Raw genomic sequence first — 57,671 nt, forward strand, 5'->3', positions numbered from 1 at the left:
CATGCCTCGCACTTCCTTTACACGTTCATTTATCCATTACTTAAAAATTTCGTGACAGCATGGGTGAACTCCTGTTTTCGTCGGACAGACTCCTAGCGTCCGGTCGCGACGAATCTGACAATCTTGCGCACAATTTTTGTGCGCTAGCGTCCAGTCGCGACGGATCTGACAACCTTGCGCACAATTTTTGTGCGCTAGTATTCCTTCTCTCCATACTACCAAATTTACCAAAAAAATTAGAAAGGGGGTTCCTCATGCTCTACCTCGAAACTTATACTTTCTATTATGCCAAAAAGAAACAGAGTGAATGAGTCCACTCTGTTTTCCTTACAATACATAAAATAACCCTAATATGGTTCCATTTGTGCTTGTATATACTTTATAGATCCATACACCGCTCCCTAGCACTGTCCGAGAGTAACCATATAAATCCTTCCAGGCGTGAAATCCCTCCGAGCACCCATTCTTCTTATAGTAAATTTTCAACCTTAATCTCACTAATTGCATGGATAATGAAATCCGCTTTAGACAAATCCTGTTGGCCAGAGTTCACATTGACGTAGCCAAAGCAAGTCATTCCCGCAGCTTTGGCCGCAGCAACACCATGTTTAGCATCTTCAACAACTACACAATCCTTTGGATCAACGCCTAGTAGGGAGGCTGCTTCCAAATATACATCAGGAGCCGGTTTACCTTGATTGACTTCCTCGCCACTCACCACACAATCAAAATAACTGGCAAGATCGAACTTTTTCAACACTTCCTCAATAAAAACCTTAGGTGAAGAAGATGCGATTCCAATTGGAATTTGATTGTTTTTTAGAGATGTAAGCAGCTCTCTAATTCCCTCAATAGGTTCAATTTGAATTCCTTGTAAAAGCGTTATTTTAGAGGTGAGTTGATGCTCAATGATCTCGACAACCGTCTGCTGTAGCTGATAGTCTTCTTTAATGACCTTCCACATCTCAGGATTCGTCATCCCCACAAATTTCTCCAACTCTTCCTTCGTGATCGTCTTCCCGAAATGTTTCATCGTTTGTACGTCTACATCAAAATGGATCGGCTCGCTATCAATGATAACGCCGTCCATATCGAAAATGAATGCTTTTAGCATGGCTTGAATCTCCTTTGTGTTTGGATTCCCCTATTTACATAGTAATTGAACCTTTCGATATAATCGAGTGTCTTAAATTAGTCATGCATAAATAAGAGGCTGCTCCTCTGCCATTTACATGGTTTTGGAGGCAACCTCTTTGAAATATTACCAAATAGAATCCGTCGATTCATTCGTCCAATCTTACTCTACATAGCGGTGTCTTAAATAGGGATCAATCTTCCTATATACTCAGTTGAGGTTGCGGGATGAATGAATCCAGCTTAACGACTACTCTCTTCCCAAACTCTCCCGATATGCCTTCGGACTAAAACCCGTCATTTTTTTGAAAATGCGGCTGAAATGCTCGGGGTTGAGGTATCCGATTTGTTCCGAAATACCGGAAATTTTGATCCCCTTTTCGAGCAGTTGCTTAGCCTCTTCGATACGCAGCTTCGTCAAATAGTGGATGAAATTGCAGCCGACCTCTTTGACGAACTGCTTGCTCAAGTAGCTTTCACTAACGCCCACCATCTCACTGATGAGCGACTGATTAATTTCCTCACGATAATGCAAATCGAGGAATTTCTTTGCACTAGCTATAGAGGGACTATAGCGACCTGCGTTCATGAGACTATTCCCATGAATAGCTGAATGAGCACGCTGCAATAGCTGTCTGACATACTGCTGCGTTTCCTCCAGCGTCTCCATCTGTTTGATTTCATCAAATGGATTATGAGAAGTTGGCTGTACCTCCTCCAGGCGTATGCCTTTGGCATAAAGAACAGCACCGAGCTCCCACAACATATCGACGAATACAGCTCGCACCCTGTCAGGCAGCTCCTGCCTCGCATCATACATTCGCTTCTCCAAATGCTCATACTCGCGTACCCACTGACTTCCGTCAGGCTGCTTCAGAGCTTGAAGCAGGGTAAGTCTTCCAGTTCTCAAGTCATCCCACAACTCGTGATCCCCTTTGTCTGTCCCATCCGATACATAGGTCGCCGATTCCCTATAGAACAGCTTCCCCAAACCAGCAAAATAACTTTTCGCTGCCAGCTGCTTCGCCTGTTGGTATAGGCGAGGCCACTGCCTACAGCCATTTGCTAAATCACTGATGCCAACCGATATGGATGCGTTCACATATTGCAGCAGGCGAGTTTGAATCATTGTGAGTAGGCTATGAATTTGGGACCGAATCGCCGATTCGCTGCGACCGTGCGGGAACGCGCACAATAAGACGTATTCGCCTGTCTCACGTCGAACAATTTCATGCAGAATGGACATTTCATGCAGCACAGTTTGGATCGTTTGGTGGATGAACCCATGCAGCTTCGTCGTATCGATACCTCTTGCGATTTGAATGACGATCGCCACCTCGTTCGATTCATTTAACAAGCCGCTAGCTGATAACATCCATTGTTCGATCGACTCTGCGTCTTCCTTCGGATCGAAGTCAAGAAGCTTCTGTAATAATGCATCCTTATCCGATTGTCGGACTAGTTGTTTATCCTCATGTCCAATTGACTCTATTTTCGATACGCCGCCTAAACGCACTAACTCCTCTACGGCTTTAGTGATAACAGGTACGATATGCTCCTCATCCATATCCACCTTGACGATGTAGTCCAGCGCACCGAGCAGGAACGCTTCCCTTACATAGCTGTAATCGCTATAGGCGCTCAAAATAATCGGAACCGGACGCTTCAGCATAGCTGGATCATTCAATGCCTTTAACAACTCAATGCCGTTCATTCGCGGCATTTGGATATCAACTAGCAGTAAGTCGATGTCACCACGGGCCTTAAGAAGGGCGAGACCTTCGACACCGTCACCCGCTTCGCACACGATTTCAATATGGAGAGCTTGCCAATCGATCAAATGATGCAAGGCCAAACGAACTAACGGTTCATCATCAACGATCATCATCTTGTACATGGTAGTTACCCCTCATATAGAAATTCGTCTGTCTAGTTGTAAAAAAGTATATACTACAGAACATTACTGAGCAATTGTGGTTTACGAAAAGCATTGAAACGCTCCTCGTATTATGATTTGTGTCTTAGACCTAACATAGTATAGTACAATTGGAAACGTATTCATATGATTTATTTTGAATAAAAGATGATATTTTTGGTTAAATACATATAGAAAACCCTCTCGTCAAGCAGCTTTTTGGCATGCTTAACGTGAGGATTTATATCAATTCTTACATCTGAAATACCACCGTTGGATTTAAGGTTATATTGTTTATAGACTCCTTATACGTTCCTGAATATGTCATAGCAAAAGTATAAGAACCCGGCAATAACTCTTTGCTGATCTCTCCGCTGCTTGTATTACCGAAAGTCCTCCAGCTTCCCGCATAATATGTCACCGCACCACCATCCAACGGATTACCTTGACTATTCTTCAGTCACCTTTAAGCATGTTGCTCGACTTCGTTCAAGCTGTCCAAGAGTGTTTTTACTTGAGGGTTAAGGTTCAATGCATTCAGTACGATCGTAAGCGCCTCCGCACGTGTAGAGTTACCCTGTGGATCGAATAAGGCATTATCCTTGCCGCTGATGATACCCGCTTCTGCTGCATCCTTGATGTGATTTGCTGCATAAGAGTTTGCGTTTGCTATATCCGCAAAATTGCCTTTGGAAGCATCTTTGTCCACGTTACTAAAGTCCACAATACGGGATAGAATAATGACCATTTCTTCACGGCTGATCGTTTTGTCCGGCTTGAACGTCCCGTCTCCATATCCGGCAATCACTCCTGCGCTAGCGAGTTTCTCAATAGCTTCTTTACTCCAGTGGTTCTCAATATCGCTCAGAATAACCGACTGATTGGCACCGCCGTTGATATCGAATACGCGAGAAATGATCGCTGCAAATTCGGCGCGTGTAATGTTGCCGTCAGGATGGAACGTTCCATCCTCATACCCATCAATAACGTGCAATTTCACGAACGTACCGATGGTCTTTTTGCCCCAATGTCCATTAATGTCAGCCAATTCAACCTTTTCATCAGCTTTTTTTGCTTCCGCTACCATGGAAGAGATCGAATTAACAAGTTTAAACTCATTGACAATATCTCTATTAAATGCATTATTCTTGTTGTTGTTATTATTGTTGTTGTTATTATTGTTGTTGTTGTCATTGTTATTATTGTTATTGTTATTGTTGTTGTTGTTGTTGTTGTTGTTATTGTTCGATGATCTCTGAGAATTTGCACTTACCTGTGTACTCCATTCGCTGACTCCTACCGAATTCTTTGCCCTCACCATATAGGTATGGGTTGAGTCTGCTGCAAGACCTGTGTGCGCAAACGGACTTGATCTGTCTGTTTGAACAACTCCATCTACCATCAGGTCATAACCCGCTGCGTTTTTTGAATGCTGCCAAGTTACGTTAATCTGTGAGGTACTTGTTGCTGTAACTGTCAAACCTGCAGGCACAGAAGGAATTTCGACCTCATTACCGTATGACGCTTGTATTATAGCCACTACCTTGCTATTGACTGGAAAAAATTCAGTCACTAATTTCGAATCCACCTGTTTCATCAGTTTTACACTGTCCAGTACAATTTCGGCCGATCCCTGACTTTCCGCATGAAATGGCAGCGTAGCCAGCGTTACATCACCGTTCTGGCCAGGAATGTTACCTTGTTGCGTATATGCAATTTGAATTTTATTCCCATCCACATTAGGGCCCACTGTAAAACCGCTACTTTGAAAGTCATTTTTAAGAAACTCTAAACGGCTTGTATCAAACGATAAATTGACTTCAAATGCGTACATATCGGTTACTTGTTTTCCTTCTACCTTCACTTCAAAGTTATCACCCGCCGATATGCTTGGTTTCGTGATGGAAAGTAAAAAGCTCGGGCTAGTGTTTATGTTTGCATGTATAAAGGGCTTCGGAAGCACGAACACGGTCAAAAGCAACGTCAGACTGAATGCGAGAAGTTTTTTTAAAATCAAAGTAATCCGCCCTTTCTAAAAATTCGTTAGTGTAATTGGCCATATCGGCGACAGAAGGGGGGAAATAAGCTTCCCCTTTTCATTGCCGATCAATCCTCAATTTCGCTAATGCGATCAGTTCAACTTTTCAACAATCGTCGGTGTATTAATTCAACATCGCTAAAGCTACGATTGCAAGGTCTTCAAGACCAACCTTACCGTCTTTATTTACATCTGCTAACACATTCCAACCCGGCTGATCTTGTTGTTTGCCATAAGCAGCTGCAACAATAGCCAAGTCTCCAATCGAGACACCGCCTCCATTGATATCTGCGTTAATTTTCTTAGTTTCAAACACTTGTATCGCTGCTTCCAATGCGGCTTTCGCACTATCCACCTGCTGCTGATTGACATTCGGATTGTTTGCTATCACATTGGCCGTGTCGATCGCCGACTGTAATTGCGCTTTGGCACCAATTGCATACAGGCCGTTTCCATTGCCCTCCTCTACTGCATTGTACTTCGCCTGAGCGCTTGCGATCGTTGCATTCAAGAGCGACTTATCTACAGGTATACTAGTTACCGCTATTTGTATCTCGCGGGAGGAACCGCCAACCTGAAGTTCATTCCCCTGTCCATTGGCAATCATTACATGGTCTACAGAAATTGTCGTATTGGTTGCCTGGGTTACAGATTTGGCCGTAAATTGAATTGCGAGCAAATCGCCTTGATACACGTTCGTGCCAACGCTGGCAGCCACAATTCGAACAGTTCCTGGCACCGAGTCATTTTTATTAATGACTTGAAATCCTTCTTTCACTGACGTTACTGAATTGAACTGCAAGCTTGCCGGATCATAATGCAGTGTCAATTCTTGAGCATACACTTGCTGGTACACACTTTGCGTAACGTTAGTCAATCCCAACGTCAGATTGAAAGTTTGGCCAGAATTTACTTTCTCCGCTCCAGTTAGAACAGTTTGCGGCACTACCGTTGTTTCCACAACTACACCGATCTCCGCAGCCGATGCATATCCACTGACGCCCGCTGTTGCTTCGAGCTTGACATAGGATGCATTGGTCGTAGTAAATGTTGCATATTTCTCCGCAATGTTGTTTACCCAATTTCCACTTGCAACCTTAGTAAAGGATACCCCATCCGTACTTACATACACGTTATAGCCTGTAATAATTCCATTCCAGCCTCCTGATTGCCTTGGCAAATACGTAAGTTTATTGATATTGTAGGTTCCTCCAAGATTTAAGGTAATCGATTGGGGGAGAACGTCGGAATTATCCCATTTTGTATGCCAGATCGTCCCTGGGTCTCCGTCAATCGCCATAGAGGCTGGGTTGTATGATCGAACCGTTTCCTGGCCTGTCGCCGTTGCCGTCATTTGGGATGAAGGGATCTTATTAGCAGTTACCCTAATGCTTGTTGTCAAAGGAATGTTGTTTGGGTTTACAACCATATTGGGCAGAATTACTGTACCATTTACCATGAAGGTTTGCGCCTTTAAGGCGTTCGGATCGTAATCTGCGTTGCTTAAATCCCATGTCACATTTGCATCGATACTCCCCAAATCGGTTTCCAACGCTACTTTTCCGGGCAATCCCAGAGCAGCCGCTGTTTTGACCGATTTCATAGCAACATCTGTTATCGGTGCAGGTGCTGTAATTCCTGAAAGGTTCATAGGTTGGTCACTGCTGACTACTGTAAAGTTGTCAACAACTTGCGTTCCGGCAAGCAACACATAATAATCATCAGCATTTCCTGTTATAAATGTAAAAGCATTTTGGCCAGGCTTGATGGTGTTATTCATAATAACTTCGCTAGTGTTCTTATCAGAAAGCACCTTGACAGTTCCACCAGCACTGGATAAAAACCTTAGAAAGTATGCTTTATTTGGTAAAAGACGCAGCGTATACGGCAAAGTTCTAACGTCGTTGCCCTTTGTTTTCAAGGAAAATTCACCGTCTAGCGTATCCGTTGTGTAGGGCTTGTTGGTTTGCGACAAATGAATACGTTCGGTATATGCAGTCGGGAAGAAAATACCATACCCCTCTGGAACGTTTTCAAAGTCCTCGTATGCAACATAGTTGCTTCGATCAGGTTTGTTGGTTTTGGTGACCCGGACGTCTGTGAATTTAGCTAGACTAGTCGCTGTTCCCCCCGTTCCTTTAAGTGTTAATATTGCGGTGGTCTGATCTTGTGGAACAGTAAATTCCACACTCATTTTCATAAACTTGCTGCCGGTTTTGTCAGAATTGCTGATATTCATCGTTATCGGCGAACTGCTCATGTAGTTGCTTACTTCTTTATCATCCGTCGTTTTGACAGAAATAGTTGCAATTTTGCCTTCCGTTACTTCTGCCCAGACGGAAGCAACATATTTTTGTCCGCCTACAAGACCAGTCATCGTCTGCGTAACCGCTCCATTTTCAGCGCCCTTAACTTCCAAATAGGTCTTTTCAAAAGACGTATCCTTAATGCTGATATTTTCCTGTTTATCAGAAACTACCGTCCAGTTATTAAAGCTGTGGCTGATAAAAGAAGCATCTTTCACCGGACTGCCCGTGCTCCACTCTTGGACTTGGACGGGTGCTGCTGTGTTGTTACCTCTATACACGACATAAGGCGTATTCTGTTCTGTACTAATTGTGATTTTTCCATTTTGCACAGGCACAATGACCTCATTTTGCTTACCTGTTTGAGTCAAGCGATAAAGCTTCACACTAGTCTGACCAGCCCAGCTGTTCGGCAGATCCCATGTAGTCGTTTTGGTTGTAGTTGGATTCCAGTGATAAATTTTATCCTCATTTTCCGGACTCCATGGAATAAACACAAGCTTATCAGACGCAATTAATTTACCATTCTTATAAATATTGCTTTTTCCATTTTCTAATTTTGAAGTTACGCCGTTAGCAAAGGTTGCTTCGGTTGACGTCATTTTTAAAAGCTCATTGTGCATTAAATAACGATAAGAAAGCTGTTCCGCAAACAACTGTTGAATGGCATTTGTAATGGTTTTGCCGCCCTGCCATCCCATAAATCCGTCGTCAGCACCACGGGTGTAGCCTCCGCGCAGCAAAGCGTTGTAGCCGTAGACGTCTTTATCTTGATGATGGACAAAACGGTGGATTGTACTGTTAATACCGGGATAATGTACCCAAGTGGCATATTTGTCTAATTGAGTTTTATTTTCCGTCCACACATTCCATTTATTTTGTTTGAAATTTGCTGCAATTCTAAAAGCGTTATAACGGTCGTCAAAATACGTATCTAAATAGACAAATTTCATATCCGGAACGAGATTTTTCAAGTTGTTGAAACGTTTATCCATCTCGCCTGTAGTAATATAGTTTTCGCGCTTTATATCATAACCGTAATCAAGCCAGCCTTCCCAGCCATTCGGCGACACAAGATCTTCACGGAAGGTTTTAGCCTCCGGGAACTGGTTTGAATTGTTGACATGAGCGCCTACATCAGCACCGATTTTTAGCGCTTCTTTGCTGAGCGTCTCAAAATCTACTGCTCCGCCTGCACGCCTATTTACATCGTCGTATTCCGGATGCCCACTGTCATGGCCTTCGTTAGCATCCCCCTTGATCTCGAGCATCTGCTCAAAACCGTCCGAGTACAGATAAAGCTTTTTCAAGTTATCCAATATACGCAGGAAGGGGCTCTGGGCACCAGAAGCAAAGTTCATAGCAATGTGCGCAAAACTATTTGCAAGTTTTTCTGAGCCTGGCAGAAGACCGCGTACTTTATTTAATGCCAAAGCGCCGTCCTGCCAATCTACTACCCCATCTGCATTGGCGTCATCTGTAATAACAACCGTGGTCTCTGGTTTGACTGTCGTTTTGTTGTCATAACCCCAAGGACGCCAAACAAACTCTGTACTCCACGCACCCGTATAATAATCGGTTCCTACTGGAAAGCTCTGATAGGCAAATTCGTGTAAATTGTAGAGAACATTGTTATTGATCGCCGCTGAAAGTTCGGAAGTACTGAAAATGGGAATATTGGCGTATTGATAGGTACTACCTGGAATAGGCGTACTCAAATTGTAAGCCATATCTTTAATGTTATCCTGGCCTCCATCATCTCCTGCGGTAGGTCTAGATGGAACTGCAGCATTCAATGTTGCTCCCGGTTGACTACTCTTTACAGAAACCATACTGTTTTCAGGGAATCCAAGGCTGTTGATTGTAGTTTGGGATTCATCAATGTTTGAAATTTCCATTTTCAAAGCATTTCCATCGAGTATATAGATCGTATCAAACGCTGTTATACCTGGCACCACTACTCGGTAAGTTACACTAGTGTTTGTTTTACTCATTACAGTTGCGCTTGCATTATAGTTGGTGCTGTTTACCATCGCATAATAATTTGGTGTAAGCTGACCGTACATTTTCTTTCCGTTGTAATTATATTCGATTACGCGAGGGAAAGCGCCATCCAAAGCTACACTCATTTTATTTGACACGAGAGTTATATTCTCAATGTTCGACACGGTCGGCTTTAATGAATCCACATTGTGATAAACAATGTTATCGATCTTTACGTCGGCATTGTCTTCTGTAATAAAACCGATTCGACCTGCATTCGTATTCAATTGAGTAGCTTCAAAGTTCTTCACTTCTTGTCCGTCAATCCAAAGTGTGATAACTTTGCCTACATAACGAACCTTGATTTTATATTGGCGTGAGGGAAGCAGTTGGGTCGTATCAACAACAGTACGTTGATTAAGTCCGGTACTATTTTTTATGTTCCAATAAACAAGAGCCCAAGGGTCGCTTCGCGTGTTAACACACTCAAGCGCAGACCAGTTGTTTGCTTGGTCACTCCTAAATACTAGACCTAACCCGCCTTTGCCATTCATAGGTTCTAGAGTAAACTCTACTTCTCCATTATCAATAAGGGGCGCATTACTATCTATGACTTGTGACTTTCCTGTTATACGTAAGCTATTGTTTTCTGCAGTAACAGTACCGCTACCTGAAATCTTATTAATACCAGTAATACCACTAGTAAACTCGTTTTTATACTCAAAAGGTATAGATGTAGCTGTGTCTGTTGCTGCATGCACTGAATTAGAACCAAAAGGTCCAACTATTTGAGACAAAACAAGTGCACATGTTAAAAATGCCGAACTTCTTTTCAGACTAATGCCGTGTACTTTCATAAGATCCCCCTCTTAAAATTATACAAGAAATTACTAATTCTTTGACTCTTGCGCATTTAAAAGTATTTGCACCAACAATTAATGCGACCACCATTATAAAGGCGACAGCATTAAGCGGTCCGAGCTTCGACTTGATCACCCCGCCATGGACAATTGCTTTCTGGCCGATTCGGCCCAGTTTCAGCACGCCGGTTAGCCGTTTATGATCCGACATGACCGCCGCAAAGCCTTTCATACCGAGCTTCCCCAGCACCGAACTGTACCTTGCCTCCGCTTTGCGGTGGCACACATCCCTTTTACTCAGCTTGAATACCGTAAAATTTTGTCGCTATTCCGCCCAATATCGCAACTTTTTCCGCTATGCCAATCCGCTGCCGTATTCAATCCAGATACCTTTGCATACACGTTCGGATACTGAGCCATAGCAGCGAATTATTCCGCCCACGCTCCCATTTGCTTTTCCTTGATGGGTGGTATGGCGAAATGGTCAATCACTATTCTCAGATCCGGTACTTTTTCAGCCAAGTATGGGATATGCTTCAGATGATTCGGAAATACCCCTACCACATCGAAGGTCAAATCGTAGGAAGAGAGAAGCTTGACAAGAGGGCTCATTTTAATTCTTACATCTGATATATTTGGGACAACAAATATTGAGCATCCCGCAGCAAGTAGTTTGCGGCTTGGCTTGATATATGCTTGCCGCTCTGTGCCTTCACTTCACTAGCAAAATCAGCCAAATTGTTCGCAGCCAATTTATGCTGCAAGCTATTAGCGATTCCCGCATTATCGATCCACCCATTATTAGCAAAGTGTGTTACTAATGCCTGCAAGGCGTCGACGCTCGTCGTGGTCTGAAATAAAACAGTTTGGCTGCTTGTGTTCCCCGCCAGATCATTTGCTGTTACGATCAAAGCATGAGAACCTAAAGGCAATGTATAGAGAGGAATCGAATTCCCTTGCTGCAGCTCGTACGTATCTAACGTCATTGTAGTTTTACTGGCGTCAACCCCTGACAGGCCATCGTTCAGTGTAATGACCGGTACAATACTCTCGGCATCGCTAAACGTGCCATACACCAATCCGGTGACGGTGATTGTCGGGGCAATCGTGTCCAGATTGAAGCTGATCGTTTTTGGCTGTTCTATGTTGCCGGCATTGTCCGTCGAACGATAGCTCACGGTGTACTTGCCTTCCTGGCTCAACGTCACAGGCGTACTATAACTTTGCCACGTAACACCGCCATCCAGACTGTACTCTGATTTGGCAACGCCGGACATAGTATCGGCAGCGCTCAGGTTTAGCGTTACAGGATGAACATACCATCCGTCCAATCCATCCGGTTGTGGCGGGGTTATCGCTGTTTGTGTCTCCGGAACTGTCGTGTCGACGCTGATGGTAATCGTATGCGCTTGTTCTACGTTTCCTGCTTTATCGACGCTCCAATAAACAAGCTTATGGACTCCTTCTGCGGAAAATACTACAGAATTACCGGTTTGTTGGGCACCATCGTCAATTGTGTAATAGGTGTTAGCCATACCGGATTCGCTATCTCTTGCGCTTAAGTTTACTGTGATGTCTTGATTGACCCAGCTGTTTTGCGCATTATCCGTTGTCGTTGGCGCTGTGTGATCTGGCGAGCCGATTTTAAAACCAAGATTCTGTGGTTGTTCAACAAGTCCCGCTTGATCGGTCGAGCGATACATCAACATGTACTGGCCTTCCTCTATGAAAGTAACGGGCGCTGTATACTGCGCCCATGTACTCCCGTTATCCAGACTGTACTCCGTCTTCTTCACACCTGACAAATTATCATTGACACTTGCGGTAACTGTGACAGGAGTGATGTATTCTCCATTGGGTCCATCCGGTTGTGCCGGTGACTTGGTCACTGTTGAGACTGGTGCCGTCTTGTCGATTTTAACAGTTGCCGTCTTTTGGGCTTCTGTGTTGCCCACGCCGTCTACGCTCCAATATTTAATTGTATGAACGCCCTCTGTTGTCAGCACGACAGAGGTTCCGGTTTGCTGAGCTCCAACGTCGATGATGTAATTTGTCGTCAAAACGCCGGATACGCTACCCGTTGCGTTCAGGTTTACCGTGGTGTCTTGATTGACCCAGTTTGCCGGTGCATTGTCCGTAGTCGTTAGTTCTGCAATGGAAGATGAATAAACGATATTGTCGAAATTCGTACTTGAACCAAACCAATCTCGAACACCTATTTTACCTGCAGATGTGGGCAACTGGGTCAACGAGCCGCCATAAATCTGATTTCCGTCTATCCATACTGTAATATTGGAGCCGATAAACTGGACTTTCAACTTGTAGGTGGTTCCGCTTATTAACGCAGGACCTGTGTCCGTTAACGTTCCGTACTGCCCAAGCCCATTGTCCCAAACCCAATTGTTAGTCGAATTATACCCGATACCAGCCCATGAAGAAGCGGATGCATATCTGAATATGAGCTCGACTCTTCCATTCGCATTTTGCGGCGTAACTTGGGCCTCGTAAACACCGTCAGCCTGCGCAGGGGAATTGCTATCCACCGCGACTGTATTGTTTGGCGCATTGAGGTTCAACACACCCGACTGTACAGTCAATGCACCTGTGCCAATAACATCGTTCCAACCTCCAATGCCGTTGCTGAAATCCTGTGTATAGGCCGCAGATACACTGATATTACTTCGATACACGTTAATCTCTGCAGCTGATGCCCAGCCGCCAGTACCGCTCGTTGCCTCCAATTTCACATAAGCTGCATTTACTGGTGTAAAGGTAGCGCTTTTGAGAGCAGCGCTGTTTGCCCAGCTTCCGCTCGTTACTTTCGTGTAATTCACACCGTCTGTACTCGTATACACGTTATAATTCGTTATGTTTCCATTCACATTACCGTCTTGCCTTGGTAAATAATTGACTTGACTAACTTTATAGCTGCCGCCTAAATTTAACGTAATCGACTGTGGCAATGGATTGGATAAATCCCACTTCGTATGCCACAAGGTAGCGTTGCTATCGTCAATAGCATTTGACGCTCCATCGCTGGTCTGATAGCTAGTTGCAGTTGCTGTCATTTGCGAATGTGGAATGATAACCGGCAAGTCAAAGTAAACATTTAATTCTGCTGCCGATGCCCATCCGCCGCTCCCTGCCGTTGCCTCAAGCTTCACATAGGAAGCGTTCGTAGGCGCAATCGCAATGTTTTTCTCTGCCGCATCATTAGCCCAGATTCCGGTTGCAACTTTCGTAAAATTAACACCATCGTTGCTTACATAAGCGTTAAAAGATGTAATTTTGCCGTTGCTGTTTCCATCCTGCCTTGGCAAATACTTCAGATTCGTCACATTGTAAGTACCGCCAAGATTCAAAGTGATCGATTGCGGAAGCGGATTGCTCAAGTCCCATTTGGTATGCCAGATGGACGCCGAATTATCATCTATTGCATTGGATGCTTCATTACCGACTTGAAAGCTAGTTGTCGTAGCAGTCATTTGCGAATGTGGAATCAAATTACTAGGGGGAAGCACGCCACCAACATTCACTGTAAAATCATCCATGACAAAGTCCGTGGCATTGCTATTCACTTTTTTAATTCCCACCCAAGTGTTTCCAGTGGAGCTTGCAGCAATAACTTTTGTAAACGTCTGCGGAGAAGTAACGGTACTGAAGTTAGTGCTGGATACCTCTGTGGCTCCATCGCCTACAATGAACGCATAATCCCCGGATTGTTGATTCTCATACTTGAACGCGATCGTATAGTTCGTGCCTAGCGCGAATCGAAGCGTTTGCGGCAATGTCCTGTATAAAAGACCCGTATTCTCCTTATGCGAGACTAGCGACCAGTTTCCATTAAGCGTGTGATCAATAGCATTACCGTTCCATCCTTTTTGCGTGTATGGCGCATGTAATTCGGAAAGATGTGTTCTCGGATCGGTATTACCGCCCGCATCCGCCTTCACAAATGGATACCAACCTGCGTCTACATGCTCAAAGTCTTCCGCAAAATAAGCTCCTGTCGGATTTGCAGCCCGCTGTACTTTCATGATATGGACATCATCAAATGTAATAGGTGCCGTGCCTGTTTCACCTTTCAAATAAAGTGTTGCCGTAGATTGCCCTGCCGGAACGTCAAACAGCACACGCATCCTTTGCATTTTGGTATTACTCTTGGCATCTCCTGCAATTAAATTGCTGGCAAAAGAGCTATCCGTATAGTTGGTCACTTCTGTACCGCCATAATCTTTGACCCCGATGACGGCACGGCGTGTACCGTCCACTTGCACGTAGACGTAGGCTGAATAAGTTCCCTGTGAAAGTCCTGTAAGCTGTTGACTTACAGTTACTTCAGCGCCGCTTGCTATCTTAAGTTCATTTTGTCCAAGCCCATTTCTCTGAACGGATGCTTTTGTGGTATCTCCAGCTAAAGTCCATGATGCCAGTCCGCCGCTATTGAAACCAGGATCTTTTAGCGGCGTCCCTTCTCCCCAATTCACATCCGGAGTTGCTGAAGCTGCTCCTTTGTAAATAACATAGGGGGTATTAGCAGAAGCATTGATTGATATTTGATTGTTCGTAACCGGCAAATCTTGAATCAACTGCTTACCTTGATCCGACAGCTTGTAAAGCTTCACTGTACTGAGTCCTGACCAGCTTAAAGGCAGTGTCCAAGTCGTACTTCCTCCAGTTGAATTCCAGTGATACAGTTTATCTTCCGTATTCGGATTCCATGGAAGCAGATAGGCTCCGCCATTTAAGATGATAATGCCGTCCTTTGTCATAACTCTTGTGCCGCTTGCATTTGTAACGCTAACATTATTTGCAAAGTTGATCGTGTTGCTCGACCATTTTTGGATCGGGAAATGCTGCATATACTTCGTAGGAAGATTCGTATTAAAAGTCATCTTGATCATATCGTCAAAGTTAACCTTGCCTTGCCAACCTTCGTAGGATGCCAATTCGGTGCCGCCTAACAGTGGATTACGGGCGATCCATGTATCCTTCTGATGATTGCGGATAAAACGTGCGATTTGGCTGTTAAATCCTTTAATATTTTGCCCGCCATAGTTATAATCGACTGCCCAGTGGTACCATAGCGCATCTTTCTCCATGTAACTGGGGAACTCCGTAGCAGTGCCCCATCCCAAGGTGTTCATTTCTCGAGCGAGCCTCAGGCCGTTCCAGCCATTTTCGAACCAGGCATCCGCATAAATAAAGTCCAGATTGGGCACGTTATTCTTTAATTCCTGTAAGCGATTTAACCTCGCTCCAGTCGAAGCTTCATTGCGCATTTGAGTTGTATTGAAATCGTAAGATTGGTCTAACCAATCCCAACCCGGTTTCTTAGGATCTACAAGTGTGTCGCTGAAATATTTCGCCTCCGGGAGAGCTCCAGTCCCACTAATATGCACACCAAAAAAACCACCATAATTGTGTCCCACATTGACAAGTGTGTTCATATCTGCCGCTCCGCCTTGGCGGAAACCTATATTATTGCCGTAGTCCGGGTGCGCGGAGTCATGCCCTTCCTGCTGATACCCTTTCAGCAAAATAAACTGATTCAACCCATCGGTTTCCAGATAGATTCGCTTCGTTTCATCCAACGTCTTTAAGAACGGGTTCGTTGCTTGGCTGCCGAAATTAAACGGAATCCGTTGAACAACGAGATCGGGAATCTTCTCGCTGTCAAACGGCGTATTCATAATACTGCGGAATGCTACCGCTGCATCTTGCCAATCTACAGTACTATCGCCATTGGCATCGCCAGTAATGACAACCTTTTCGCTTGGCAGTGCTTCGGTTACGCTCATAGCGGCAGGTCTGTATAGCCATGACCCGCTCCAAATTCCGGTACGCGTGTAGCCGCTTTTACTTACAGTCTGTTTATGAAGCCTTTCATTATCGCCATCTGTCGTATAATCTGAAATCGCATTCGTCCAGATGCCCCCAGCAAGCTGGCTCGTATTGAGAAAGGTGTACAAATAATTTTGCGGCGAGCTATCGATGGCAGGATTACCGGTCACATCCTTGAACGTATCACCTGTACCGGTAACCGCCGTGTACATCCGTGAGCCAGAAAATGCCGCACCGCTTTGTGTGCTTCTTACGGAAAGCAGATTATGATTCGGGATTTCAAATGTATTGACTTTGGTCGTACTATTCTCCGTAATTCCTGTAACATTGTAATTTAGTGTATTCCCTGTTACTTCCATATCGATCGTCATCGTAACGCTGATCGACGGAAAAGATAATGTATAGGACGCCTTAGAAGACGTTTTATTCAATGTAACGTCTGGCGTATAGCTCGTTCCATTGATCATTACCTGAGTTAACGTATCCTCTTGGCCGTACATGACGGCGTTATTGGCTAGCCACTGATATTGAATGACTCTTGGGAACGTATCGTCGATCGTTACTCTCATTGCGGAAGACTCAATGGTTTGCGATGCTGCATACGCTTCAGTAGATGTGAATTTTGCCAAAGTTCCATTAATACTTCCAACCACCTGAACAAACAAAGAGAAAACAAGAATACTTGAAATTTTTAATAGTTTACTTTTCCTAGCCAGTTTCATCAGCCCCTTAAATGAAATTTTCAATCATGCCACTTATACTGTCCTTAACATGAAACCATTCTAGAAACACTTGCTACTCATTTCGATCTCTAACTCTTCCTTTCTATAGAGTAATTCGCGAATTTAAAAAAATCGCATTTGAAGCGCTTACAATAAATTGTAGTAGGATTTCTACTATAAAAGAATGATATATTTTGTAACTTACCCTTCATTTTTTTAACAAGTCCCCAGATTTAAGTAGACATGAATTGCCCCAACCAGTTACTTTCGGCGAACAGCCTGGGAATGAGGGATGTGACGGTAATCAAAAGCATAAAAGGTCGTATACGTTCCGTATTGAATACGTCTGCCAATAATCTTCCTCCAACAAAATAGCTACCGCCGCTGCTTCACATAATACAGCATTTCTTCCAGCGTATCGTTCTGTTTGACCTCATCAAACGGGTCGAAAACGCTTATCTCCTCCAGCCGAATGCCTTTGGCATTAAGAGCAGTTTCGGGCTCCCACAACGCATCGACGAAAAAGGCTCTCTCTGTCTGAAAGCTCCTGCCTCATACCTTGCAATCGCTTCTCCAATTGTTTGAACACGGTTCCCACTGACTTGCTTGAGCATGCTTCAGCGCTTGAAGCAGCGCCAATCACCTTGACTTCAAGTCATCCCACAACTCCTGATCCCAATCGTCACTCAAGACATCCCCCATATTGAAGTTCGTTAGCCAGGCAGCTAACCTTTGATGGCTCCATCCATCAAGCCCTTAAAGATGTAGCGTTGGAACACGATGTAGAACAGCATACTGGGAAGCAGCACTAGAATAATACCTGCACAGAGCGCCACCAGATCTGAACTCCGCTGACCGACAAAAGCCATGAGAGCCGTCGGTAAAGTTGCAAGCTCCTTTTTTGGCATATATAAATTTTGCACATAAATGTCATTCATAATAGTTACGCTCTTAAGAATCCCAAGCGTAGCGGTCGCCGGCAGCAGCAGCGGGAAAATAATTGAGCGGAAAATGCGGAAATAGGATGCACCATCCATCATCGCGCTTTCATCTAGCTGGGCTGATATTTTTTCTAGGAACTGGATGTAAATATAGATTTGCATAATGTCCGTGCCTACGTAAATGAGCAGCGGAGCACCCAATGTATTGTACAGACTCATGGCGTGAATCAGCTGAAAACGTGCGATCTCCGTCGTGTATGTCGGAATGATCATCGAAGCCATGAACAGCAGCAGCACCATTGTTTTCAGCTTAAAATCAAAACGGTTGAGCACAAATGCCGTCATCGTGCCGAGCATGGCATTACCAGCCATACTAACAACGACCAGCACCAAGGTATTGCGTAAACCAAGTAGTATGTGACCTTCATTGAACGCTTTTACAAAATTCTCGAAATGCATGAAATTGCTTGGCAGCGAGAAAGGTGATGTCGCCCCCAGCTCTGCATTTGTCTTCAGCGAGCCGAATACGACAAGTAGAACCGGAATGAACACAATCAAGCACATCGCAATAAAAAAGATATAATACAGGACATTGCTGAGCAATTGGCGTTTGCTCTCGGTAAGTGTGACTTCCATTAAGACTCGCTCCTATCTTTAATGATCCAATTTTGTATAGACGAGAAGCAGATGATCAAGATCAAAAGACTGACCGCCATGGCCGAAGCAAGACCGTAATTGTTATAGGTAAACGCTGTTTGCAAGGAAAACAAACCAAAAGTAGAACTGGCTGTTCCAGGTCCGCCGCCTGTCATTACATAGGGGATATCGTACTGCAGCAGCGCGCCGGAAATGTTCAGGAACAAGATGATTTCCATAACACGCCGAATGCCAGGCAAGGTAATATGGCGGAGCTGCGTCCAAAAACCAGCGCCATCCATTTTGGCAGCTTCATACAGATCAGTCGGAATCGACTGCAAGCCCGCCAGAATGAGGATGATATGAACACCGCTGAAGCGCCATAGAGATACAGCGACCAGCGAGTAATTTACGATACTCAAGTTGCTTAACCAACCGGTAATGAGCGACTCCAGCCCCATCCATTTGAGCAGTTCGTTGAGCGGCCCATTCACAGGGTTGTAGATGTAGCTGAACATATAAGCGACGGCAATACCGTTAATAATGTAAGGCATAAGTACCGTAAAACGAAAAAACGAACTACCGCGTATCGTGCGATTGAGCAGCACCGCTGTCATTACTTCAATAGGAATGAACAGCAGATGGACGATAAAGTAGATGCCATTGTTGCCAATAGCTTGCCAGGCATCCGGGAAATCAAAAATCAGTTTTTTATAGTTATCAAACCCGATGTACTTCAAACTCTCGCTGTAGCCGTCCCAATTCGTTACGCTGTAGTGAAACAGTTGAAGCGTGGGATAGATGAGGAACAAGAGCATGAGCGCAACCGGAATGAACAAAAACGACCAAATGATAACTTTCTTCTGTAAGCTGTAACTCATCTCCACTCACCCCTAAGTCTCTATTGATAGGAAAAGGGTACTATTCCGTCTCGCTCAAATAGTACCCTCTATCGTCATTACTTCGTTGAATCGATCGCTTTTTTCCACTTTTCATTTAATTCTTTTTCAATCCCATCGATCGCTTTGCCGGCAAAAATGCTTTGTGCGGCTTTCTTAGGATCGAATTGTGCAGCAGCGCTCACTTTGGCATAGGCCTCATCTGTTCCGTAATAAACAAACGGTTTAGAAGGATTAGCTGCTGTCCACTTGTTGAAGAACGGAAGATCCGTTGTGATACCATTAACCGTGGAGAATTGCTGTACTTTATTAACTAAACCTGAGTAGACGTCTTTACTGAACATCCAGTCCATGAATGCTTTGGCTTCTTCGACGTTTTTGGTATTTTTGTTAATACCGATGTTCATATCGGACATCATCATCGAAGACAGATCGCTGCTAGTCGACTCGCGGAAAGGAAGCGGGAACACGCCCAGATCATCATCCGTTGTCACTTTCTCCATGTAAGAAGGATAGTACCACTGACCAAGCGCAATCATTGCCGACTTCTTCGCTTCGAAGGACTGTGTAGACTGGTCGAACGAAACAGACAACGCATCAGGACCTGCGTATTTCTTATCAGCAATTACCTTGATCGCCTTACCTACTTTATCAAAGTTGCTGCTATCTCCAAATGGCGCAGGATTTTTGGCCAGGTTCGCCAAATAGTTCTCATCTCCAGATAAAATATGCGGACCGAACTCCATCAAAGGATAGAATGTCCAATCATCTTTGGCACCAATGGAAATTGGTGTGTATTTGCCATTCGTTTTGATCTTATCCATTGTCGTAATAAATTCTGGAAACGTTTTCGGAACTTCCAAGCCCAACTCTTTGAAGATACTTGGATGGAAATAAACAAACTCAGAGAACGAGATGAGAGGAAGACCTAATACTTTGCCATCAATTTTAGTCGGAAACTTGTTGTTTTTGGCCGCATTTAAATCATCCAGAGGCAGCAGTGCTTGCTTGTAAATTTGCATGTGGTTCGGCTTCAAATACATCAGATCAGGCAAATCATTTGCCGCCAATCTCACCTTCAAGTATTGGCCTCCATTGTCAGGCACCTTTTCCACTTCAACGGTTACGTTCGGCTTAAGCTTGGTATACTCTTTCGCCTTCTCTGTCCAATACTCAAAATCAACTTTCGTATCCCACATGGCGAGCTTCAGCTTCACCGGTTGAGCTGGCTTAGCCGTCTGCTCCGCTGCTTTAGTTGCTTCCGGCGCTGCGCTTGCCGGTGTTGATGCAGGCTTTGTACCGCCGCATCCTGTCAAAGCCGTCATGGCCACTAAACTAACCAAAGCTAAAGAACTTGCCCACTTTCTCTTCTTCATCGAATTGACCCCCCACTTGATATCGATTAGGTTGTTTGTACCTTGTATTTATCATAATCGATTGTTTAACGCAGCCGAATGATCGATTTTGCCCATTCCTTGATCTATTTTGAACTAACGATTTGATTTTCTTCCTGACTTCGGATGATTGGAAGTATAATTTCCACCTTCGTGCCAGACGGTTCCAACCGCTTTATCGTTACACCATAGTCTTGTCCGTAATGCAGCACAATGCGATGATGTACGTTAAGAATGCCCATGCCGCTGAACGTATAATCCTGGTCAGGGTCCTGCAGCTTCTCGATCTGCTCGTCCGGGATGCCTACGCCATCATCTGCGATAACAATGCAAAGCTGCTCGCCCACCTTGTGGATACCAATCATAATCGTTCCAATCGTTTCTTTACTAACCAAACCGTGTGTAATTGCATTTTCAAGAATTGGTTGAAGCAGCAGCTTCAAAATATAGAGCGACATTGCTGATTCATCAATTTCCCATTTCAGCTCAAATTTATTGCCATAACGTGTTTCCATTATGAAAATGTACTGTTTCAAGTTCTCAACTTCATCGGCAAGCAAGGTCAAACTGCCTCCACGATTGAAGGATGAAGATACCAAACGAATCAGCGCCTGGGTCATATTGCGGATGTTGTCAACTCGGCTAATAATCGCCATCAGTTTAATGGAATTGAGTGTATTAATCAGAAAATGCGGATTAATTTGCGATTGCATCGCAGCGAACTCCGCCTTCTGCTTCGCTTTCTCCTGCTGTTCGGTCTGATTAATAAGCAGCTTGATTTGGTCCATCATATGGTTAAACGTGAGCCCTAGGGTAACCGTCTCGGCACTGCCGGAAGCCTCGATCTTCACATTGAGATTCCCGTCCATGACGCGCGACATTTTCACAACTAATACATGAATAGGCTTCATTAAATTATGAACAAGGTAAAAAGAAATGATCAGAAATACGACGATGACGACGAAGGTCGCGAAAAGGACCAATCGATAGATAATGCTGTAATTAGCCATTAACTCGCTGTAAGGAATTTGGTAAACGATCTTCCAGTTCGCAATGTCCACCGTAGCAAAGGCTACCATCATCTTTTGCCCATTGATCGTATCCACGAAGTTACCCTCGCGCTGCGAGTTGATGCGGCTGATCAGGGAAGTATCCATTCCTTGCTCGTTTGCCGGTAAGTTATAGCTGGAGGCGATAACGTTGCCATCCGTCGTTACGATGCGGAATGCCGATGATCCGCTGATTGGATTCTGCCACAGCATTTTCTCGAAATGATCCCGACTAAAAACAAAATATATGAAATCAATGTCATGCAGCATTTGAAAATAACTCGGCGCAATTGTGGTTACAATGCTCGTAGATTCCCGTGAATCGTATAGCGCGCCTTTTTGTTTGCCAATGAAATGAACGTGATCCTGCTCGGCGATCGTTGCCTTGTACCAATCCATTTTGCGTAAACTGTTTTCATCTACAACCAAATCTTTTAAGTACGAATAGACGCCACCATCTTTATAGAAGAAATTGATCGACTGCACCCTTCCTGACATGGAAGAGCTGTATTTTCCTAGTGCTTTTGATAAAGAGATGGAGTAGGGCTGCCTATTATCCGTGGTTGTTTCGTGCAGCAAAGTCGCTGTCTCCAGCACCTCCGAATCCATGCCAACCGCTGCGGAAAAGTTGACGACATTGCTAATTTCCTGCTCAATCGAGTACGTCACCGCATGAAGTGTCTGGAGCGTTCGGTCGGTTGTTTGCTGCAGCAGATCTCTTTTGTACACTTGAAGAATAGTAGCGCTAATCGTCAATATGGGCAGTACCACCATCGTAAACAGCAGAATGTAGAGCGTTGTAGATGTTCGCCATGGCTTCCTGAATCGGTTCATTCGATCTCGACCTCGCATCACGTTATTAGGAAGGGATTACTTCCCGAGATGTAAAATATCATAGCACAATTTGTTAGGCACGCCAGTCTTTTCTTGCATGGAAGAAAGGTGAGCCTTCTTCCAATATGAAAGGGCTGTCCCCAGGAAACTAGGAGACAGCCATATATGTCATAGTCAGTGAACTTCACTAATTCCCATTCCCATTTCTCCCACAAATCAGAAAACAAAACATCATGGGAGGCAGTAAGCACTGCATCCCATCACCCAAAACAAATAATATCTTATAGAGCAAACAAAACCCGACTTCGTCCAATCGGGCAAAGTCGGGTTCGCGATTCTCAACAGTTCTTAGGATTTACACTGTGCGATGGCTTGTAATAAAAGCTCCGCAAACACGGCATCAATCTTATTGCCGGATTGTGCTCGAATGTGGTTCTCCAGTTCTTTCCATTCGTTTTTCTTTTGATTGTCATCATAGTTCCGTTGAATATTTTCTATCTGTGATAGCAAGCTGTTCAATATGCCCTGATTGGTGATCCAGCCTTGTTGGTATGCGTAAAGAACAGCTTCGTCCAAATGGTTGACATCCATCCGTACTTTTAGCAAGTATGCTCCGGTGGCTTCGTTCCCGGCTGCATCAACTGCTTTTACCTTCACCGCATGTTCGCCAATACTGAGTGATAACGGACTAAACGAATAGGGTCGGCTTATTGGGCCACCGTCCAACTCAAGAGATTCGCTTGCCACGCCGCTCACCGTATCGGAGATATCGAATTGCAGACTGCCGCTATCGGTCCAATATACGTCCATGGTAACGGTAGGAACGATAACGGGACCTGCTGAATCGATTTTGATTGCTGCTGTTTTGGTTGTTTCTTGGTTTCCAGCTTGGTCAATACTATAGTAACTGAGTTGATGTACACCTTCTTCAGCAACAACGATGTTGTTCCCTTCCACAAAGGCGCCGCCATTCAAACTGTACAACGTCTTCTGCACACCGCTGCCTTCATCGCTCGCCGTCAATATAACCGATTGCGCAGTACTCTGCCAATCAGACTTTGCATTCGTTGCCGTAACCGGCGCTGCTGTATCTTTCTTAAATGTAACGACATGCGTTTTGCCGAAAGTTCCTGCGACTGCAATATTCAGCTTTAAGGAAGGTATCGTCTGCAAAACCGTTACCGTTTCATCGGCACGAACTAGCGTTAATCCCGCCTTGTTCAGTTCAAGCGAAATCGCGCTTTGCTGCTGCGTCGGATCGGATACAGCTACTGTCAATTCACTGTCTGTTTCCTTCACCATCACGGATGCCGGATTTTGTGCTGAAATGAAATCAACCGATGCCGGATTCCAGAAATTCACCGCTGTTATCCCAAGCTTCTTCTCTCTGACCGCATGTACGTCCGTTGTTTTGCTCAGTACCTCAACATCAGGAGCGCTGCTATAAAGCGCCGTATCTGCTGTATTTTTATGAGGCAGCATGACATAAGAATAAGATGCATTCGAAGGCGTTGCCCCGTGTTCAAAGGCCAAACTCAAATAATTTCGCGTGATCGGAGAAGCCGATTGTCCGCTATTAATATCTTTCCAAGCGCCGGTTCTCGCTTCGCGTAAACCATACACATTAGAAGCCTCCGGGAAATAATAGCCGATGTCGGTACCCGGCGCGTTTCCGGCCAAGTGAGCCCATTTAACGTCATCCATCGTTTCTGACCAACCGAGCTGGTCTGACTTCACGGTTCCGTTAATCGTGAGGGCATTATCTCCCGCATCGTTCAGCTTACGGTTATCAATAATGGTCTCCACCGGTTGTAGTCCGGCTGTCGTGTTCGCAATACCGGAGCCCAATGCGACGATTTCGTCATCGAACATAAACCATGATTTTTTGCCCTGCAGATTGCTTCCAGTCGATTGCGCAAGCGAGAAATCCATACCCGTTGCACCGTAAAGGTTATCGATGGACGAGCCGCCGACCCACGTTTTCGGATTCATATAACTTTTCCAGTCGACAGGTGTCGTCCCTTTTCCTGATCCATCGGTTGTTGTGCCAGGCAGTCGGAACGAATCCACAGTTGGCCAATAATCATTGCGGTATTGGGTAAGATCTTGATCATATAAGAAAGTCATTCCGATGCCCGTATACCAGCCCCTTAAGTTCTCATTGTTACCCTTTTCAAAGGCAGAAATGCGGTTTGAGAACAGACTAAGCCCGAAACCATATCCTTCACGCAAATGGACAACTCTGTCCATACCAGCAAACACTTGGTTTTTCAGCAATTCTCCGCGTGGCTGGATCGAAGCGTCGTTCATCAATTTTTTGATTAGTGACAGCTCGTAAATCGGTAATCCGTCGTAATAATTGGCATATGTCGTGTCCGACTGAATCCATTCTTTGGCCATCCGCTTTATCGATAAAGCTACGTCCGCAGGCGCCCCCTCGGCTAAACGAAGCAAGGTAACAATCGTGCCTCTAGCGCTTCCCGAGCTTTGTCTGGAGATCCCTCTGCCGTTCACCATATCCATAAAGAGTCCTTTATAAATGACGGGTTCAAACGTATTCGATACCCAATCATAAACATGATTCACGTTAGGATCCGTCACCGGCCATGGAGAACCATTCAGCAAAAACGTCATATCGGCAGCACGGTTGAGCCATACCGCACCGTACCCCGCTGTGTAGGCGATGTTGGTATGTTGAACTAGCGAACCATCCTTGTAAACACCATCACCATGATCCGCGTAAACAAATTCCGGCCCGATGGAATCAAGCCCTTGCGTGATCTTCGCACTGCTGTTTCCGATCACACCGCGCATCGTAACGACCAATGCTTTGTCGAGTAGGTTAGCTCCCGTTTCCGTCACATTGTTGACAGTTCTCTTCTTCGGATCCGGAACGAAACGATCGACGGCTTTGATATACTTGCTTATTAGCGCCGGTGTCAAATGATCGAACATTAATACAAGGGTATCGTTCAGAATTTGCGGTGCGCCGATTTCCCAATCCCACCAATTGCCGTACTCCGTTTTGGTTTCATTGTATCGATTCGCATACATCCAGTCCAAAGCGCCAATGATGTCATCCCGCAGCGCCGTATTCTGATACAGGCTCGAGCCTTGTAGCGAATAAGCGAGTGCCATGGCTTTCAGCCTGCCGAAAGCGCTAGATATTTGAGCAGAATCCGTCGTGCTGGAGAGATCGTTCCACAAATAAGTACGGCCCGCAGCTTTATTGAGTGTATCCCAATGTCCGGTCGTATTACCATTCGTTATACTTGCGGCTTGTGTTGAAAGGTAAGAGGCAATATCCGGATCAACCGTATTGTATGTGGTGCCGCCCGTCAATTTGCCGTACCATTTAAGACGCAGCTCGCTGTAAGATTGAATCGTTTCTGCAGATTCTACGTTAATAAGACATTGAGCTTTTATCGTTCCATCTGGTGTCGAGACCATAATCGTTGCTGAACCTAACCCTTCTCCGGTTACTTTTCCATTACTGTCCACTGATGCTACATTCGGATTGCTGGAACTCCAGAGAACTGTTTTGTCTGCTGCGTTCGCTGGTGTGAATGTCGGTGTAATCGTTACCGATGCAGCTTTGGCCATGGAAAAAGCGGTTTGATCTAAAGCAATTCCTGTAATCCCGTCATATTCCTCCAAACTTATATCGTCAAACCATACTTTTCCTTTTCCCGTTTCAAGGAAAGGTTCAATAACCAACTTCGTGACGCCCGCTGGTATTGTCATAAATACTTGCTGTAAAGTCCAATCCTTCGTCCCTAACAGCTTGGCAGATGCAGGACCGTCTCCAACTTTACTCGTGTTATAGTATTGCGTTCTGAAGTAAGCACCAGTGCCTGTTACATTCTCGGTTTTTACCCACACTTTAAGTCTGTAAGATTTGCCGGCAGTTACCGTCGTAACGCTTTGATTCACAGATACTCGGCTTGTTGCGAAGGCATCAAACAAAATGGACTTGCTCCCTTCATGATACGTGGCCCCATCCAGCGTGACGTTCACCGTTTTATTCGGATCTTTCCCGCTCCCGGTTGGAATCCATAACCCCCAGCCAACAGGAACAGGACTTGTGACACCGCTCCAGGCAGCATCCGTTGTCGTAGTTGTCTGCTCGAAGCCTCCGTTCGTCATCTGGTTCACAGCTGCAGCCTCTGCCTTAAGGATAGCGTTTTCATAAAAGGGAATGTACGATCCAACCAGGCTAAAAATTAAACTGACAGCTAACAGCATACTTACTTTCCTCATTAACTTCACCTCGCTAGAAATGATTATAAAAGCAATTAAAATGTAAGATATATACCGGGATTTGTATATCGACGATATTTGAGCCATATCGTTTTTTTATGAAAAGTGGCGAAACAAAACCCGACTACACCAATAAAAGGTCATAGTCGGGTCTGCGATGCTGCAATTTCTTGTTCTTTTCTTTAAAGAACCACTCGTTTCTTTGACGTGCTGCTGGAAGATCTTGCGTCGTCTTTGTATGTGATCCAAAGTCGAATCGATACAGAAGGACACGTTGTTTGAAAGGCACAACATTCGATTGAACAACCGAAGCCGAAAACAAATAGCTTCCGAATCCAACGGCTATTACCGGAATTGAATATCGACAAGGTAACCTATTGCGAAAAATGGTTTTACGCTGAAATAAGCGCTTCCAACTACCCTTAAACCATCTATGCTGCGAACTATCATTGCGAACACCTCATCAACAAATTCATGAGCATTGTAATTGGTTGATGGAATAAAATCAACCGAAATAGCCGGTTTTGATGCGGGGAAATGCCATCCTCGTCGATTGAGCAAGAAATATTTGGGTGTTAAGGAAAGAGCTGTTGCACTTTACAACAATTTAATTGATCATCCTGTTGTGTTGTTGCACTTTGTGCAACATTTAGCAGGTTTATTCACGTTTTCCATGCGAATGTTGCAAATTATACAACAATTTCAGCCAAAAATAGCACATTAGCAGGAAAGTTGGCTAAATTGTTGTACAGCGTACAACAATTCTAGCTTATTCAGAAGAAATCAAAGAAATTGTTGCACAATTTACAACTTGGCTTCCTAATTTCACTAATTACTCTAATTCCTATCCTTATCAACCAAGGATAAACGACTCCGTCGTCCTTCAGGGACGAGAAACAAAAAAACTGCTTTCTTTTCGTTTGTAAGAATGCAAAACATCGTTACAGAAACGATTTCACATCCTCTCGGTATCTGTATCGATGAAAAAGAGCCTGTCGATTAACTGTTCATAACTTCGGAAATCCTGCGGGAGACCACAAAATGTAAGCGAAAAATCATACTTAATGAGCGGCACACACAAAGAATCAGTCGATTCTATTCGAAATTTCATATACAAAACGTGATTTGAGCCCTGATTCTGTATTTGTATCCGAAAAATCATATACATTCTCTGCATGTGTCCGTGCACTTTAAAACTGTCCACAATTAATCGACAGCCCCAAAAATATCTTTACAGCCTGCGCACTGGCTTTATATTGTCGCACACTTTGCAACAATATAAATCTGGTTTGGCTTCATCCGCTCTCATTGGAAAATGTACAGTAGTCTAAGGGACGGTGGCTGAAAAGAAGAGTTCATCTGTGCGTTTTCCAGTACTAACATTGACGACCCTTGCCAAAAAGAGATCTCTCATGCCTCAGAAAACTTATACTTTCTTTGAAAAAAGGCGAACACGAAATCTTAAGATTTCGCATCCACCTTTTAGGAAAAGACTGATGATCACGCACTTATATTTGCGCCGACCATAACGGCGGCACTCTTCTTGCGCTTCATAAGCTCAGGAAGGGCAATGCCGATCATCGTGATCCCCACGCCAAGCCATTGCATCCAGTTAACGGATTCATTCAGCACGACGTAGGACATAATGACGGCCGTTGGCAGTTCAGCCGCACTCAAGATTGTTGCTAGTCCGCCGCCAACACGCGGTACACCAATGGCATAAAACAAGGGCGGAATGACGACGCCGAAAAGAGCTAACAGCAGCGCCCAAGGCAGAAGCGCCTCGTGCAAAGAGCCATTTACAAGAAAATGCGGCGGAAACACCAACATGACGAGAATAAACGAGCCAGACAGCATAATCGCGCTTCGTGTGATCGGAGCAACTTGTTTAGCTATTTTCCCGCTAAACCAAATGAAGAGCGCATAGGTAACAGCAGCCAACAAGCCAAGGGTAACACCTATCCAAGAAACTGCTTCCTGCCCCCCGCCCAAATAACCGCTTGCCATAATAATCCCAACAAACAAGATAACAAGCGATAGAATCTTGTCCTTGCCAGGACGTTTGCGTTCAACGATTGCCTCCAGCAAGATGCCCATCCACGTAAACTGGAACAACAAGATAATCGCGAACGAAGCCGAAATATACTGCAGAGCCGCATAATATAGCATTCCCGTTAAGCCTGTCGTCGTTCCTACAGCCATGAGCATGAGCGCTTGCCGCTTTGTTACTTTAAATGTAGTCGACGTTGTTGACTGCTTAGCGGATTTCGAAGTCACGAATACCAAGAGCCACAGCATAATCACACCGAATAGGTTTTGGCTGCCGACGACATCGCCGACATTGAAGCCAGACTCATAGGCTTTCTTTACAAAAGTAGATAATAAACCGAAGCTGCATGCCCCAGCTAAAACAAATAAAATGTATTTCATAATGCCTCCCTGCGAAAAGAAAAAAACAGACTGTGTGCCCAGTCCGCCACGTTTCGTTATTATGCCATTATATATAAATCTTATGCCGAAATCGAGTCACTTCCATTTAAACTACTTTACTGAGAAAGTGTTCCAAGAAGCGCTCAGCGTCTACTTCCAAACAAACATCCATGTTAGGTTCATTTGCAGGCTTGCTTCGCAGATCGCCAACTGTACGGCCTAAGGAGTGGAAACCGTCGAGATCCACCCGAACATGCAGGGGTTTCGTTGTGACGAAATCCGGATTAATGGCCACACCAACAGCAAGCGGATCGTGAAGGCCGCAGCCGCCGATACCTGGATAGAAATCTTCATAGGCGTCGATATAAAAATCGGTCATATCCGCCAATAAAGTGCCGAGAGCCGTTTGCTTGTCCCGCCATACTTGAACATCTTTCTTCGGCAGAAGCGTTTCCATCGTTACGTCAAGGCCTACGAGTATGATCGGGATGCCGGAGGCGAACACATAATCCGCCGCTTCAGGGTCAGCGTAAATGTTAGCTTCCGCATGCGGCGTCACATTGCCCGCTCGGGTTACAGCACCGCCCATAACAATCACCTTGTCCACAAGGTGGACAATATCCGAAGCCTGCATGATCGCTAACGCCAGATTCGTCATCGCTGCGACCGTAATAATCGTCACTTGATGCGGCTTACTGCGCACTTGATCAATAATAAATTGTGGTGCGTACTGCTGTGATGCTTCTCGTGTAGACATATCTGTCAGCGTGTTCCCAATGCCGTCTTCGCCATGAATATGGGTCGCACTCGCTTTCACTCGGCTAACGAAAAGCGGCTTAGCCGCCCCCGGAATGACAGGAACTGAACTGTCCAAATGTTCCAGAACTAGCAGCGTATTGCGGGTCGCTTCTTGAACCGTAACGTTGCCGAAGCAAGTCGTCACCCCCAGTAATTCCACTTCAGGGGCATTCACCGCATAACTTATGGCAAGCGCATCATCAATGCCTGTATCAACATCCAAAATAATCGGTTTCATCTAAGTTTCTCCTCTCGTTAGCTCTTTAATGTGTTGATGAAATAGTCAAGAAACAGCGGGCTGTTGACTTCAAACGCCACTGATGTATTCGTAACCGGCACCGATCTGCGGAAATCTGCCAATGTAGCTCCATAGGACATGGTCCCTTTTGTCTCAATACGAATATAAAGTTCTTCCGTCGTGACGAGATTCGGATATGCAGCTACAGCAACTGCAAGCGGATCATGCAGCGGTGCGCCGTAGAAACCGTTTTGCTTGTCATAAGCACTAAAATAAAACCTGTTAGCTTCTTCGATATAAGCAGCTGCTCTTTCATTTCCAGGCAAGGGTGATTCCGTAATTAAACGAAGCTGCTGCTCACTGATGATCGTCTTCATTGTTACGTCCAAGCCAACGAGCGTAATCGGGATGCCGGATTCAAAAACACGATGCGCGGCCTCAGGATCGCCGTAGATATTCGCTTCGGCAACAGGCGTCACGTTGCCAGGCACTTTCACCGCGCCGCCCATGATCACAAGCCGCTTCACCTTGGAAGCGATGGAAGGATCTTGTGCGAGTGCAATAGCCAGGTTCGTCATCCGACCCACGAACACTAGCGTTAGCTCGTGCGGGTTTTCATTCACCTTGCGGACGATGAACTGAGCGGCGCTCTCCGCAATAGCTTTCCCTTTGGGCTGCGGCAGCTCGCAGTTGCCGATACCGTTATCGCCGTGGATATGCGTAACAGGACCGCGCCAGTCGCAGAACAGCGGTTTTGCTGCGCCCATAGCCACCGGCACTTCGTAATCAACGCCCGATAGCTCAATCACTTGCAGCGTATTGCGAGTTGCCTGCACAACATCCGTATTACCGAATACCGTCGTAATGCCTTCTACTTTTATGTGTTTTGTTTTCAGGGCGAGCAAAATCGCCATGGAATCATCAATACCTGTATCAACATCAAGAATCATGCGAACGTTTTGCAATGGAGTCACCTCTATGTATAGTTTTTCAAAGTTTGAACAAGCATGTCCCAGAATTTATCTTGGTCAAGTGTGAAGGCCACGCAGTGCCAACCTCCAATGTTGAATTCCCTTTAAACAGAAGATGAACCCCACCACCTTATTTCCTTTAGTGGAAGGGTTCATCGCTCATTTTGCTAATAAGATAAACATATTACACATTCTTATTTTTTCGTAATCAATTCCAAATCTACCGGAATAAATTTTTCAACTTGTTCACCTTTAAGCACTTTCAACGCTGTTTTCACAGCTGTATCTCCGATGGATGCCGGTTTTTGAGCTACTGTTGCGGCAAGTTTCCCGTCATTTACGGCTTTAACCGCATCATCTGTAGCATCGAAACCAACTACAGCAATATTTTTACCAGAGGATTGAATCGCTTGAAGGGCACCTAATGCCATTTCATCATTATGAGCAAATACCGCTTGAATATCTTTATTTCCTTGCAAAATATTTTCCATAACGGAAAGCCCTTTTGCCCGGTCGAAATCAGCAGGTTGAGAAGCAATCACTTTTACGCCAGCTTTTCCGTCAACAGCATCATGGAAACCTTTTCCACGATCACGTGCTGCAGAAGTTCCTGCGATCCCTTGAAGTTCTACAAGATTACCTTTATCACCAAGGGTTTTCAAAATAAAATCGCCTGCCATTTTACCGCCTTTTACATTATCTGAAGCAATGTGAGTAACGACTGTTCCGCCGTTGGCTGCACGGTCAACCGTAATTACAGGAATATTGGCTTTATTTGCAGATTGAACCGCAGTAACAATAGCGTCGCTATCTGTCGGATTGATAAGAATTACGCTTACCTTTTTCTGAATTAAATCTTCAATACCGCTAATTTGCTTCGCTGTATCATTTTGAGCATCTACAACAACCAAAGTAGCACCAGCTTCTTTTGCCGCTTTATCCGCGCCGTCTTTCAAGGTAACAAAGAATGGATTATTTAAAGTGGAAACGGAAAGCCCAATCGTCATTTTGCCTGCAGCTGCTTTGGTATCCGTTGTAGCTGATGGTGCAGCCGTAGCTCCTCCCTCAACCTTAGATTGAGTCGAACAACCAGCCAATATCAGGAACACCGCTACTACGGCACATAATACGAAATTCATTTTTTTCATGGTAAACTCCCCTTTGATGTGTTTTATTTTCGAGCTTTCGATCTGTCCAACAATACAGCAATTAAGATGACTACCCCTTTAACCACCTGCTGGTAAAAAGACGAAACATTTAATAGGTTAAGACCGTTGTCCAATACACCAATGATCATGGCTCCGATTAATGTACCGACAATCCAGCCTCTTCCCCCTGATAAACTGGTCCCGCCAAGAACTACGGCTGCAATCGCATCCAGTTCAAACGCTCCTCCAGCTGTCGGCTGAGCGGAGTTAAGTCTGGAAGTTAGAATGATACCGCTAATTGAAGCTAATAAACCGCTAATCGAGTAAACCAAGATTTTTACTTTCGATGTGTTAATACCTGAAAGCCAAGTCGCCTCCTCGTTGCTGCCGAGTGCGTAAACACGTCGACCAAAAGTTGTATGCTTTAAAATGATATATAAAACTGCAAATGCAATAACCATCCATATAATCGGCATTGGAATTTGTAGAAAATACCCCTTCCCTAACAACGCAAAATCCTCTTTGAAGCCTGTGATTGGCCTTCCCTGCGTATATACTAAGGTAAGTCCGCGGAATACTGTCATCGTTGCGAGTGTCGCGATAAATGGAGCTACCTTACCTTTCGTGATTAATAAGCCGTTGATCGCCCCCATGACCAAACCGCCAATTAGACCGATTCCTACAGCTAGCCACGTATTCATCCCGCTTGCCATTAAGCCAGCCGTAAAAGCACTTGATAAGGCCAGTATGGATCCTACAGAAAGATCGATACCCCCAGTCAGAATGACGAATGTCATACCGAAGGCAATAAGAGCATTAATCGAAATTTGACGAAGAACGTTAAAAATATTACCAACGGTTAAAAAGTCACCGTTCACTACCGACAAAATGACTACAATTAGAACCAATCCCAATAAAGACCCCAGACTCTGCATCTTACCGATTTTGGGTCTACTTAAAGCTTTACCGTCAACCTGCATGTCGGTTCCCTCCCCCTGTTGCACTTAACATGATTTTTTCCTGAGTTGCCTCTTCTTGTGTAAATTCACCGCTTATTTTCCCCTCGTGCATGACGAGTATGCGGTCACTCATTCCCAAAACTTCCGGAAGCTCGGAAGAGATCATAAGAATGGCTACACCTTGCGAAACTAGCTCATTCATTAGATCATAGATTTCTTTCTTAGCACCGATATCAACTCCGCGTGTGGGCTCATCCAAAATCAAAACTTGCGGGCTTGTCGCCAACCATTTTCCGATAACCACTTTTTGCTGATTACCTCCGCTAAGAGAGCCGACCTTCTGCTCACTATTTGGTGTTTTAATCAGCAGTTTTTTTATCATGGAATCTGATAGTTCCCGTTCCTTTGAACGATTCATGAAACCAAATGATGACAATATCTTTAAATTCGGAAGGGCTAGGTTGTCGTTGACCGAAAGAGGAAGGAGCAGTCCCTCATCTTTCCGATCTTCCGTGATTAAACCAATACCCGCGTGAATGGCATCTATTGGTTTATGAATGGAGACTGGTTTTCCGTTAATGGAAATCGTTCCACGATCAATAGGTGTCACTCCGAACAGTGCTTTCGCCAGTTCTGTTCTTCCAGCGCCCATAAGTCCGGCGATGCCAACGATCTCTCCAGCTCTTACAGTTAAGGAAATGTCATGGAGCTTCCCTTTTTGAGTCAAACCGCCCACCGTCAGTTTTTCTTCTCCTAGGGTGACTTTCACTTTGGGAAAACGGTCTTTAATTTCCCTGCCGACCATCATTTTGACGAGATGATCCATTGTCGTATTGGCAATGTATTCGGTTCCAATATAATGTCCATCGCGCATCACCGTAACTTGATCGCAAATCCTAAAAATTTCTTCCATCCGATGGGAAATATAAATCATGCCAACACCCTTTTCCTTAAGGGAAGCGATGACCAGGAACAATGCCTCAATTTCACGGTCCGTGAGGGCCGCCGTCGGTTCATCCAAAACAAGAATTTCTGCTTGCATAGATAACGCTTTCGCAATTTCGACCATTTGCTGTTGACCTACAGAAAGCTCATTAACTAACGTACCCGGATCAATATTCAAACCCAATTGCGATAAATAACGATGAGACTCTTGTCTCATCCGTCTCCAGTTAATTAGCTTCGACTTCCCATAAGTGAATTCTCGGCCAAGAAAAATATTTTCCATAACCGTTAAATGGGGAACCATATTTAACTCCTGATGAATAATAACGATGCCTAAGTTTTGTGCCATGGAAGGTGATGCAATATCGTAAACGTTTCCATTAACAGTAATGGACCCACTATCCTTTGTATAAATTCCACCTAATATTTTCATAAGCGTAGATTTACCAGCCCCATTTTCCCCCATCAACGCATGAACTTCTCCGCGATGCAGGGTAAAATCAACCTGCTCTAGCACCTTAACTCCAGGGAAACTTTTACTGATTCCCTTCATTTCTAACAATTTGGACGTCATTCCAATTCCTCCTTTCAGAAGATAACTCCAGCCTGAAGAATGACATTGGCATATGGAGTAAACTCACCTGTTCGTATGATTGCCTTAGCCTGATGAGTCATTGTCTTCAGTTCTTCATGACTCACCTCGTGCACAGTTACCCCGTTTAAGGAAGTTTCCATTTGCTTCTTTAGCTTTGGAGTTACCTGATCCATTTCACTTGCAATGAAAGCCTGCTCAACTTGCATTTCTAGAAGTACGGTTTCCAAACAATCCATAAAAGAAGGAACACCTTGTTTCAAAGCCAGATCAATTCGCTTTACGTGAGCAGGAATAGGCAACCCGCTATCACAAATGACAATCGTGTCGGTATGCCCAAGTTCACTGATCACCTTAGAAATTTCACTATTTAAAATTCCAATCTTTTTCATGTAGGTTCTCCCTTGGAATTTTTCGCAAACAGTTCCACATCCTCTATGCTTGGCATTCCAGCTTGAGCACCAAACTTAGTAACAGCTAGTGCGGAAACCTTTGCTGCAAAAGATACAGATTGTTCCAAGCTGTTTTGCTTGGCAAGCGAAAAAGCTAATCCGGCATTGAATGAATCTCCAGCACCTGTCGTATCAACAACAGAAACCTTATAACCAGGAACTTTTTGCAGCTTCCCTTTTTCTAAAAAAGCGGATCCATCAGCACCCAACGTCGTGATCACGTTGTTAGCTCCCCGTTGTATTATGCTTGTCATCGCAGTTTCCAATTCATCACCCTCTGCCTGAACCCCAGTAAGCAAACTCAATTCTGACCGATTGGGAGTGATGTAATCTACATTCTTCAATAACTCATCGGGCAAAAACTGAGCGGGAGCCGGATTCAATACGACAGTCTTCCCGAATGACTTTGCCTTCTTCGCTGCATGAATAACCGTATCTAAAGGAATTTCCAGCTGAAGAAGAAGGATGTCCGCATTTTGGATAATTGCCTCATATCTATCGATATCGTCTGGCAGCAATTGATAATTAGCACCCGGAACAACCACGATGCTGTTATCTCCATTTGAAATAAAGATGGAAGCTATCCCTGTTGCAGTGCCATCCACGAGTTTAACCGAGTTTCTACTGATCTTATTATCATCTAAAGCTTTCAGGAGCTCTTGACCAAAACTGTCTGTGCCGACCGCTCCAATCATGGTTGTTTTGGCTCCGAGCCTTGCAGCCGCTACCGCTTGATTTGCACCTTTGCCACCTGGTATGAACCGGGCGTTAGATCCAAGAATCGTTTCTCCCAGTTGTGGGTGTCTATCTGCTTCAATAACGATATCCATGTTTAAGCTTCCGATCACAACGACATGTGGTACCTTCAATTTACCCACTCCTCTTCGTAGATTCTCTTGGGATTAACGTGACATCCAGTTCATAAATTTGATCCGCTTCGATGGTGCCTTCGATCTTCTTAATCAAAATCCTCGATACTAAAGCACCCATATCATAAATGGGTTGCGCAATTGTTGTTAGTTCAGGTTCTGTTATTTCCGTCATATTTATTCCATCAAATCCACAAACTACAACTTGTCCAGGTACTTGAATGCCCATTCTATGCAGCGCTTTCAAGGCTCCGACAGCCATTAAATCATTTCCTGCAAAAATTGCATCAATATCAGGATGCCGCCGCATAAGTTCCTCTGTAGCTTTTATACCACCGCTTATCCCAAAATCCCCCTGAACCATTAAGCTTGGGCTGAACCAATCAAAAGCTCTTACGGATTCCTCATATCCAATTAATCTCTCTTTGGCAGGGATCAGATCCTGTGGACCATAAATATGTCCGATTTTCTTGCTTCCTGACTCAAGAAGATGTTTTACTGCTAATCTGCCTCCCTCACGATTGTTCGAACGAACAACGCTGCAGGATTTATTCGTAGGAGCTCGGTCTAAACAAACGAATGGGATGTTAAAGGACGCCAATTTGTCTACATCTTCTTGTCCCAATGTATTGGATGCAAAAATAATGCCGTCGATATTTTTGCTCTTTAATATGTCAATATAATTTTTTTCTTTACCAATTTGGCCATCAGAATTGCAAAGTATGACGGTAAATCCATACGTAGAAGCAACATCTTCAACTGCCCGTGCCAGCTCTGGAAAAAAGGGATTTGAAATGTCGGGTAAAATTAGCGCAAATGTTTTTGTGCTTTTTCCAGCAAGTCCCCTTGCTACCCCACTAGGTAAATAATTCAGTTTTTCAATCGCATGTTTTATATTCAGTTCCGTATCTGCGTTTACATATCCACTTTTGTTTAAGTAACGAGATATAGTCGCAACAGAGACTCCGGCTAACTTGGCTACATCACGTATGGTTGCCATCCTAGTTTCACTTCCAACTTCATATTTATGGTAACGATACCGCAAGTTAATGCTAACCTTAATAATATATACGTTTCATGATGTGGTACCGGTTACACATGAAATATATCATAGTTTATTTTCATTCGCAAGATAAAATATTTTAACAACAAGCGTTTGTTGTAAACACCAATCAATCTATGCCATTCGGTGCAAGCCTCATCTCACAATTCGAATCACAATCCACGATTTACCATCCAAATGGAATTAACCGATAACCGGTGAGTTTAAAAAAGAGTTAGCTAATTTGAGCTAACTCCCTTTTGGTCTAACTATTAATAACCTACCACGGATAATACGCGGTCACTAATGGCATTCAACTTCTCGAGTTCGGATACGGACAATGAAAGGGCTGCCGCTGCACCATGCTGCTACGTTTCAAAGTCTTCCTTATCTACTTCCATCTCTCCGTTAAGCTGCTTAGCATAATCGCGCATCAATTCAAAATCCGGATTACAGATATCCTCCTGCATGTTGGCTTCACCTAAATCTTGTGTATTCAAAAGATTCATGTTCTCGTTGTCCATCCTGCTCTCACCTTCCTGAGAGTAGGTTTTCCATCCTCATACAATTTATTCCTTTTCGAAATGACCGTAACGAGTGTCCCCTTCGGCACGCTGGGATTTATGCTATCGATGGTTATCCTGAACGAAAAAAAGCCAAGCCAGGTTCCGCACAGCATCCCTGACTCAGCATTTTCAATTGATCCATTTACATATGTAATTTTGTTTCGGGTACCTGAAGCACATCAGAGTAATTCAACATCTCAATAATCCTGCTAGCCGGCACTGGTTTGCTGATGAGAAATCCTTGAATCTGATCGCACCGGTACGTTTGGAGAATACGAAGCTGCTCCGGCAGTTCAACTCCCTCTGCCACTACGGTTAGCCCAAGCCGGTGAGCCATTTCGATCAAAGACGATACGACAACTTGGCTCCGAATATTATCTGCCAGTTGATCGATCAATGTTTTATCAATTTTCATACATTGTATGGGGAGTTGACATACATATTTCATTGAAGAGTAGCCTGCTCCAAAATCGTCAATGGAAATCAGGAAACCCAGATTACGCAATTCGACCAATATATTGATCACTTCTTCAAAATTTTCGATCGCAAAACTTTCCGTCACTTCCAGCTCGAAATGGCACGGATCGACCTCTTCTTCTGCGAACACGCCGCGAATTCGATCAACAAAGTTTGGCTGCAGCAGTTGTACGCCCGAAATATTAATGGCAACGATAAGAGGCATGTCTGCAGATTGCTTTCGCCATGCGATGAATTGTCGACATGCCGCTCGCATGATCCATTCGCCTATTTCATTAATGATTCCGGAATACTCAGCAATGGGAATAAACTCATAAGGAGATACATGTCCGAGTTGTCTGTTCGTCCACCTGAGCAGCGCTTCCACCCCGACAATTTGATTTCGTGCCAAATCCAACTTCGGTTGGTAATGAAGAGTAAACTCGTCATTGTCAATCGCACATTTCAAGTATTGCTCTAAGAGCATTCTTCTGGTCCGAATCGCTTCAATCGATTCCGAATACACTCGGTAATTATTTTTGCCGGATTCTTTGACATCCAACATAGCGATATCAGAATGATGAAGCAGTCTTTCCGAATCTATTCCATGATCAGGATATAGGCTAATTCCGATACTGGCTGAAATCGCAGCACGGTAGCCATTTAGATCATAAGGCACATTAATCGCCTCTTTGATAACCTTCGCCAGGTGTTCTATTTGGTTGGAGTCGTGATCATAATGGGATACGATGCAAAACTCATCCCCCCCCAATCGGCAAAGGAATTCACCCTCCTTCATACAAAGCCGTAATCTCCCAGCAGCTTCGATCAGCAGCAAGTCGCCAATATGATGTCCCATCGTATCGTTGATCAGCTTAAAACGATCCAAGTCGATGAAGATTACGGCAAAGCGGAATGGAAGCTGACGGTTTTGTTGAATGATTTTCTCAAGATACTCGAAGAAAGCTCTTCGATTGTTGAGACCGGTCAAATTATCATGATTCGCTTGATATTGAATTTCGTTTTGCGATTGCTCTAGCGACGTCATCATATGGTTAAACGACTTCTCGAGCAGGGTAATCTCATCTTTGCCGGATTCCTGAATGCGAATCGAAAAATCTTGCTTTATTTTAATCACATTCATCCCATTGATCGTATGGTTTAATCTAGCAAATATCGTTCGCTGAAGGACGAAGCTAATAATGAAAAAGAATACTAACCCGGAAAGTCCGAAATAGAATAAGTAAAATAGGATACTTCTCTTGGCTTCCTTATATAATTCTCTCGGCTTCACGAATTTCAGGAGAACGGCTGGCTTATTATTGATGTCTGATAGTAGTGTGAAGCTTGTGATCGTCGATTTATCGGACTCGGTCCAAAACGGCATGGTTCGGTTTCTGGGACCAGTTATAGTTGTAGCTTGAACAGGAGGAATAAAAGATGGATCCACAATAGATATACTTAAGGGCATGTCCGTTTTTTCGGAAATATACTGTACGTAATTCGTGTCTAAGAAACGCGCGAAAACCAAGGTTCCGTGAACGGGTCCTTCATTGTCGCTCGTTAAAATGGGACATGAAGTTGCGATCAGCGGTTGCTTGTCAACCATCAATATCCCCATCTTTCGGGAAGAAGCGTCCGAATGTTCAAGGAAAGAAGCATACTCTGTCTGTAAGGTATGGATGAACGTGCTTGGATAGGCGAGAGAGCGTTTATTGCCATAATCGTAAGCTTTTCCGAAGTAAACTTGCTTTTGGTTGTTCATCAGAAGCGTTATATTAAGACGACTTGACATAAACAAAGAATCGGTATAATTAACCGTGAGATAAGGATCGTTATTAGCAGGAATCGTCGGCCTATCAATAAAGTTGTATGTATCGTCCCAGCCCGCATAATTAATTGCAATTGCACCGAGATTTGTATACTCATCAAAATAAGAAAGAAGGTTTTGCTTCATGTTTTCACGCAAACCTTCAAGCTCCATCTGCTCATAATTGCGCAAAAGAGCTCTCTCTGAAATCAGGTATAGAAGTGAAAGCATGCAAAGCGTCGATATCCCAACGTAGATGATGATTTTCCGGCGAAGCGACATGGCAACATCAACCTCCAATGATGAATTTCTTCTAGCAATAGTCCTTAGGTTGAATAGATGCCTATTATCTCCGTTCAAAAAAAAACCGCATCAGCTTAAATGAGATGTGGTTTTCTTTTTCGGCAACTAGCTAGCGTGGCGCATATGTATATGTATTTATCTAATTTGATTATAATTGACTATAAAAAACAACACAACAAGTAGTTCTTAAGTATTATAAAATTGAACTATCATTAGGTATTAAGCGGGAAGCCCGTCGAGTGTCGGAGGCCGGAATTCGACTTCTCAGCTAAACGTCCGTACTGTATAAGTGTAAAGACGCGCTTAATCATGCTGCCTCGAACAAATAAGCGCGAAAAACGCGCTTTCAGCGAGAGTCCCTCGAGCCGAAGCTCATCCATTGAGTCCGAGGAATCTTCCGTTCTGCAATCAGGTGAATCCTTTTCCTGTATCTCCCAAATCGTTTTGTAAACCGATTCTTCAACGCTTTTTATGGACAGATTCAGTATAGGTTTTTACATGTACCTGCCAAAACCTAGGAAAGTGTTCTTTCAAGGTTGGATTGTTCATTTTACAACACTTATCCACGGATTGGCATCTTGCAAAATTTCCTATACAACAAAAATAAGCTAAGTCACAGTGGTTATTAACCAACTGGACTTAGCTTTTCCATTTAACTGTGTATAATTAAAGGCACAACTTTCCCTTCATTTACATCAATTAAACCAAAATCCGTTATTTTCAACGCAGGACTAACCGGTAAAGAATGCGTACTAATGGACATGATCGGGTTATAATGGCAGTAGCCTAACGATTCCATGGCCTTGCGCAGCTGCTCAACTTCCTTGGCGACTTGCTCCAAAGGGACCTCGGTTAAAATACCGCCGACCGGCAGCTCAAGATTAGCGATCACCTCGCCATTCTCAACTACGCTAAAGCCCCCTTGATTCTTGATGACCTCATTCACAGCAATCATCATATCGACGGGATTGTGTCCGACAACAAGCATGTTATGGTTATCGTGGGAATACGTCGTTGCTATGGCTCCTCGCTTGATCGTATCCCCGCCGATTAAACCATAAGCGCGATTCCCGTTTTTCCCGTAGCGTTCAAACGTAGCAATGAGTCCATAGCCGCTTTCCTGCCAGTTCAACTTCCCTTGATGAACCTCTACATCGATCTGCTGCTCCTCTGTAAACGTGGAGCCATCCTTCACCATCATGGCTCGGCAGGCATACCGGCCATCTGCAAATTCTGTGTTCACTGAGAAGTCCGCTTCTGTTAACTGCGCCATATGAACGCTATGATAATAGTGCGCTGGAAAGGCAGGTGTATGGACGGCAGGTTTGTACGGCTCACGCACATCGTAGACCTTACGGCCATGCTTATAAACTTGGTCGATCGTCAGCTGCTCCAGATCGGATATCAGTTGAAAATCACCAATTTTACCGGGTGCAATTACGCCGCGATCATACAGCCGCATTCTTTTGGCTGGAGAAAGCGTGCTGGCATAAATCGCCTGCTCAGGCTTCATGCCCATGCCGATCGCTTTGCGAACAAGGTGATTCAAGTGTCCTCGACGTTCGAAGGAGTCAGCCATCACATCATCGGTAACAAAGCAAAAGTGCTCAGATACCTCATGCTCCATCAAATACGCCATCACTTCAGGCGTCATCGATTTTTCTTGAATTTCAATAAACATACCTGCAGCGATCCGAGCTTCCATACCCTCGATCGATTGATGTGTATGATCGGAATCTACCCCGCTATAGATCATTCGATGCAAATCCAGATCTAATAATTTCGGCACATGCCCTTCAATAATGAGATGAGGATAATGAGTGCGGATATGAGTTAAAATGTGGTTCGTTTTGCAATCGGGATCCGTTATGACATCTACGTAGTTCATGATTTCGCCTAAACAAATGATGCGCTCTGTACGAAGCAGCTCGTCCAAATCCTCGATTTCAATCGCGCCTCCGGTCGTTTCCATCGAAGTGGCAGGAACTGAGCTCGGGATGGCATAGAACATGTCCGCTACACAATGTTGGCTAGCTTTAATGAATTCCTTTACCCCATCAAGTCCGAAGACATTAGCGATCTCATGAGGTTCTGGAACGATGGTTGTAACACCGTTACGAATGAGTCCATAAGAGAATGTCTCCGGCGTTACCATCGTGCTTTCGATATGCAAATGGATATCAATAAGGCCGGGAATCATATACCGTCCTTGCCCGTCCAAGTGCTCAGCCGCTTCGAAGCTATCGGCAGCTCGTTCCCCGATATATAGAAATCTACCATCCAAGATCGCTGCATTGCCTTGAATGAATGTTTTAAAATAACTATTATAAATTCGTACATTCTCAATCAGTAAATCTACACGCATCTGCCTTCGCCTCCAAGTACATTACTCAACTAGAACTAATTTCTCGCTAGGAAAAAGAAGCCGAACTTCTTGACCATTCTGGTAAGGAAGTTCCATTTCTTTATTCACTGTGAAATTCCCCAGCTCCGTCTCGACAACGTATTGATAGCTTCTTCCTAGGAAGGTGCTGACCTTGACACCACCTGTCAAACGATTCGTTCCTGCCTCGATTTCATCAAGCATTCCAATAACGACATCATCCGGACGAATAGCGCCTTGCTTGCCTAGCTGTTCACCTTTGCTTGCATGCTTCGTGACAGCGAACATATAGTCTTTTACCTTCAACGCAATCTCTTCATTTCCATCGACCCTCGAATCGAAGGTAATAAAATTCGTAAAGCCAATAAACCGAGCCACAAACTCTGTTTTTGGATATTTAAATATCGCCGCTGGAGCGCCAAGCTGTTCAATGATGCCTTTATTCATAATCGCTACTTGATCGGAGATGGAGAAGCACTCCTCCTGATCATGCGATACATAGACCGTAGTAATGCCAAGCTCTTGCTGAATACGGCGGATCTCCACCCGCATGTTAATACGCAAATTAGCGTCCAAATTGCTTAGCGGTTCGTCGAAGAGCAGCAGTTCCGGCTCAATTACAAGCGCCCTGGCAATAGCAACCCGCTGTCTTTGGCCGCCTGAGAGCTCCTTCGGAAACCGTTTTTCGAAGCCGGACAAGCTTACGATATCGAGGATGTTCCGGACCCGCCGATCGATCTCTGCCCCGTTCACTTTCCGAAGACGCAGACCGAAAGCTACATTATCATAAATGGATAAGTGTGGAAACAAAGCGTAGCTCTGAAACACGAATCCGAAGTTCCGTTTGTTGACGGGAACGTTCGTATAATCTTTTCCATTTAGTGAAAATTTGCCCGCCCTTGCCTCTATAAATCCCGCGATTAGCCGCAAAGTTGTCGTTTTCCCGCATCCACTTGGACCGAGCAGCGAGATCAGACTTCCTTTTTCAACACTTAAGTTGAAGTCCTGCAGAATATATTGCTGGTCATAGGCAACCGAAATATTTTCCAGTGATAGCAATGCCATGGATGAAAGCCTCCGTTATCGTTTGGTGAAATAGGATAAACCCATCAACCGTTCAATGATGAACATAAGTACGGCAGTGAAGAGCATGAGTAAGACAGAAATAGCGGCAATAGTAGGGTCAAAATGATTCTCCACATACGTCAGCATCTGAATTGGCAGTGTACTAACTCCGGGACCCGTCATAAAGACCGAAATGTCGACATTATTAAATGATTCTAAAAATGCGATAAGAATGGCCGCGATAATACCGGACTTGATGTTCGGCAGGACGACTTTGAAAAAGGTTTTAAGCTGACCGGCGCCAAGACTTAACGCAGCTTCCTCAATCGCAAAATCAAAATTCGATAGGCTTGATGCAATAACGCGGATGATAAAAGGAAGCATAATCACGGTATGTCCGATCAGCAGAGCTGCATAGATCGGCAGGTGATAAGTGACGATAAGGTACTTAAGCATCGTAAACCCAAGCACAATACCGGGAATAAGCACTGGGGAAATAAAAATCGCATTAAGCGCCCCTTTTCCCTTAAACTCAAACCGGCTTAACGCATAAGCCGCTGGGATACCAAGCAGTAATGCAAACAAATTACCGATCATCGATACGATAACAGAGGTACCCGCGGTCGTCATGAACATCTTGACTTCCAAAATGTTGCGGTACCATTTCAATGAGAATCCTGTCGGTGGGAATTTCAATACACTCCCTGGCTCAAATGAAGCAAAAGCAATAATGACGAGCGGCCCGAGCAAGAACATGTAGACAAGAAGCGTAAATAAGGCCAGTCCTCGATTCTTCTCCCGCATACTTCTACCCCTTCGGATTTAATTTAGTAGCCAGTTTGTTCATAAGCGCGATAACCACGAAGGTGATCACGATCATAATCACGGCAATGACGGAGGCGAGATACCAATCGTTCAGTGTAATCGCATTCTGATAGAGGAATGTGGAAATGACCCGCTGCTTGCCTCCGAGCAAAGCCGGTGTCGTATAAGCTGTCAAGCTTCCGACAAAAACCAGGATACTGCCTATAATTAATCCGGGTACACTAAGCGGCACGATGACCTTGACGAAGGCCGTAAATCGGTTAGCTCCAAGGCTTTCTGCCGCTTTAATCAGATCCGGATCTATATTCTCAAGAACACCGACCAACGTAATTATGATGAGCGGAAGAAATAAATGGAGAAGACCAATCATCATCGCTGCAGGCGTGTACAAAATATCGAGTGGCTCTTGGATGATACCAATGGCCATCAAGGCATTATTGAGCAGCCCTTTTTTACCTAAAATAATCATCCAGCTGAACGACCTTACAACCGAGCTCGTAAGCAACGGAAATATAGCTAGTGCAAGAAAGATGGCCTTTTGTCTCGGACTCTGTTTGGAGATGAAGTAAGCTACAGGAAATCCAAGCAAGATGCAACATAGGGTGGTTACCAAGCTGACACGCAGCGTTGTCCACACGATTTTGAGAAAGTAAGGGTCTTTAAAGAAATTCAAGTACCCTCCAAGCGTAAATGTCCCTTTATCGAAAAAGGTTGAACCTATCGTGAGTAGGATCGGTACCACCATGAAAATCGTCAGGAACAGCAATCCCGGTAGCAATAATAAAAATAAGAACTTTTTTTTCATGTAGCTTTACTCCTGTTCCTGGGTTCGCTAGGCACGCAGTACGTGTATAAAAAGCTGGAGGAATTCGTCAGCCGATACTTCCGTACAAACATGAACATTAGCCTCTTTGGACAAGCGGTTTTGAAAATCGCATACGGTTTGTCCGTCGCACAACTCGCTGCGGGTTTCAACATCAACGTAATATTGGCGTGTTGTGACCAGCTGTCTATTCAAAGCCACTCCGACTGCAAGTGGATCATGAAGCGCACAGGCCCGAACCCCATTACGTTCATAGTAACGCTTCATATAATTCGCGGTGCTTTCCTGAACATAACGGGCTATTGGAGAATCACCGAGCTCGCGGATATGTTCGTCGGTCAGCAGCGCTTTACGCGTCACATCCAACCCTACAAGGGTTAGGGATGGAAAACCTGCCTGGAAAACGATCTTCGCGGCTTCCGGATCGACATACATATTGTACTCCGCCGTGGGCGTTACATTACCGAAGCCTTGAACGACGCCACCCATCACAATCACTTCCTTGACCTGATGAATCAGATCAGGATGCTTCATAACCGCCAAAGATAGATTCGTTAGCGGAGCTGTCATAACTAAAGTGACTTCTCCGGCATGCTCCCGCACTTGATTTACGATGAAATCAGCTGCATGTCCAGCAGTCGTCTGCATATGAACCGGCATATCGCTTAAAGCGCCGCCAAGCCCGTCATTGCCGTGAACATTGTGCTCAAAGTGAGAAGCTCGCATCAAAGGCTTGTCTGCCCCTTTAACGACAGGAATCTTCTCTTCCATCCCAAGAAGTTGGAGGATCTTACATGTATTCTTAGTCGCTTGGTCCAGAGAAACGTTGCCATTCACAGTTGTAATTCCGAGCACATCCATATTTCCGCTGCGAACAGCCAATAGAATACCTAACGCATCATCCACACCCGTGTCTACATCCAGGATGACCTTTTTTTTCATGACGAAGCCCCCTTCAAGTCTAATGAAGCAATCAAGGGTATATCAGCCAGCATATACCCTTGATTGGTTATTTTTATTGAGCAACTTCTTTGTTAAAGCGGGCAATCCAAGCTTTAAGATTTTGATTGACGAATTTCATATCCAATTTACGAAGTTTACTCACAACGTCTGCGCCATAAGTAATCCCCGTAGCTTCTTCAGGCGAAAGCTGAAGTGTCGTGTTTACAGGTGAATCTACTTTCGCTTTCGCTGATTTCTCCTGTACTTCCTTGCTCAAATGCCAGTTGATGAAATCCTCAGCCAGCTGCTTATTTTTACTTCCTTTAATCACGTTGACCGTGTTCATAACGGCGTAAGCTCCTTCTTGCGGGGAGACGAACTTCGTTTCTGGCACAGCCGCTTTCAAATCCTTCACATACATTTCCATGATAGGACCCGCTGCAATTTCCCCTTGCGAGAACATGTTAACGAATTCGGACGTTTGGCCGTAGTATTTAACGACTCCTTTGTTCAGTTCCTTAACCTTTGCGAAAGCTTGATCTTCATTAAAAGTCGTATTGCCAGCAACCATAGATGCTGCATCCAAAACCATTGGACCTGTTGTTGCCGTGATGTTAGGCAGTGTCAGCTTCTTGGACAGCTCAGGACTCCAGAGGTCGCTCCATGACTTAATCTCTTTGGTGGTTGCTTTCGGATTGTAGGCAATACCCAGTCGACCAACTGTATAGGCAGGACCGTAATCTTCACCCAGTGGCGCCTTAGCCAAATCATAGATGTCTTTCAAATTCGGAATGCGACTGCGATCGATTTTATCGAAAAGTCCCGCTTCAATTCCTTGTTGTGCATAATAGTCAGATAAATAAATGAGGTCCACGCTCGAGCTGCCTTGTTTCACTTTGTTCAAACGTTCTGCGTTATTGCCTATTTCCAGAACAATCTTAGCGTTATGCGCTTTCTCAAACGGCGCGTACACTTCTTTCTTGAAGAAATCATCCGAAAACCCCCAGGTGGAAATGACTAAAGTCGTAGGTTCCCCTTTGGATGCCGCTGTGGCAGCTGCTTTTGGTGCTGTTGTAGCTCCACTCTGGTCCTTCGCAGGCGCTGTGCCGCAACCTGTTAAGGCTAGTCCTACTACAGATAAAGAAATTAAACCATGAACCATTTTTTGTTTCATCATTCATCGTCCTCCCAGTTTTATCTTGTATGATTTTAATGCGTGAATCCCCTGTTAAATTTTTACTAGTATTCTTCAAGACCATAGATCTATGCGCATCTCGCTCTAACGGCAACATGCAAAAAAAAGAAAAGTACCCTTGATAGAAAGAAGCTTCTAACAAGAGCACTCTTCATTGTAAACAATGCAAAGTGACATCTATTGGTATACATGTGGTTTCCTCTTAAGATAAATCAAAAGAGAACACCGCCCGACTAAATTATTCGGTTTGTTTAAGAATAATGTTCGTGATTGCCCATTGCGTCGGCGGATCATAGTCCCTTAATACGGCATCCATGGATAGGCCAAGTTCTTGCTCTAGCCTTTCCCGGATTCTCTTCTTGTATATGGAGGACATATAAAAATCGACTTCGTGTTTGAGCGTTGGCGCCTCGCCCTCTAATGCGGTTGAACGCGGTGAGCGGCGATGCTTGGCATGGAAAGTAATAATGTTCTGATCAATGGAAACCTTCAGCAGTGTTGTGCCAAACCCGAACAACTCTTTGGAGATTTCGTTATAGAGGTGACACAGCTTCTTCTTGTATTCATTAGAATCTAGTTGTGGCATGGAATCACCTTCAAGATCAATTATCAACCCATATGCATGTAAATCTATCTTAATAATACATAGGATTTCAGAATTAATCAAGAGAATCGTTCGTCTTTCTCACTGAAAAAGGGCAATATTTCCCTATCTGACATCGAAATGATCAAATTTTCCGAATGTCTTACAAATTTTGATGAAAATGTCGGATCTCGCTTGCAGGCACATTATGCTTAGCATGCATTTTTTCCTTAGAATCTTTATTTTACTCAGAAATGTTCACTGCCTTTACACTAGTACTTTATTCCTAATAAAAAGAGTGTTATTATTTAATAAATGAATTGTAATTCTTCTGTTATACGATAAGAGCAAAGCTAATGAAAATTAGTGACGCAAAGCTACAGGAGCTAAGGCGAAATATATCGCTATGCTTGCCAGTTACCGAAGGAAGGGAATATATCTACAACTCCCCTTATTCTTCAAATAAGGGGAGTTTTTCTTATGTAACGAATGATTTGTAGCCACCTATAACAGTAATTAGCTAGGTAGAAAGTCCCCCCTGAAAGGTGATGATTAATATGGCAAGACTAATGGTTGTAGATGATTCTATGTTTATGCGATTGATGATTAAAAACATACTCTTAGAATTAGGGCATGAAATTGTAGCCGAAGCATCGAATGGACTTGAAGCAATCTCTCTGTTTTTACAGCATTCACCTGACATCATTACGTTAGATATTACAATGCCCGAGATGGATGGTATTACTGCATTAAAGGAAATTAAAAGTTACAAGAGCGATTCAAAGATCATTATGGTATCGGCAATGGGGCAACAATCATTTGTTATTGAAGCTATTACACTTGGCGCTAGAGATTTTATTGTGAAGCCTTTTGATAAAGACAGGGTTGCTGAAGCTGTAAAAAAGGTACTGAATATGTGAATTCCCTCAAAGCTTTCCACCTGAATGCATCACTATTCCGCTTTTGGGACCTCTACTTTAAAAAAACTTAGCAAATCACAATACTTAAACAGTCTCAGCTCCTACGTTCCGCTAACTAAAGGTCGGGCGTTCTGATTAACGATCGGTCAGCAGCATCCCTATCGGGCTAAAGGAGCATGTTCTGATTTCATTCTGGGATCTGTCTCCTTCTGTTTTCTTTTAATACAGATGATACTGCTGTTTCATGTGTGCGAATTCTCGACTTTCGTCCCGAAATTGCTCCAACAACACCGAAACATCTAGTGATTCCTCCCGGTACACCTTATCCCCGCACAATAAATCAATAAAAGGCCTGGATCCCTCATTCAGAGGTGGCAGGAAAGAAAATTGCTCATAATTACGCTTAATCGTATACATCAGTGTGATAGCTGTCTCCAAAGGCCGAATTGCTCGGGTATCAAGTATATGAAGCTGCACGCCGCTGCATGACTCACCCTGAAATTTGGAAAAGCTCGGTTTAAAATAAACCGGACGGAAAACAACCCCAGGCAGTTTCTTACGGTTCATGTCGTCCGCGAGTTGTTGAGCGTCGATAAACGGAGCTCCTACAATTTCAAAAGGAACTGTGGTTCCTCTTCCTTCGGACATGTTGGTGCCTTCAAAAATACAGGTGCCTGGATACAGCAACACCGTATCAAACCGAGGAATCCCCAAGGAGGGCATCACCCAGTGAAGACCGGTATCAGCGAACTGCATCTTCCTCACCCAGCCCTCAGCACGTATCACATGCAGATCACAATGCCAGTTCATCTGATCGTTAGCCATGGTGGCCACCTCACCGGCAGTCAGTCCGTAACGCACGCAAAGCGGATAATGGCCAACAAAAGATTGATAGTCCTCCTTTAAAATGTTACCTTCTACCGTCACCCCATCCAGTGGGTTAATCCGGTCCAGAATGACAAATGGCTTGCCTGCTTTCGCACAGTCTTCCAAAGCATATAACATCGTATAAATAAAAGTGTAGTATCGTGTGCCCACGTCCTGAATATCATAGACGACCATATCTACCTCATCAAGCATTTCCTGACTCATGCGCTTGGAATCCTTACGGTACAAGCTATATACCGGCACCTGAGTGATCGGGTCCAGATACGTTTCTACTAGGGCGCCTGCAGCTTGATCTCCACGTACACCGTGTTCCGGTGAAAACAGGGCTGTGAGATTGAAATTCTCATACAGAATTTGAATGGTGGAAACGAATTCACGGTTTAAACCGGTCGGTGCCGTAATTAGCCCCAATCGTTTCCCTTTAAATAAATGAGTATACTGCCCAATGCAATCGATACCGTTTCTGATCATAGCTGCCTCCCACATTTTTTTGATAATATAAACGGATTACGCCGTATTAGACGGTGTTTTAGTCAAGGCTAATGCCTAGCACGATTCTCGCCAAAAATATCTGCCTCATCCGTGTGAAATGTTGTACGTTGTACAACAATATGGAGGCAAATCCACATAATCCACGCGATTGTTGCAAAACATACAACAATTCTAGCCAAAAGTGACTATTTATCATGAAATAAGGCCTAAATTGTTGCACACCATACAACATCCCTCAGCTATTCCCGGAAAATTCGAGGAAATTGTTGTACGAAGTACAACTTGCCTTCCTCCTTACTTCATAACTATTACTGCCTACTACTCTCTACTTAACTCCTTGCACCTAACACCTAGCCCCCAAACAACTAACTCCTAAACCTAACTCCTCACACCTAACACCTAACACCTAACACTCTAACTTCTAACATTACCCAAACGCAAAGTTAAGAAAACCTCTAACGAGGCCATTCATGAAGAGCAGCCGCCTGTAGAGGTTGATTTTATTTTTTATAATTCGGTTTTGAGAACACGCATATTTTCTTCTGGAATCATGAAGGTTTGTGCATATTCTTTTCTGGCTTCAAGGCCGCGCACTCTCATCAAATGCTTGTAGTATTCCAAATACTTGAACGACTTGCTGCCTGTTACGAACCAGTGCGTGGAGACGGCCTTCACCCAAAGATCAAAGGCTTCCTGGTCGTAGTCTACATACACATACGGTCGATAGTCAACCGCATCCTCCCAGTTCTCGGCATAATATAATCTCTGTGCAAAATGTGCAGGAAGCTCCCGCTCGAACGTCGGCAAGGCAGCAAAATAACGGGCATCATTAACAATGCGGTGCGTTGTCGTATGATCCTTGTGCATGCTGTTCTTCCAATGCGTAATAATGACGTTCGGACGAACTTGACGAATGACATCGCATACGCGAAAACGCATTTCTTGGTTATCCTGCAGCTCGCCATCAGGGATATCGTCGAATACGAACGCTTCTCCGCCCAGCATCTCGGCAAAGGTTTTCGCCTCATTCACTTTCTGCACGCGATATTCGGCCATATCTTGTCCTGCCGGAACGCCACGTTCTCCAGCTGTCAACGCCAGAGTCACAATACGGTCACCTTTCAAAAAGTGACTTGCCAACACGCCGCCTGCCGTTAATTCGGCATCACCCACATGGCCACCGATGGCTAATATCGTTAACTTTTCCTCGCTCACTCACACAAACTCCCTTCTCATAACAGAAAATTGTTTGACAGTTGTAAAGCCTGCCTTCTCGTAGATGCGGATTGCCGGATTCGTACTGCCCGTATAGAGCGACATGTAATCGGTCCCAATCGAACGAAAAGCTTCGCACAGCTTAAAGAATAGGATGCTGCCCAGACCGTGTCCCTCGTGCTCGGGAAGAACGCCGATTCCGGCGAAATAGCCCCGGCCGTTGTCTTGGCGAATGACCGGGCCTGCAAATCCGATGACCTTGCCTTTATATGCAGCAATGACGACCGGCACACCGTCTGCCGTGCATTGCCCGATTTCCTTTTGCCATAAAAGATTATTAAAGCCATTAAGCATTTCATCCACACCATCATGCTGTTTCCGGTCAAACAATTCCACCGTGTAACCTTCAGCAGCTGCTTTAACTTCTTTGGTTCTTATATCCTCCGGAATGGTGAAACCGTCCAACTTCAAATACATAGCGCACTCTTTGGCGCGTTCGACATACCCTGCTTGCAGCAAAAACGCATACAATCTACTTTCAATCGGCACGCCCGGCGCATTATTATGCTCATGCTTCGAAGTTCCCGGTATATACCATGGCAGTAACATCGGGTTAAAAAATAAGACATCGCCTTGCTTTTTCCCCAACTGCTTGAAGCGGTGCTCCAAAGCATCCAACATGCCTTGGTAGTTCTCTTCGGTTTTGAAGTCTTCGGCTAATACGATGCAGGTGATGTATCCAGCCACTTCCCCAAGCGGCAGATCATCCCCTGTGCAACCGCAGGCAAGGCCTTTGACCTCATTTTGTTCCAATAAAATAAACGTATTTTGACTATCAAAGTAAGGGTTGGCCGTAAAAATACGCTCAAAGCTTTGTTCGGTAAGCTCCTTATAGCCTTCCTTCACGGCTTCCTCATTCCATAAGTCAATAACCGCCTGACGATATTGTTGATCCCAAGACACAATCATGAAGTCATACCTCCCCCACGCACGGCTTGGATTAGCCCTTCACTGCTCCAACCGTTACACCTTCTAAAAAGTACTTTTGCAAGCTGAAGAAAAGAATAAACATCGGAAGCGCAGAGATCGTAGCCCCTGCCATCATCGGCGCGATAAATGTTGTATTGGCGAAGCGGAAGTTTTTCAATCCGACTTGAATCGTCTGCATATCCATCGTGTTTGTGACAAGCAGCGGCCAGAAGAACGTGTTCCAGCTATCCATAAACGTTAGAATCGCCATTACGGCAAGCACGGTTTTAGACAAAGGTAAAATGATTCTCCAATAGATCGTGAACTGGCTGCACCCTTCGATTTTGGCGCTTTCCATGATCTCGTTCGGGATGCTGCTCATAAACTGTTTAGCCAGAAAAATATTATATACAGTAACGATACCCGGCATAATTAACGCGCTGTACGTATTCTGCAGCTCAAATACGTTAACGACCAGGATATACAAAGGAACTTGCGTGACTTGGTAAGGAATCATCATGGAGACAAGCAGTACCGCAAACAGCACGCCTCTCCCTTTAAAACGAAGTTTAGAAAATGCATAACCGGCCATGCTGGCAAAAATGACATTGGACACCATCACGGTGGTCGCCACGATCAACGAGTTCAGAATCCAACGATACGAATATTCGCTGTAATCAAAGAAATATTTGAAGGAAGCGAATGTGAACTTGCTTGGTAAAATAGAATAGCTCACCGCTCCAGCCTCAACCGGATCAGCAAAGGATGAAATGACCATGAAATAGATCGGAAATATCGTCGCTAAAGCAAAAAGTAGAAGGAATATAAAAATGATTGAATTTCGAACGGTTTTTACTCTAGGTTTTCCTGCATGATTGCTGTATAAAGCCATTTTCTATCCTCCTAATATAGGGATCTTTGAGCGTAGCTCAAAGTCTCTCCGTTTAGGGATCTTTGAGCGAAGCTCAAAGTCTCTCCGCTCTTAATACTCGACGTCTTTTCCTGCATATTTAAACTGAATAACCGAAATTCCCGCGATAATAACAGCTAAAATCAACGATTGCGCCGCAGCTTTACCGAATTCAAAATAAGTAAAGGCATTATTGAAAATCAGTAGACCCACCATCGTCGTCGCATTATTCGGACCGCCACCTGTCATCAGGTACGCGTTCTGGAACACTTGGAAAGAACCGATAACGCCTGTCACCAAAAGGAATAACGTCGCTGGCTTCAAAGATGGAACAACAATGTGCCACAGCTTTTGAAAAAAGTTCGCTCCGTCCATTTCCGCTGCCTCGTAATACGTATCATCAATGCCGAGCAGACCCGCCAGGTAGATGATAATGCTTGTGCCATGACTGGACAACCAGGACATCAGAACCAAAGAGAACATCGCCGTTTTACTTGAGCCGAGCCAGTTCTGATTGGTAAAGCCAAAGAAATGAATCAACTGATTTAAAATTCCGCCTTGCATCGGATCGAAGATCCAAAGCCATACAACGGATAAAGCAACACCTGAAGCAACTACAGGCAAGTAATAGACACCTTTGAAAAAGCCCTGCGTTTTTTTCCTGAGCGGCAGAATCAAAATAGCGATCACCATAGACAAGAACAAGTTAACAGGTACTGTCAAAAGCGTATAGACAACGGTATTGCGCATAGCTTGCCAAAACAAACCGTCTTTCACGGTAGAGACATAATTGTCGAAACCAACATAGGTGGAACCAAGAGGCTTATATTCTTGGAGACTAATGATAAACGCGCTTACGACCGGATATGCGGTGAACATCGCAAAAACGATCAAAGCAACGGCAATGAATGCATATCCCCATGCACCTTCTCCTCTGATTCTCCTTCTTTTCATCGGTTTAACGATATGAGTAGCCATTCTATCAAACCCCGTTTCAGAAAGCTCGGTTAAAATAGTTCGGATAGCCGTGTAATATGCATCACGACTATCCGAGGTTTACAGCTTATGATTAATCTTTCACTACGCCGTCTGCGCCAAAGGCAGCAATCGCAGCGGTTTTCACAGCTTCATACATCGCTTCAGGTGTAATTTCACCTGCGATTAGACCTTGGAACTTAGGCACGATAACTTCAGTTTCCAATTTAATCGCTTTAGCACCCAGTTCTGTCGGGATATCCGAACGAGCCGGTGTTGCATTTTTCAGCATATAGTCAACAGCAGCTACGTTCTCAGGGCTTCTGTCAATTTTCATGCTTTCAGCCGCTTTTTTACCGCTTTGCGTAATGTGTGCAGAGAACAGATCACTGTTTGTTGCAGCAGCATTTTTACCGCTAGCCAAGAAGTAAGCCGCTTTTACAACGTTCGCTTTGTGCTCAGCCGTAGGTTCCTTTTTACCGCGGAACGTCATGTAACCGTCAACGACCGTAGCGAATGATGGTTTGGCACCTTGGAAAGTCGGAGCCGGCAATACAACATAATCAACCGGGATGCTGTCTTTTACAGCGCTAGCGTCACTTGCTTTCAGCTTTGCGTTATTTGTTTTTGCGGAATTCTCAAACACGGCAAGCCCTTTACCTGTAATCATCGTTTGACCTGTCAAGAACATGTTCCAACGCTTACCAGCATCTACAGAGCTAAGCTCTTTCGGCATGGAGCCGTCATCAATCAGCTGACGCAGATCTTTGAGCAATCCTAAGTAGTTTTTGCTAGTGTAAGCATATTTCAAATCTTTGTTAAACGCGTGAGGCATACCGGCATTTTTGGCCATGATACCCAAGTAGTCAACGGCAGCAACGCCTTTAACCGCGAACACGAAGCCGTAGCGTGTTTTGCCGTTTTCAGTTACGACGCCTTTTTTGACCGCTTGACGGAATTCATCGTACGTCCAACCGCTCGTTTGTACTTTCTTCCAATCGATACCGGCCTTTTCCAAGAACGCTTTGTTACCGCCAAGTGCGTGGACTTCCATGTACGCCGGGAAGCCGTAAAGTCCTTTGCCGTTCTTCATGTATTCAAGCGGAGCTTTCTCATAATCGTTAATCATCTCAGGAGTTGCTGAATCTGTAATGTCCATGAGCAAACCTTGCTGCAGATACTTAGGGATGCCGTCAGAGCCTCCGAATGCAATATCCGGCGGGCTGCCTGCATTCACTTGTGTATCCAATTTCTGTTTCATATCTTCCCAGCTTGCCGGTTCGATTTTGAGCGTCAGGTTCGGATACTGAGCGGTAAAGTCCTTGGACATTTGTTCGAACTGTTTTTGGTAGTTCGGTGAAACTGGCGGCAGCAAAGCTGTGATGGTGTCTTTAGCTGTTGAGGCGCCGGCACTAGCCGTTGGAGCAGCAGTACCTGCTGGTGTAGTTGTTGCTTTCGTGCCGGAAGTACCACCACAAGCTGTTAAAGCCATGGTTAAAGCGACGACGGATGCTAATACGGGCATTTTTCTTTTCATGAAAATAGACCTCCTGTTATTTATAGGGATCTTTGAGCGCAGCTCAAAGTCTCTCCTTTTTATATGGAAAATTTCACACAACTTTACTAAAAGTACGTATGGCTGTTTTCAAACGGCCGTCGCATTGATTCAATGCTTGTTCTGCCTCCGCTGCACTCAGACCGGTTTTTATCATCATAATCGCTAATTTGCAATTCATGGAAGCGCTTTCCAAATGAGCAATAGCGCACTCTTCATCTACTCCTGTTGCTGCCCTAATGATACGAACAGAACGATCATACAATTTGTTATTGCTTGCCTTCATGTCTACCATGAGGTTGTTATACGTCTTTCCTAGCTTCACCATCGTACAGGTCGTCAGCATGTTAAGAACCAGCTTCTGTGCTGTCCCCGCTTTCAATCGGGTAGATCCCATAATCGCTTCCGGCCCAACCACTGGAGCAATACACACATCACAGACAGGCTCTAATTTCGAATTTTTGTTATTCACTACGCCGATCGTTGCTGCACCAATTTCCTTTGCTTTATTCAAACTGGCAATGACGAATTGTGCGCTTCCGCTGGCCGTAATTCCGATAACAGCATCCTTGTCAGTCACACCGCACCGTTCGATAAGTGCGATCCCCTCCTCCGCGTTGTCTTCAAATCCCTCAACTGCCGTTCTTAGTGCCCCATCGCCACCAGCGATATGACCTTGCACCAGCACGGGGTCAATTCCAAAAGTAGGAGGACATTCAGAAGCGTCGAGTACACCGAGTCTGCCAGAAGATCCAGCCCCTACGTAGAACATTCTGCCACCGTTTTTAAGAACATGATGCAAAATATCAACCGCTTTCATAATTTGCGGTATTTCTGCTCCCACAGCAGCGGGAACCTCAGCATCCTGCTCATTCATCAAACGCAGCATTTGTTCCGTTGTACATTCATCCATAACCAGCGTTTTCTCGTTAATCTCTTCCGTAGTCAACCCCGACAGATACTCATCCATAGCCATCCTCCTAACCTGTTTGATTCAATTTCTAATTTCATACTAGCGAAAAATTTCATGATGGTCAATAGTTTTTGAAATTTTATTTCTTTTTATAATATACATTTGAATTTTTATTTTATATTACAACAAAAAAAAGACAACGGCTTTATTTGGCTAAAGCGTTGTCCTTGTCTTTTACTTACGATGCTTGCTGCTGGCAATAATATCGTGCGTTTTAGCTAAATATTTCTTCACTTTCTTGTATTCCGCACTGGCTACACCAGCAAAAAGAATATCAATTACCGTCAGCATGGCAATGCGCGATCCCATCGCACCGCTTCTAATGGTTACCTCTGGTGTAGAGATGCTCAAGACGATAGTCGCCTTATCTGCTAACTCGCTTTTATTATATTTGGTAATGGCAATAATGCATGCGCCATTCCTTTTAGCTATTTCTAGTGCATCGAGAATTTCCGTCGTACTTCCCGAATTCGAAATAAAGATAGCCACATCACTTTTGTCTAGCAGAGTAGCTGCCGTAAGCTGGCTGTGTCCGTCCGTATAGGTATGGCACATCTTGTTGAT

The 57,671-nt window shown here is 44.4% G+C and carries 40 protein-coding genes and 1 riboswitch (1 of these 41 running past the window's edge); of the genes, 2 read left to right on the forward strand and 38 right to left on the reverse strand.

Annotation, left to right across the window (positions count from 1 at the left end; all coding sequences use genetic code 11):
* Positions 1–469: 469 nt before the first annotated feature.
* The 12 genes from ASG93_RS32470 to ASG93_RS32520 all read right to left on the reverse strand — a co-directional run bounded on the left by ASG93_RS32470 (position 470) and on the right by ASG93_RS32520 (position 26,815).
* The gene (locus ASG93_RS32470; RefSeq protein WP_056839118.1) at positions 470–1,114 is read right to left on the reverse strand and encodes an HAD family hydrolase; all 645 of its coding nucleotides are present in this window, start codon (positions 1,112–1,114) and stop codon (positions 470–472) included.
* Positions 1,115–1,384: 270 nt separating this feature from the next.
* A complete protein-coding gene (locus tag ASG93_RS32475; protein ID WP_056839120.1) occupies positions 1,385–3,031 on the reverse strand; it encodes a helix-turn-helix domain-containing protein in 1,647 nt (548 codons plus the stop codon).
* A 484-nt stretch (positions 3,032–3,515) separates the two neighbouring features.
* Positions 3,516–5,066 carry an S-layer homology domain-containing protein gene (locus tag ASG93_RS32480; protein WP_056839122.1) on the reverse strand — a complete coding sequence of 517 codons (1,551 nt, stop codon included), beginning with the start codon at positions 5,064–5,066 and terminating at the stop codon, positions 3,516–3,518.
* 145 nt (positions 5,067–5,211) lie between these two features.
* The gene (locus ASG93_RS32485) at positions 5,212–10,233 is read right to left on the reverse strand and encodes an endo-alpha-N-acetylgalactosaminidase family protein (protein WP_056839124.1); all 5,022 of its coding nucleotides are present in this window, start codon (positions 10,231–10,233) and stop codon (positions 5,212–5,214) included.
* A complete protein-coding gene (locus ASG93_RS32490; RefSeq protein ID WP_056839126.1) occupies positions 10,214–10,468 on the reverse strand; it encodes a hypothetical protein in 255 nt (84 codons plus the stop codon). The genes ASG93_RS32485 and ASG93_RS32490 overlap by 20 nt, the downstream gene beginning before the upstream one ends.
* A gap of 197 nt (positions 10,469–10,665) precedes the next feature.
* Positions 10,666–10,848 carry an amidohydrolase family protein gene (locus ASG93_RS35615; RefSeq protein ID WP_156411119.1) on the reverse strand — a complete coding sequence of 61 codons (183 nt, stop codon included), beginning with the start codon at positions 10,846–10,848 and terminating at the stop codon, positions 10,666–10,668.
* Positions 10,849–10,856: 8 nt separating this feature from the next.
* Positions 10,857–16,826, reverse strand: a complete 5,970-nt coding sequence (locus ASG93_RS32495) for an endo-alpha-N-acetylgalactosaminidase family protein (protein ID WP_056839128.1) — start codon at positions 16,824–16,826, stop codon at positions 10,857–10,859.
* Between the two features lie 701 nt (positions 16,827–17,527).
* Positions 17,528–18,379: a carbohydrate ABC transporter permease gene (locus ASG93_RS32500; RefSeq protein ID WP_082615229.1), complete on the reverse strand. Its 852-nt coding sequence runs from the start codon at positions 18,377–18,379 to the stop codon at positions 17,528–17,530.
* Positions 18,379–19,260 carry a carbohydrate ABC transporter permease gene (locus tag ASG93_RS32505; RefSeq protein ID WP_056839129.1) on the reverse strand — a complete coding sequence of 294 codons (882 nt, stop codon included), beginning with the start codon at positions 19,258–19,260 and terminating at the stop codon, positions 18,379–18,381. Before ASG93_RS32505 ends, ASG93_RS32500 begins: the two co-directional genes overlap by 1 nt.
* Before the next feature lie 77 nt (positions 19,261–19,337).
* The gene (locus ASG93_RS32510) at positions 19,338–20,654 is read right to left on the reverse strand and encodes an extracellular solute-binding protein (protein WP_056839131.1); all 1,317 of its coding nucleotides are present in this window, start codon (positions 20,652–20,654) and stop codon (positions 19,338–19,340) included.
* A 104-nt stretch (positions 20,655–20,758) separates the two neighbouring features.
* Entirely contained in the window at positions 20,759–22,555 is a 1,797-nt protein-coding gene (locus ASG93_RS32515; RefSeq protein WP_056839134.1) for a sensor histidine kinase, read from the reverse strand.
* A gap of 348 nt (positions 22,556–22,903) precedes the next feature.
* Positions 22,904–26,815 carry a polysaccharide lyase family 8 super-sandwich domain-containing protein gene (locus tag ASG93_RS32520; RefSeq protein WP_162262896.1) on the reverse strand — a complete coding sequence of 1,304 codons (3,912 nt, stop codon included), beginning with the start codon at positions 26,813–26,815 and terminating at the stop codon, positions 22,904–22,906.
* Positions 26,816–27,302: 487 nt separating this feature from the next.
* Between ASG93_RS32520 and ASG93_RS32525 the strand changes: the two genes are divergently transcribed.
* Positions 27,303–27,539 carry a hypothetical protein gene (locus ASG93_RS32525; protein WP_056839138.1) on the forward strand — a complete coding sequence of 79 codons (237 nt, stop codon included), beginning with the start codon at positions 27,303–27,305 and terminating at the stop codon, positions 27,537–27,539.
* Positions 27,540–28,315: 776 nt separating this feature from the next.
* On the opposite strand, the gene ASG93_RS32530 is transcribed toward ASG93_RS32525, so the two are convergent.
* The 18 genes from ASG93_RS32530 to ASG93_RS32610 all read right to left on the reverse strand — a co-directional run bounded on the left by ASG93_RS32530 (position 28,316) and on the right by ASG93_RS32610 (position 48,213).
* Positions 28,316–29,245, reverse strand: coding sequence for an EamA family transporter (locus tag ASG93_RS32530; protein WP_056839140.1), 930 nt, complete (start codon positions 29,243–29,245; stop codon positions 28,316–28,318).
* Positions 29,246–29,351: 106 nt separating this feature from the next.
* A complete protein-coding gene (locus ASG93_RS32535; protein WP_056839142.1) occupies positions 29,352–30,281 on the reverse strand; it encodes a nucleoside hydrolase in 930 nt (309 codons plus the stop codon).
* Between the two features lie 17 nt (positions 30,282–30,298).
* Entirely contained in the window at positions 30,299–31,246 is a 948-nt protein-coding gene (locus ASG93_RS32540; RefSeq protein ID WP_056839143.1) for a nucleoside hydrolase, read from the reverse strand.
* Between the two features lie 200 nt (positions 31,247–31,446).
* Positions 31,447–32,400, reverse strand: a complete 954-nt coding sequence (gene rbsB / locus ASG93_RS32545; RefSeq protein ID WP_056839145.1) for a ribose ABC transporter substrate-binding protein RbsB — start codon at positions 32,398–32,400, stop codon at positions 31,447–31,449.
* Between the two features lie 23 nt (positions 32,401–32,423).
* Positions 32,424–33,335 (reverse strand): ABC transporter permease subunit, encoded by a 912-nt coding sequence (locus ASG93_RS32550; protein ID WP_321166718.1) that lies wholly within the window; start codon positions 33,333–33,335, stop codon positions 32,424–32,426.
* Between the two features lie 34 nt (positions 33,336–33,369).
* On the reverse strand, positions 33,370–34,878 hold the full coding sequence (locus ASG93_RS32555) for a sugar ABC transporter ATP-binding protein (protein ID WP_056839151.1): 1,509 nt from the start codon (positions 34,876–34,878) through the stop codon (positions 33,370–33,372).
* A 14-nt stretch (positions 34,879–34,892) separates the two neighbouring features.
* Positions 34,893–35,288 carry a D-ribose pyranase gene (rbsD, locus tag ASG93_RS32560; RefSeq protein ID WP_056839153.1) on the reverse strand — a complete coding sequence of 132 codons (396 nt, stop codon included), beginning with the start codon at positions 35,286–35,288 and terminating at the stop codon, positions 34,893–34,895.
* Positions 35,285–36,226 carry a ribokinase gene (gene rbsK, locus ASG93_RS32565; RefSeq protein ID WP_321166716.1) on the reverse strand — a complete coding sequence of 314 codons (942 nt, stop codon included), beginning with the start codon at positions 36,224–36,226 and terminating at the stop codon, positions 35,285–35,287. The genes rbsD and rbsK overlap by 4 nt, the downstream gene beginning before the upstream one ends.
* Positions 36,219–37,217 (reverse strand): LacI family DNA-binding transcriptional regulator, encoded by a 999-nt coding sequence (locus ASG93_RS32570; RefSeq protein ID WP_056839155.1) that lies wholly within the window; start codon positions 37,215–37,217, stop codon positions 36,219–36,221. The genes rbsK and ASG93_RS32570 overlap by 8 nt, the downstream gene beginning before the upstream one ends.
* Before the next feature lie 410 nt (positions 37,218–37,627).
* Positions 37,628–37,783: a hypothetical protein gene (locus tag ASG93_RS35620; protein ID WP_156411121.1), complete on the reverse strand. Its 156-nt coding sequence runs from the start codon at positions 37,781–37,783 to the stop codon at positions 37,628–37,630.
* Between the two features lie 184 nt (positions 37,784–37,967).
* Positions 37,968–40,373: an EAL domain-containing protein gene (locus tag ASG93_RS32575; protein WP_056839158.1), complete on the reverse strand. Its 2,406-nt coding sequence runs from the start codon at positions 40,371–40,373 to the stop codon at positions 37,968–37,970.
* A gap of 673 nt (positions 40,374–41,046) precedes the next feature.
* Entirely contained in the window at positions 41,047–42,759 is a 1,713-nt protein-coding gene (locus tag ASG93_RS32580) for an adenine deaminase C-terminal domain-containing protein (RefSeq protein ID WP_056839160.1), read from the reverse strand.
* Between the two features lie 21 nt (positions 42,760–42,780).
* The gene (locus ASG93_RS32585) at positions 42,781–43,842 is read right to left on the reverse strand and encodes an ABC transporter ATP-binding protein (RefSeq protein ID WP_056839162.1); all 1,062 of its coding nucleotides are present in this window, start codon (positions 43,840–43,842) and stop codon (positions 42,781–42,783) included.
* Between the two features lie 15 nt (positions 43,843–43,857).
* A complete protein-coding gene (locus ASG93_RS32590; protein ID WP_056839164.1) occupies positions 43,858–44,646 on the reverse strand; it encodes an ABC transporter permease in 789 nt (262 codons plus the stop codon).
* A gap of 4 nt (positions 44,647–44,650) precedes the next feature.
* The gene (locus ASG93_RS32595) at positions 44,651–45,472 is read right to left on the reverse strand and encodes an ABC transporter permease (RefSeq protein WP_056839165.1); all 822 of its coding nucleotides are present in this window, start codon (positions 45,470–45,472) and stop codon (positions 44,651–44,653) included.
* Between the two features lie 27 nt (positions 45,473–45,499).
* Positions 45,500–46,432 (reverse strand): nucleoside hydrolase, encoded by a 933-nt coding sequence (locus ASG93_RS32600; RefSeq protein WP_056839168.1) that lies wholly within the window; start codon positions 46,430–46,432, stop codon positions 45,500–45,502.
* 73 nt (positions 46,433–46,505) lie between these two features.
* Positions 46,506–47,606, reverse strand: coding sequence for an ABC transporter substrate-binding protein (locus ASG93_RS32605; protein WP_414858908.1), 1,101 nt, complete (start codon positions 47,604–47,606; stop codon positions 46,506–46,508).
* Between the two features lie 259 nt (positions 47,607–47,865).
* A complete protein-coding gene (locus ASG93_RS32610; RefSeq protein WP_047671943.1) occupies positions 47,866–48,213 on the reverse strand; it encodes a hypothetical protein in 348 nt (115 codons plus the stop codon).
* A gap of 333 nt (positions 48,214–48,546) precedes the next feature.
* Positions 48,547–48,635, forward strand: a riboswitch (cyclic di-GMP riboswitch).
* A 132-nt stretch (positions 48,636–48,767) separates the two neighbouring features.
* Between ASG93_RS32610 and ASG93_RS32615 the strand changes: the two genes are divergently transcribed.
* A complete protein-coding gene (locus ASG93_RS32615) occupies positions 48,768–49,130 on the forward strand; it encodes a response regulator (protein WP_056839172.1) in 363 nt (120 codons plus the stop codon).
* 219 nt (positions 49,131–49,349) lie between these two features.
* Here the strand turns inward: ASG93_RS32615 and ASG93_RS32620 are convergent, their stop codons facing one another.
* The 8 genes from ASG93_RS32620 to ASG93_RS32655 form a co-directional block, all read right to left on the reverse strand.
* Positions 49,350–50,489: an exo-beta-N-acetylmuramidase NamZ domain-containing protein gene (locus ASG93_RS32620; protein WP_056839173.1), complete on the reverse strand. Its 1,140-nt coding sequence runs from the start codon at positions 50,487–50,489 to the stop codon at positions 49,350–49,352.
* 528 nt (positions 50,490–51,017) lie between these two features.
* A complete protein-coding gene (locus ASG93_RS32625; RefSeq protein ID WP_056839175.1) occupies positions 51,018–51,725 on the reverse strand; it encodes a PIG-L deacetylase family protein in 708 nt (235 codons plus the stop codon).
* A complete protein-coding gene (locus ASG93_RS32630; RefSeq protein WP_056839177.1) occupies positions 51,726–52,694 on the reverse strand; it encodes a GNAT family N-acetyltransferase in 969 nt (322 codons plus the stop codon).
* A gap of 31 nt (positions 52,695–52,725) precedes the next feature.
* Complete coding sequence (locus ASG93_RS32635; RefSeq protein WP_047671924.1) at positions 52,726–53,586, reverse strand: carbohydrate ABC transporter permease; 861 nt, start codon at positions 53,584–53,586, stop codon at positions 52,726–52,728.
* A gap of 90 nt (positions 53,587–53,676) precedes the next feature.
* Positions 53,677–54,582, reverse strand: coding sequence for a carbohydrate ABC transporter permease (locus ASG93_RS32640; protein WP_056839179.1), 906 nt, complete (start codon positions 54,580–54,582; stop codon positions 53,677–53,679).
* Positions 54,583–54,673: 91 nt separating this feature from the next.
* Positions 54,674–56,116 (reverse strand): ABC transporter substrate-binding protein, encoded by a 1,443-nt coding sequence (locus ASG93_RS32645; protein WP_056839181.1) that lies wholly within the window; start codon positions 56,114–56,116, stop codon positions 54,674–54,676.
* Between the two features lie 73 nt (positions 56,117–56,189).
* Complete coding sequence (murQ, locus tag ASG93_RS32650) at positions 56,190–57,104, reverse strand: N-acetylmuramic acid 6-phosphate etherase (RefSeq protein WP_056839183.1); 915 nt, start codon at positions 57,102–57,104, stop codon at positions 56,190–56,192.
* Positions 57,105–57,281: 177 nt separating this feature from the next.
* Positions 57,282–57,671: the 3' portion of a MurR/RpiR family transcriptional regulator gene (locus tag ASG93_RS32655; protein WP_056839186.1), read on the reverse strand. The gene runs 477 nt beyond the window's last position; the window shows 390 of its 867 coding nt (coding positions 478–867); the start codon falls outside the window, past its right edge; its stop codon occupies positions 57,282–57,284.

Source organism: Paenibacillus sp. Soil787 (assembly GCF_001429545.1).
Lineage (GTDB): Bacteria > Bacillota > Bacilli > Paenibacillales > NBRC-103111 > Paenibacillus_E.

Excerpts from the sequence above, each read along its gene's own strand:
- ASG93_RS32470 (WP_056839118.1), bottom strand. The coding sequence starts at position 1,114 with ATGCTAAAAGCATTCATTTTCGATATGGACGGCGTTATCATTGATAGC.
- ASG93_RS32475 (WP_056839120.1), bottom strand. The coding sequence starts at position 3,031 with ATGTACAAGATGATGATCGTTGATGATGAACCGTTAGTTCGTTTGGCC.
- ASG93_RS32485 (WP_056839124.1), bottom strand. The coding sequence starts at position 10,233 with ATGAAAGTACACGGCATTAGTCTGAAAAGAAGTTCGGCATTTTTAACA.
- ASG93_RS32490 (WP_056839126.1), bottom strand. The coding sequence starts at position 10,468 with ATGAAAGGCTTTGCGGCGGTCATGTCGGATCATAAACGGCTAACCGGC.
- ASG93_RS35615 (WP_156411119.1), bottom strand. The coding sequence starts at position 10,848 with ATGAGCCCTCTTGTCAAGCTTCTCTCTTCCTACGATTTGACCTTCGAT.
- ASG93_RS32500 (WP_082615229.1), bottom strand. The coding sequence starts at position 18,379 with ATGGAAGTCACACTTACCGAGAGCAAACGCCAATTGCTCAGCAATGTC.
- ASG93_RS32505 (WP_056839129.1), bottom strand. The coding sequence starts at position 19,260 with ATGAGTTACAGCTTACAGAAGAAAGTTATCATTTGGTCGTTTTTGTTC.
- ASG93_RS32510 (WP_056839131.1), bottom strand. The coding sequence starts at position 20,654 with ATGAAGAAGAGAAAGTGGGCAAGTTCTTTAGCTTTGGTTAGTTTAGTG.
- ASG93_RS32515 (WP_056839134.1), bottom strand. The coding sequence starts at position 22,555 with ATGAACCGATTCAGGAAGCCATGGCGAACATCTACAACGCTCTACATT.
- ASG93_RS32520 (WP_162262896.1), bottom strand. The coding sequence starts at position 26,815 with ATGAGGAAAGTAAGTATGCTGTTAGCTGTCAGTTTAATTTTTAGCCTG.
- ASG93_RS32530 (WP_056839140.1), bottom strand. The coding sequence starts at position 29,245 with ATGAAATACATTTTATTTGTTTTAGCTGGGGCATGCAGCTTCGGTTTA.
- ASG93_RS32535 (WP_056839142.1), bottom strand. The coding sequence starts at position 30,281 with ATGAAACCGATTATTTTGGATGTTGATACAGGCATTGATGATGCGCTT.
- rbsB (WP_056839145.1), bottom strand. The coding sequence starts at position 32,400 with ATGAAAAAAATGAATTTCGTATTATGTGCCGTAGTAGCGGTGTTCCTG.
- ASG93_RS32550 (WP_321166718.1), bottom strand. The coding sequence starts at position 33,335 with ATGCAGAGTCTGGGGTCTTTATTGGGATTGGTTCTAATTGTAGTCATT.
- ASG93_RS32555 (WP_056839151.1), bottom strand. The coding sequence starts at position 34,878 with ATGACGTCCAAATTGTTAGAAATGAAGGGAATCAGTAAAAGTTTCCCT.
- rbsD (WP_056839153.1), bottom strand. The coding sequence starts at position 35,288 with ATGAAAAAGATTGGAATTTTAAATAGTGAAATTTCTAAGGTGATCAGT.
- ASG93_RS32570 (WP_056839155.1), bottom strand. The coding sequence starts at position 37,217 with ATGGCAACCATACGTGATGTAGCCAAGTTAGCCGGAGTCTCTGTTGCG.
- ASG93_RS35620 (WP_156411121.1), bottom strand. The coding sequence starts at position 37,783 with ATGGACAACGAGAACATGAATCTTTTGAATACACAAGATTTAGGTGAA.
- ASG93_RS32575 (WP_056839158.1), bottom strand. The coding sequence starts at position 40,373 with ATGTCGCTTCGCCGGAAAATCATCATCTACGTTGGGATATCGACGCTT.
- ASG93_RS32580 (WP_056839160.1), bottom strand. The coding sequence starts at position 42,759 with ATGCGTGTAGATTTACTGATTGAGAATGTACGAATTTATAATAGTTAT.
- ASG93_RS32585 (WP_056839162.1), bottom strand. The coding sequence starts at position 43,842 with ATGGCATTGCTATCACTGGAAAATATTTCGGTTGCCTATGACCAGCAA.
- ASG93_RS32590 (WP_056839164.1), bottom strand. The coding sequence starts at position 44,646 with ATGCGGGAGAAGAATCGAGGACTGGCCTTATTTACGCTTCTTGTCTAC.
- ASG93_RS32595 (WP_056839165.1), bottom strand. The coding sequence starts at position 45,472 with ATGAAAAAAAAGTTCTTATTTTTATTATTGCTACCGGGATTGCTGTTC.
- ASG93_RS32600 (WP_056839168.1), bottom strand. The coding sequence starts at position 46,432 with ATGAAAAAAAAGGTCATCCTGGATGTAGACACGGGTGTGGATGATGCG.
- ASG93_RS32605 (WP_414858908.1), bottom strand. The coding sequence starts at position 47,606 with ATGAAACAAAAAATGGTTCATGGTTTAATTTCTTTATCTGTAGTAGGA.
- ASG93_RS32610 (WP_047671943.1), bottom strand. The coding sequence starts at position 48,213 with ATGCCACAACTAGATTCTAATGAATACAAGAAGAAGCTGTGTCACCTC.
- ASG93_RS32615 (WP_056839172.1), top strand. The coding sequence starts at position 48,768 with ATGGCAAGACTAATGGTTGTAGATGATTCTATGTTTATGCGATTGATG.
- ASG93_RS32620 (WP_056839173.1), bottom strand. The coding sequence starts at position 50,489 with ATGATCAGAAACGGTATCGATTGCATTGGGCAGTATACTCATTTATTT.
- ASG93_RS32630 (WP_056839177.1), bottom strand. The coding sequence starts at position 52,694 with ATGATTGTGTCTTGGGATCAACAATATCGTCAGGCGGTTATTGACTTA.
- ASG93_RS32635 (WP_047671924.1), bottom strand. The coding sequence starts at position 53,586 with ATGGCTTTATACAGCAATCATGCAGGAAAACCTAGAGTAAAAACCGTT.
- ASG93_RS32640 (WP_056839179.1), bottom strand. The coding sequence starts at position 54,582 with ATGGCTACTCATATCGTTAAACCGATGAAAAGAAGGAGAATCAGAGGA.
- ASG93_RS32645 (WP_056839181.1), bottom strand. The coding sequence starts at position 56,116 with ATGAAAAGAAAAATGCCCGTATTAGCATCCGTCGTCGCTTTAACCATG.
- murQ (WP_056839183.1), bottom strand. The coding sequence starts at position 57,104 with ATGGATGAGTATCTGTCGGGGTTGACTACGGAAGAGATTAACGAGAAA.